This window comes from uncultured Roseovarius sp., assembly GCF_963972555.1.
GTDB lineage: Bacteria > Pseudomonadota > Alphaproteobacteria > Rhodobacterales > Rhodobacteraceae > Roseovarius > Roseovarius mucosus.
Window position 1 is genome coordinate 57,672 of record NZ_CAXAUM010000007.1, and the last position, 56,096, is coordinate 113,767.

General features: G+C 60.3%; 55 protein-coding genes and 1 riboswitch (2 of these 56 cut by a window edge). Of the genes, 30 read left to right on the top strand and 25 right to left on the bottom strand.

The features are described 5' to 3' along the window. On the top strand, positions 1 to 135 hold the 3' portion of the coding sequence (gene dnaJ, locus AACZ65_RS08850) for a molecular chaperone DnaJ (protein WP_339669993.1). Its footprint begins 1,023 nt before the window's first position; 135 of the gene's 1,158 nt are visible here — the last part of the coding sequence; the start codon falls outside the window, past its left edge; the stop codon is at positions 133 to 135. Positions 136 to 222: 87 nt separating this feature from the next. Then, positions 223 to 978 (top strand): DNA repair protein RadC, encoded by a 756-nt coding sequence (gene radC, locus AACZ65_RS08855; protein ID WP_339669995.1) that lies wholly within the window; start codon positions 223 to 225, stop codon positions 976 to 978. Between the two features lie 6 nt (positions 979 to 984). Here the strand turns inward: radC and AACZ65_RS08860 are convergent, their stop codons facing one another. The 3 genes from AACZ65_RS08860 to secA form a co-directional block, all read right to left on the bottom strand. Continuing rightward, a complete protein-coding gene (locus AACZ65_RS08860; RefSeq protein ID WP_339669997.1) occupies positions 985 to 2,541 on the bottom strand; it encodes a phosphate ABC transporter substrate-binding/OmpA family protein in 1,557 nt (518 codons plus the stop codon). Positions 2,542 to 2,566: 25 nt separating this feature from the next. Beyond that, positions 2,567 to 3,541, bottom strand: coding sequence for a hypothetical protein (locus AACZ65_RS08865; RefSeq protein WP_339669999.1), 975 nt, complete (start codon positions 3,539 to 3,541; stop codon positions 2,567 to 2,569). A gap of 95 nt (positions 3,542 to 3,636) precedes the next feature. Beyond that, positions 3,637 to 6,333, bottom strand: a complete 2,697-nt coding sequence (gene secA / locus AACZ65_RS08870; RefSeq protein WP_339670001.1) for a preprotein translocase subunit SecA — start codon at positions 6,331 to 6,333, stop codon at positions 3,637 to 3,639. A 192-nt stretch (positions 6,334 to 6,525) separates the two neighbouring features. Between secA and AACZ65_RS08875 the strand changes: the two genes are divergently transcribed. The 3 genes from AACZ65_RS08875 to mutT are packed head-to-tail and all read left to right on the top strand — an operon-like array spanning position 6,526 to position 9,005. Next, entirely contained in the window at positions 6,526 to 7,377 is an 852-nt protein-coding gene (locus AACZ65_RS08875) for a peptidylprolyl isomerase (RefSeq protein WP_339670003.1), read from the top strand. Between the two features lie 3 nt (positions 7,378 to 7,380). Beyond that, positions 7,381 to 8,610 (top strand): bifunctional glutamate N-acetyltransferase/amino-acid acetyltransferase ArgJ, encoded by a 1,230-nt coding sequence (gene argJ / locus AACZ65_RS08880; RefSeq protein ID WP_339670005.1) that lies wholly within the window; start codon positions 7,381 to 7,383, stop codon positions 8,608 to 8,610. Beyond that, complete coding sequence (gene mutT / locus AACZ65_RS08885) at positions 8,607 to 9,005, top strand: 8-oxo-dGTP diphosphatase MutT (RefSeq protein ID WP_339670007.1); 399 nt, start codon at positions 8,607 to 8,609, stop codon at positions 9,003 to 9,005. Before argJ ends, mutT begins: the two co-directional genes overlap by 4 nt. Positions 9,006 to 9,412: 407 nt before the next feature. Here the strand turns inward: mutT and infB are convergent, their stop codons facing one another. From infB to AACZ65_RS08910, 5 genes are all read right to left on the bottom strand, one after another. Then, positions 9,413 to 11,917 carry a translation initiation factor IF-2 gene (gene infB / locus AACZ65_RS08890; protein WP_037276530.1) on the bottom strand — a complete coding sequence of 835 codons (2,505 nt, stop codon included), beginning with the start codon at positions 11,915 to 11,917 and terminating at the stop codon, positions 9,413 to 9,415. Positions 11,918 to 11,923: 6 nt separating this feature from the next. Beyond that, complete coding sequence (locus AACZ65_RS08895; protein WP_339670010.1) at positions 11,924 to 12,547, bottom strand: RNA-binding protein; 624 nt, start codon at positions 12,545 to 12,547, stop codon at positions 11,924 to 11,926. A 23-nt stretch (positions 12,548 to 12,570) separates the two neighbouring features. Then, entirely contained in the window at positions 12,571 to 14,193 is a 1,623-nt protein-coding gene (gene nusA, locus AACZ65_RS08900; protein WP_339670012.1) for a transcription termination factor NusA, read from the bottom strand. Positions 14,194 to 14,197: 4 nt separating this feature from the next. Next, complete coding sequence (rimP, locus tag AACZ65_RS08905; protein WP_037276518.1) at positions 14,198 to 14,773, bottom strand: ribosome maturation factor RimP; 576 nt, start codon at positions 14,771 to 14,773, stop codon at positions 14,198 to 14,200. 131 nt (positions 14,774 to 14,904) lie between these two features. Then, positions 14,905 to 15,897, bottom strand: coding sequence for a P1 family peptidase (locus AACZ65_RS08910; RefSeq protein WP_339670016.1), 993 nt, complete (start codon positions 15,895 to 15,897; stop codon positions 14,905 to 14,907). Between the two features lie 150 nt (positions 15,898 to 16,047). Between AACZ65_RS08910 and AACZ65_RS08915 the strand changes: the two genes are divergently transcribed. After that, entirely contained in the window at positions 16,048 to 17,256 is a 1,209-nt protein-coding gene (locus tag AACZ65_RS08915; protein WP_339670018.1) for an aminopeptidase P family protein, read from the top strand. A gap of 21 nt (positions 17,257 to 17,277) precedes the next feature. On the opposite strand, the gene AACZ65_RS08920 is transcribed toward AACZ65_RS08915, so the two are convergent. The 6 genes from AACZ65_RS08920 to AACZ65_RS08945 all read right to left on the bottom strand — a co-directional run bounded on the left by AACZ65_RS08920 (position 17,278) and on the right by AACZ65_RS08945 (position 22,514). Beyond that, positions 17,278 to 17,691, bottom strand: coding sequence for a BLUF domain-containing protein (locus AACZ65_RS08920; RefSeq protein ID WP_339670020.1), 414 nt, complete (start codon positions 17,689 to 17,691; stop codon positions 17,278 to 17,280). 286 nt (positions 17,692 to 17,977) lie between these two features. Beyond that, positions 17,978 to 19,051 carry a phenylalanine--tRNA ligase subunit alpha gene (pheS, locus tag AACZ65_RS08925; protein ID WP_339670022.1) on the bottom strand — a complete coding sequence of 358 codons (1,074 nt, stop codon included), beginning with the start codon at positions 19,049 to 19,051 and terminating at the stop codon, positions 17,978 to 17,980. 69 nt (positions 19,052 to 19,120) lie between these two features. Then, positions 19,121 to 19,585, bottom strand: a complete 465-nt coding sequence (locus AACZ65_RS08930) for a DUF1203 domain-containing protein (protein WP_339670024.1) — start codon at positions 19,583 to 19,585, stop codon at positions 19,121 to 19,123. An 81-nt stretch (positions 19,586 to 19,666) separates the two neighbouring features. Continuing rightward, a complete protein-coding gene (locus AACZ65_RS08935) occupies positions 19,667 to 20,461 on the bottom strand; it encodes an ion transporter (protein WP_037276509.1) in 795 nt (264 codons plus the stop codon). Positions 20,462 to 20,540: 79 nt separating this feature from the next. After that, positions 20,541 to 20,927 (bottom strand): HIT domain-containing protein, encoded by a 387-nt coding sequence (locus tag AACZ65_RS08940; RefSeq protein WP_339670027.1) that lies wholly within the window; start codon positions 20,925 to 20,927, stop codon positions 20,541 to 20,543. Between the two features lie 9 nt (positions 20,928 to 20,936). After that, positions 20,937 to 22,514 carry a DUF5928 domain-containing protein gene (locus AACZ65_RS08945; protein WP_339670029.1) on the bottom strand — a complete coding sequence of 526 codons (1,578 nt, stop codon included), beginning with the start codon at positions 22,512 to 22,514 and terminating at the stop codon, positions 20,937 to 20,939. 150 nt (positions 22,515 to 22,664) lie between these two features. Here AACZ65_RS08945 and AACZ65_RS08950 point away from each other — a divergent pair, with 150 nt between their 5' ends. The 7 genes from AACZ65_RS08950 (at position 22,665) to AACZ65_RS08980 (ending at position 29,194) form a co-directional block, all read left to right on the top strand. Further along, complete coding sequence (locus tag AACZ65_RS08950) at positions 22,665 to 23,483, top strand: sulfotransferase family protein (RefSeq protein ID WP_339670031.1); 819 nt, start codon at positions 22,665 to 22,667, stop codon at positions 23,481 to 23,483. Between the two features lie 158 nt (positions 23,484 to 23,641). Then, entirely contained in the window at positions 23,642 to 23,911 is a 270-nt protein-coding gene (rpsT, locus tag AACZ65_RS08955; RefSeq protein WP_037276502.1) for a 30S ribosomal protein S20, read from the top strand. A 481-nt stretch (positions 23,912 to 24,392) separates the two neighbouring features. Beyond that, complete coding sequence (gene dnaA, locus AACZ65_RS08960) at positions 24,393 to 25,739, top strand: chromosomal replication initiator protein DnaA (RefSeq protein ID WP_339670033.1); 1,347 nt, start codon at positions 24,393 to 24,395, stop codon at positions 25,737 to 25,739. 124 nt (positions 25,740 to 25,863) lie between these two features. After that, on the top strand, positions 25,864 to 26,982 hold the full coding sequence (gene dnaN, locus AACZ65_RS08965) for a DNA polymerase III subunit beta (protein WP_008281276.1): 1,119 nt from the start codon (positions 25,864 to 25,866) through the stop codon (positions 26,980 to 26,982). Between the two features lie 54 nt (positions 26,983 to 27,036). Further along, positions 27,037 to 28,143 (top strand): DNA replication/repair protein RecF, encoded by a 1,107-nt coding sequence (gene recF, locus AACZ65_RS08970; RefSeq protein WP_339670037.1) that lies wholly within the window; start codon positions 27,037 to 27,039, stop codon positions 28,141 to 28,143. 2 nt (positions 28,144 to 28,145) lie between these two features. Then, positions 28,146 to 28,577 (top strand): VOC family protein, encoded by a 432-nt coding sequence (locus AACZ65_RS08975; protein WP_339670039.1) that lies wholly within the window; start codon positions 28,146 to 28,148, stop codon positions 28,575 to 28,577. Beyond that, on the top strand, positions 28,574 to 29,194 hold the full coding sequence (locus AACZ65_RS08980) for a LysE family translocator (RefSeq protein WP_037276495.1): 621 nt from the start codon (positions 28,574 to 28,576) through the stop codon (positions 29,192 to 29,194). Before AACZ65_RS08975 ends, AACZ65_RS08980 begins: the two co-directional genes overlap by 4 nt. A gap of 77 nt (positions 29,195 to 29,271) precedes the next feature. On the opposite strand, the gene AACZ65_RS08985 is transcribed toward AACZ65_RS08980, so the two are convergent. The 3 genes from AACZ65_RS08985 to AACZ65_RS08995 all read right to left on the bottom strand — a co-directional run bounded on the left by AACZ65_RS08985 (position 29,272) and on the right by AACZ65_RS08995 (position 33,263). Continuing rightward, positions 29,272 to 29,718: a YtoQ family protein gene (locus AACZ65_RS08985; RefSeq protein ID WP_037276492.1), complete on the bottom strand. Its 447-nt coding sequence runs from the start codon at positions 29,716 to 29,718 to the stop codon at positions 29,272 to 29,274. A gap of 17 nt (positions 29,719 to 29,735) precedes the next feature. Then, the gene (gene pheT, locus AACZ65_RS08990; protein ID WP_339670042.1) at positions 29,736 to 32,135 is read right to left on the bottom strand and encodes a phenylalanine--tRNA ligase subunit beta; all 2,400 of its coding nucleotides are present in this window, start codon (positions 32,133 to 32,135) and stop codon (positions 29,736 to 29,738) included. 111 nt (positions 32,136 to 32,246) lie between these two features. Continuing rightward, complete coding sequence (locus AACZ65_RS08995) at positions 32,247 to 33,263, bottom strand: D-cysteine desulfhydrase (protein WP_296638415.1); 1,017 nt, start codon at positions 33,261 to 33,263, stop codon at positions 32,247 to 32,249. A gap of 96 nt (positions 33,264 to 33,359) precedes the next feature. Between AACZ65_RS08995 and AACZ65_RS09000 the strand changes: the two genes are divergently transcribed. Next, a complete protein-coding gene (locus AACZ65_RS09000; RefSeq protein WP_339670046.1) occupies positions 33,360 to 34,232 on the top strand; it encodes a LysR substrate-binding domain-containing protein in 873 nt (290 codons plus the stop codon). Positions 34,233 to 34,237: 5 nt separating this feature from the next. Here the strand turns inward: AACZ65_RS09000 and AACZ65_RS09005 are convergent, their stop codons facing one another. Then, on the bottom strand, positions 34,238 to 34,942 hold the full coding sequence (locus AACZ65_RS09005; RefSeq protein ID WP_037276487.1) for a histidine kinase: 705 nt from the start codon (positions 34,940 to 34,942) through the stop codon (positions 34,238 to 34,240). A gap of 24 nt (positions 34,943 to 34,966) precedes the next feature. Further along, the gene (locus AACZ65_RS09010) at positions 34,967 to 35,200 is read right to left on the bottom strand and encodes a hypothetical protein (protein ID WP_037276485.1); all 234 of its coding nucleotides are present in this window, start codon (positions 35,198 to 35,200) and stop codon (positions 34,967 to 34,969) included. A 192-nt stretch (positions 35,201 to 35,392) separates the two neighbouring features. Here AACZ65_RS09010 and AACZ65_RS09015 point away from each other — a divergent pair, with 192 nt between their 5' ends. From AACZ65_RS09015 to AACZ65_RS09030, 4 genes are all read left to right on the top strand, one after another. Beyond that, positions 35,393 to 35,794, top strand: a complete 402-nt coding sequence (locus tag AACZ65_RS09015; protein ID WP_339670049.1) for a hypothetical protein — start codon at positions 35,393 to 35,395, stop codon at positions 35,792 to 35,794. A 27-nt stretch (positions 35,795 to 35,821) separates the two neighbouring features. After that, positions 35,822 to 36,322, top strand: coding sequence for a hypothetical protein (locus tag AACZ65_RS09020; RefSeq protein ID WP_339670051.1), 501 nt, complete (start codon positions 35,822 to 35,824; stop codon positions 36,320 to 36,322). Positions 36,323 to 36,402: 80 nt separating this feature from the next. Then, on the top strand, positions 36,403 to 37,026 hold the full coding sequence (locus AACZ65_RS09025) for a ribonuclease HII (RefSeq protein WP_339670221.1): 624 nt from the start codon (positions 36,403 to 36,405) through the stop codon (positions 37,024 to 37,026). A 96-nt stretch (positions 37,027 to 37,122) separates the two neighbouring features. Further along, positions 37,123 to 38,235, top strand: a complete 1,113-nt coding sequence (locus AACZ65_RS09030; protein WP_339670053.1) for a site-specific DNA-methyltransferase — start codon at positions 37,123 to 37,125, stop codon at positions 38,233 to 38,235. Between the two features lie 83 nt (positions 38,236 to 38,318). Here AACZ65_RS09030 and AACZ65_RS09035 read toward each other — a convergent pair whose 3' ends face one another. Then, positions 38,319 to 39,758 carry an MmgE/PrpD family protein gene (locus tag AACZ65_RS09035; protein WP_339670055.1) on the bottom strand — a complete coding sequence of 480 codons (1,440 nt, stop codon included), beginning with the start codon at positions 39,756 to 39,758 and terminating at the stop codon, positions 38,319 to 38,321. A 54-nt stretch (positions 39,759 to 39,812) separates the two neighbouring features. After that, a riboswitch (TPP riboswitch) is annotated at positions 39,813 to 39,915 on the top strand. A 46-nt stretch (positions 39,916 to 39,961) separates the two neighbouring features. On the opposite strand from AACZ65_RS09035, the gene thiD reads away from it, so the two are divergent. The 8 genes from thiD to tenA are packed head-to-tail and all read left to right on the top strand — an operon-like array spanning position 39,962 to position 45,880. After that, positions 39,962 to 40,756: a bifunctional hydroxymethylpyrimidine kinase/phosphomethylpyrimidine kinase gene (gene thiD, locus AACZ65_RS09040; protein ID WP_037276472.1), complete on the top strand. Its 795-nt coding sequence runs from the start codon at positions 39,962 to 39,964 to the stop codon at positions 40,754 to 40,756. Beyond that, positions 40,753 to 41,742, top strand: a complete 990-nt coding sequence (locus tag AACZ65_RS09045; RefSeq protein WP_339670059.1) for an FAD-dependent oxidoreductase — start codon at positions 40,753 to 40,755, stop codon at positions 41,740 to 41,742. The genes thiD and AACZ65_RS09045 overlap by 4 nt, the downstream gene beginning before the upstream one ends. Then, positions 41,726 to 41,923: a sulfur carrier protein ThiS gene (gene thiS / locus AACZ65_RS09050; RefSeq protein ID WP_339670061.1), complete on the top strand. Its 198-nt coding sequence runs from the start codon at positions 41,726 to 41,728 to the stop codon at positions 41,921 to 41,923. The genes AACZ65_RS09045 and thiS overlap by 17 nt, the downstream gene beginning before the upstream one ends. Position 41,924: 1 nt before the next feature. Next, the gene (locus AACZ65_RS09055) at positions 41,925 to 42,695 is read left to right on the top strand and encodes a thiazole synthase (RefSeq protein ID WP_339670063.1); all 771 of its coding nucleotides are present in this window, start codon (positions 41,925 to 41,927) and stop codon (positions 42,693 to 42,695) included. Then, entirely contained in the window at positions 42,695 to 43,291 is a 597-nt protein-coding gene (locus AACZ65_RS09060; protein WP_339670065.1) for a thiamine phosphate synthase, read from the top strand. The genes AACZ65_RS09055 and AACZ65_RS09060 overlap by 1 nt, the downstream gene beginning before the upstream one ends. Further along, positions 43,288 to 44,271 (top strand): HesA/MoeB/ThiF family protein, encoded by a 984-nt coding sequence (locus AACZ65_RS09065; RefSeq protein ID WP_339670067.1) that lies wholly within the window; start codon positions 43,288 to 43,290, stop codon positions 44,269 to 44,271. Before AACZ65_RS09060 ends, AACZ65_RS09065 begins: the two co-directional genes overlap by 4 nt. Then, positions 44,268 to 45,200, top strand: a complete 933-nt coding sequence (locus AACZ65_RS09070) for an ABC transporter substrate-binding protein (protein ID WP_339670069.1) — start codon at positions 44,268 to 44,270, stop codon at positions 45,198 to 45,200. Before AACZ65_RS09065 ends, AACZ65_RS09070 begins: the two co-directional genes overlap by 4 nt. After that, complete coding sequence (tenA, locus tag AACZ65_RS09075) at positions 45,197 to 45,880, top strand: thiaminase II (RefSeq protein ID WP_339670071.1); 684 nt, start codon at positions 45,197 to 45,199, stop codon at positions 45,878 to 45,880. Before AACZ65_RS09070 ends, tenA begins: the two co-directional genes overlap by 4 nt. Before the next feature lie 27 nt (positions 45,881 to 45,907). Here tenA and AACZ65_RS09080 read toward each other — a convergent pair whose 3' ends face one another. The 5 genes from AACZ65_RS09080 to AACZ65_RS09100 form a co-directional block, all read right to left on the bottom strand. Then, a complete protein-coding gene (locus tag AACZ65_RS09080; protein ID WP_339670073.1) occupies positions 45,908 to 46,294 on the bottom strand; it encodes a DUF3307 domain-containing protein in 387 nt (128 codons plus the stop codon). Positions 46,295 to 46,422: 128 nt separating this feature from the next. Next, on the bottom strand, positions 46,423 to 48,201 hold the full coding sequence (locus AACZ65_RS09085) for an adenylate/guanylate cyclase domain-containing protein (RefSeq protein ID WP_037276882.1): 1,779 nt from the start codon (positions 48,199 to 48,201) through the stop codon (positions 46,423 to 46,425). Between the two features lie 41 nt (positions 48,202 to 48,242). Further along, on the bottom strand, positions 48,243 to 49,796 hold the full coding sequence (locus AACZ65_RS09090) for an FAD/NAD(P)-binding protein (RefSeq protein ID WP_339670077.1): 1,554 nt from the start codon (positions 49,794 to 49,796) through the stop codon (positions 48,243 to 48,245). 148 nt (positions 49,797 to 49,944) lie between these two features. Further along, positions 49,945 to 51,606, bottom strand: a complete 1,662-nt coding sequence (locus AACZ65_RS09095; RefSeq protein ID WP_339670079.1) for a Na/Pi cotransporter family protein — start codon at positions 51,604 to 51,606, stop codon at positions 49,945 to 49,947. Between the two features lie 128 nt (positions 51,607 to 51,734). Further along, the gene (locus tag AACZ65_RS09100; RefSeq protein ID WP_339670081.1) at positions 51,735 to 52,694 is read right to left on the bottom strand and encodes a LysR family transcriptional regulator; all 960 of its coding nucleotides are present in this window, start codon (positions 52,692 to 52,694) and stop codon (positions 51,735 to 51,737) included. Between the two features lie 109 nt (positions 52,695 to 52,803). Between AACZ65_RS09100 and AACZ65_RS09105 the strand changes: the two genes are divergently transcribed. The 4 genes in view from AACZ65_RS09105 to AACZ65_RS09120 are tightly spaced (at most 55 nt apart) and all read left to right on the top strand, a layout consistent with a single transcriptional unit that may run on beyond the window. Then, positions 52,804 to 53,670 carry an ABC transporter permease gene (locus tag AACZ65_RS09105; protein ID WP_339670083.1) on the top strand — a complete coding sequence of 289 codons (867 nt, stop codon included), beginning with the start codon at positions 52,804 to 52,806 and terminating at the stop codon, positions 53,668 to 53,670. Further along, positions 53,670 to 54,455 (top strand): ABC transporter permease, encoded by a 786-nt coding sequence (locus AACZ65_RS09110; protein ID WP_339670085.1) that lies wholly within the window; start codon positions 53,670 to 53,672, stop codon positions 54,453 to 54,455. Before AACZ65_RS09105 ends, AACZ65_RS09110 begins: the two co-directional genes overlap by 1 nt. 35 nt (positions 54,456 to 54,490) lie before the next feature. Continuing rightward, positions 54,491 to 55,633, top strand: a complete 1,143-nt coding sequence (locus tag AACZ65_RS09115; protein ID WP_339670087.1) for an extracellular solute-binding protein — start codon at positions 54,491 to 54,493, stop codon at positions 55,631 to 55,633. Positions 55,634 to 55,688: 55 nt separating this feature from the next. Further along, positions 55,689 to 56,096 carry the 5' end (the start) of an ABC transporter ATP-binding protein gene (locus AACZ65_RS09120; RefSeq protein ID WP_339670089.1) on the top strand. Its footprint extends 663 nt past the window's final position, so 408 of the gene's 1,071 nt are visible here — the first part of the coding sequence; the start codon lies at positions 55,689 to 55,691; its stop codon lies beyond the right edge, outside the window.

Consider the following 56,096-nt stretch of genomic DNA (forward strand, 5'->3'; position numbering starts at 1 on the left):
GAAACGCCGGTCAACCTTACCGCGCGGCAAACCGAACTCTTGCGCGAGTTCGAAGCTCTGAGCGAGGATAACAGCCCCGAGAGCAAGAGCTTTTTCTCATCGGTCCGAAGTTTCTGGGACTCGATGAAGAGCTAAACCAAGCCCGGCCAGACATGGCCGGGCTTTTTCATCCACCGCGCATTCGTTAACCTTTTGCTAAGGCTCTTGCAACAATGTGGGCGCATGAGCAAACGCCGCGCCTTCTCCGACATGCCCCTTCCCCTCTTTGCCAATGACGTGGCAGAGGGACAACGGAGTGCGACGCAGCCTTCCTACATTCGCGATCACCGCACCCGTCTACGCGCTCGCTTTCTTGACGGCGGTGCTGCGGCGATGCCGGATTACGAGTTACTGGAACTCGTGCTCTTTCGCGCCATTCCCCGACGCGATGTGAAACCGTTGGCGCATATGCTGCTGGCGCATTTCGGGGATTTCAATGGGGTCATCTCAGCCCCGATGGACCGGCTTATCGCGCTGCCCGGCGTGGGCGAGGCGGTGGCGAGCGAACTAAAGATCGTCGAAGCAGCAGCGCATCGTCTGGCCCGCGCCCGTGTGCTCAAACGTCAGGTCATTTCCTCTTGGGACGCTTTGCTCGACTATTGCCACACCACCATGGCCCATGCCGAGATCGAACAGTTCCGCGTGTTTTATCTGGACCGCAAGAATACTCTCATCGCGGATGAAGAACAGGCGCGCGGCACCGTGGATCATGTACCGGTCTATCCGCGTGAGGTGGTCAAACGCGCGCTTCACCTCAACGCCAGTGCGCTCATTCTGGTGCACAATCATCCCTCGGGCGATCCCACGCCCTCTGCCGCTGATATCGACATGACACGACAGGTGCAAACCGCCGCCGAGGCGCTTGGCCTGACGCTGCATGACCATATTGTCATTGGTAAATCCTCTGAGGTCAGCTTGCGTTCGGCGGGCTATCTCTGAGCCTCGTTAGCGAACCCAGACTTCGACGCGCCGGTTCACCTGCCGCCCCCAAGCGGTGTCGTCGCAAGCCATTGGCATCGCCTCGCCGAAGGCATCCAACTCCAACCCGATTCGCTCCAGATTGGCGGTCTCGGCGGCGCGCGTCACGGCACGCTGCACCGTCTCGGCCCGGCGCAGGGCAATGTCGCGATTGGTGCCCGCAGGACCATCCCCATCGGAAAAGCCAACAAAGACCAAGCGCCGCGCATCGTAATGGCCCAGTTCCATCGCCCGGGCCAGTTGCTCGGCATTCGAGCGAGATTGCGCGTCAAGCCGGATCGAGCCCGCTTCAAAGCGGAAGGTGGTGGTCAACCGCTTGAGCGGCCCCAGCACCCGCACCATGCGCTGCAATTCCTCCAGCCCCACCTCTGCACCAGCCTGCGCAATTGCATTGGCAAACCGGTCGCCTTGCGCGTTGATCTCGATCTCTTCAGGGGTCTGATCAACGAAGCCTGCGCGCCGGATCACCAACTGCGCCGATGGGTCCCGCAGATAGGTCATGAACTCTCGCCCCAGTTTCGGCAGCCGCCGTGCGGGCAAATAGATGAAGAGGGGCGCCGTCAGCGGATAATCCTCTGTCTTGACCGCGCGGCGCGTGGCGTTGAGGGCAAAGCCACAGTCCCCCGTGAGCGCCAATTCCCAAGTGTCGCCCTGCTCCGAGCGCGTGGTCAGACCAATTGCGAAGGGATCGCGCGCGACCGCTTCGGCAAATGCGGAGCCGTCAGGATGGCGCACTGCGTTCGCGACAACGTCCCGTCCATCGGGGCGCAGCACCTGATCGACGCTGGCCTGACCGATGCCAGTGGCCGCGTCCCAGAGATGCACGTCTATCGGCGCATCTGGTCCCCCCAAAGCGACCCAATTGGTAATCTCGCCCGACAGCACCTGCGCCAATTCCCGAAGACTGATGTCCTGAACCGGATTGCTTGGTGCGACCACGGGAATGAGTGCATCAAGCGCCAGCACCCGCACCTGCCCTGGTGCCATCAGGTTGCCCAATCCCGCCTCGCGCGCGCGCGTGATTTCATCCTGTCGCGCCTCGCGCAGGGTCAGGGCAATGTCGGCCTCGTTCGCAAGAAGATCGGCAAATCCCTCATCGGTATTGGTCAAACGAAAGACAAATTCACCGACCAGTGTACCGTCGCCCTGATGCAGTGTAAAAAGCAACTCTTGCGGGCTGATGTCATTGCGGGTCACATCATAACCGCCACGGATGCCAAACGCCTCAATCAACGCGGGCATCAACACCCGTCCAATCGTTGGTGCTCCGGAAAACACCAGCCGCGCCACGTAATGTTCCAGATCCGGACAGCCCGGCCCCTCGCAAGCAACGCCCGAACCATCGACCGTCAACTCGCCGTAAATCGTATCTACACGGTAAAACTCACCATCAAAGCCCAAAAGATTGCCGGAAATCTCGACCGCGCCATCGTGTGAGCGCAGTGTGACATCCTGTGCAAGGGCAACGCCCGGCTGGGCCAAAAACCAAAGTGCGGCGATTATCGCCGCACGCAGAATTGTCATAGCTTGCCCCCTGCAAGTCCGCGCTTCAATTGGACGCGATCTTCAGGTCATTGAACAGGTTTTTCAACACAAGAAAGTCTCCGATCCCGTCGCAATCGGGCATTGCCAGCACGATATCCTGCACTTCGAGCCCATTCGCGCCGGTAGCGATGGATTGCGCCTCGAAATCGCGGCTGCAATTGGCGTCTGTCACCTCTGCCTCGACCTGCAAGAGAACGGTGCCATCCCGAGATGCTGCCCCGGTGGGAAACGTATAGACCTCGGCACGCAGCGCCTGATCCATTTCCGGCTCGCCTAGGGATGTGAGGAAACCGCCCTCGCCCTTGAGTGCGCGCGTCATGTCTCGACCCGCACCGGCCCACACATGCCCGGACCCGCCAAAATCAGCGCCATATTCGAGCGCATGCACATGCAGCGCGGTGCCACCCCGCCATTGCACGACATAGCGGTCATAGAGCGCGAGCGTGTCCACGGTCGCGGTGGCAATGGCCCCCTGTCCATCCTCAAAGGCTGCGATGAACACCGCCGATTCGGTCAGAGCGGGCACGCTCAACGTGCTCTCGCCATTATTATCGGTGACGGCTGTGAACATCATGCCGTTGTGATGCAGCGTAAATCCGGTGTTGGGCTGGCAGGGCGCGCTGAGTGTCACCTCGACCATGGCAGCGGCCTGTGCGCGGGCCTGCATGACATAATCACAGGCGAAACTTGGTGCGACCTCTTCCTTGGGTAACGTGTTGGTCCGCTGGGCCTCCTCTGCCACAGCAAGCGTCACAGGGGCTGCTGGCAGAGCCACAGGCTCTGGCGCGGTCATCGGGGGCACCGCCTCCGCCGAGGTCAGCTCGATCTGTGTGATCTCGACTGGTGCCTCAACAGTCTGGGCGGGGACCAGTTCGGCGCTCTGCGCGGGGCTCTGTGCCCCTGCCTGCATGAAATAGCCTATACCCAATGCACAGGCGAGCGTGCCGCCTGCGGTGATGTAACGTCTGGCCTTGGACATACCACTCTCCCTGACACATCAATTGTCACGGGGAAGCTACATTTCAAAAATGGCCCCCATATGGCGGGGAATGGGTGTCAATCGGGCAGTCGGCGCTAGGCCAGCCGCCCGTGGCAATGCTTGAACTTCTTGCCAGATCCACAAGGACACGGATCGTTGCGGCCCGGATTGCCCCATGTTGCGGGATCATTCTCATCAAAGCCGGGGGACGCGCTCTCATTGACTTCAGCCGGTTCGCCGGTGTCCGCCGCCGCCATCATCGCTGCGCGCTGTGCCGCCATTTCTTGCATGAGCTGCTGTTGTTCGGCCTCGCTCATGGGACGGATCTGCGCCAGTTTCTGCGTGACATCCATACGCAGGCTGTCGAGCATGTTCTCGAAGAGCTGGAACGCCTCGTTCTTGTATTCGTTCAGCGGGTCGCGCTGTGCATAGCCACGAAAGCCCACGACGCTGCGTAGATGCTCGAGCGTCAGCAGATGTTCGCGCCATTTGCCGTCAATCGTCTGCAACAGAACCTGCTTCTCGATCATCCGCATCGTGTCGGGACCGAATTGCGCCGCCTTGGCCGCCATCATCTCGTCGGCAGCCTTGTCCAGCCGGGCGACGAGATCTTCGTCGTCCACGCCTTCTTCTGCGGCCCAGTCGATCACTGGCAGGTCCATATTTAGTTTTTCGATCACGGCCGCATAGAGCCCTTGGGTATCCCATTGATCGGCATAAGTCTTGGGCGGCATGTATTGATCGACGAGATCGTCGATCACTTCGCCGCGCATGTCCTTGACGATCTCGCTCAGATCCTCGGCGCGCATGATGTCGAGTCGCTGTTTGAAGATCACCTTGCGCTGCTCGTTCATAACGTCGTCGAATTTCAGCAATTGCTTGCGGATGTCAAAATTGCGCCCTTCGACCTTGGCCTGTGCGCGTTCCAGCGACTTGTTGACCCAAGGGTGAATGATCGCCTCGCCCTCTTTCATCCCGAGTGTCGCCAGCACCTTTTCCAGCCGCTCAGAGCCAAAGATGCGCATCAGATCGTCTTCAAGGCTGAGGAAGAAGGCCGATTTTCCCGGATCGCCCTGACGGCCAGAGCGGCCCCGTAGCTGATTGTCGATCCGGCGGCTTTCGTGCCGCTCGGTGGCAAGGACAAAGAGGCCACCCGCGGCTTTGACCGCCTCTTCGTCGGCGGCATGTTCGGATTCGATCCGCTTGCGGATGTCTTCCGGGTCAGCGTCGGGGGCGGCGGCGATGGCCTCCATGATCTTGAATTCGACGTTGCCACCCAGCTTGATGTCGGTGCCGCGTCCGGCCATGTTTGTGGCAATCGTGACCGCCCCCAGCTTGCCCGCATCGGCAACGATCTGGGCCTCTTTCTCGTGCTGGCGCGCATTGAGCACGTTGTGCGCGATCCCGGCATCGGTCAGCAACTTGCTGAGCATCTCGGATTTCTCGATGGACGTGGTACCCACCAGCGTCGGTTGGCCCTTTTCATTGGCGCTGCGAATGGCAGCGACGATAGCATCGAACTTCTCGCGGGCGGTGCGATAAACGGCGTCATCTTTGTCGATCCGTGCGATGGGCCGGTTGGTCGGAACTTCGACCACGCCCAGACCGTAGATTTCGCCAAATTCCTCAGCTTCGGTCAAGGCGGTACCTGTCATGCCCGACAGCCTGTCATATAGGCGGAAGTAATTCTGAAAGGTGACAGAGGCGAGGGTCACGTTCTCAGGTTGGATGGTGCAGCCTTCCTTGGCCTCGATTGCCTGATGCAGCCCGTCCGACAGGCGCCGCCCGGCCATCATCCGGCCCGTGAACTCGTCGATCAGCACCACGTCGCCGCCGCGGACAATGTAATCCTTGTCCTTGGTAAACAGCTTGTGCGCGCGCAGACCCTGATTGACGTGATGCACGATGGTCGTGCTTTCGGGATCATAGAGCGATTGTCCTTCGGGCAGAATTCCCCGCGCAACGAGCAGGTTCTCGAGATACTCGTTCCCCTCTTCCGTGAAGGTGACGTTGCGGGTCTTTTCATCCAGCTTGTAGTGATCGTCCTGCAATTCGGGGATCAAGGCGTTGATCGTCTGATAGAGGCTGCTGCGATCCTGGCTGGGCCCGGAAATAATCAAGGGCGTGCGCGCCTCGTCGATCAGGATACTGTCCACCTCGTCGACCACGGCAAAGTTATGCCCGCGCTGGTTCATATCCTCGAGTGAAGATTTCATGTTGTCGCGCAGATAGTCAAAGCCGAGTTCGTTATTGGTGGCATAGGTCACGTCGGCGGCATAAGCCGCCTTTTTCTCGGACTCGGGTTGTTGGGGATAGACCACGCCTGTGGTCATGCCAAGCGCGCCAAACACCTTGCCCATCCATTCGGCATCACGCTTGGCGAGGTAGTCGTTGACGGTGACGATATGAACGCCTTTGCCCGAGAGGGCATTGAGGTAGGCGGGGAAGGTTGCGACCAGCGTCTTGCCTTCGCCGGTCTTCATCTCGGCAATATTGCCCTGATGCAGGAAAATTCCACCTATGAGCTGCACATCAAAGGCTCGGAGGCCCAAGGCCCGACGGGCCCCCTCACGGCAATTGGCAAAGGCTTCGGGCAGGAGGGTATCGAGGCTCTCGCCTCCGGCGATCCGAGCTCTGAACTCATTGGTCTTGTCTATCAGCGCTTGATCGCTCAGGCCTTGATATTCGGGTTCCAGCGCGTTGATCTTTGCGATCAGCGGGCGTGTCGCCTTGATCTTGCGGTCATTCGGGGTGCCGAAGATCTTTTTGGCGACCGTTCCAATACCCAACATGTTTTATCCGTTCCGGTGTTTTGCCTATCCGTGGCAGGCAACCGCTTGCCCCTCTTGTCGCGTCACCCTAAAACGGGGCGCAAGACGGCGGTTCTGCCTTGGTCTCAAGGCGATGTAAGGGCCAGCCGGTTGAGTGTCAACGCTGCGCACCCGCGCACCCCCGCTCTGCGGGCTCCACCAAAGGATGATTTCATGTTTCGCCCCCTGCTTTCGACCGCAGCCTTCGTGACCGGGCTTGCCCTTGGCACGCAAGCCTTCGCGCAGGACACCCCGAGTGCAGATACGGTAATGGCCACCGTAGGCGGCACCGACATCACTCTTGGGCATATGCTGGCGGTGCGCGCGGCATTGCCCGCGCAATATGATCAGGTGCCCCCCGAGGTGCTCTTCAAGGGCGTTCTCGATCAACTGATCCAACAGGAATTGCTGAGCCAGGCGCATGAGGGCGAGATGTCGCGCGCCGCCGCGCTGCAACTCGAGAACGAGCGTCGCGCCGTTCTGGCCGCTGACGTGGCCGAGGATGTGGTCAACGCCGACATGACAGAAGAGCGTCTGCAGGCGGCCTATGAGGCACAATATGCCGGAGCCGAGGAAGAGACCGAATACAAGGCAGCTCATATTCTGGTCGAGACCGAGGAAGCGGCGCAAGAGTTGGTTTCCGAGTTGGAAGGAGGGGCGAATTTTGCTGAGCTTGCAAAAGAGCGTTCCATCGGCCCCTCTGGCCCGTCGGGCGGCGATCTGGGATGGTTTGGGGACGGTGTGATGGTGCCCGAGTTTTTTGCTGCTGTTGCAGCGCTTGAGGTGGGCGCCGTTTCGGCCCCGGTGCAAACGCAGTTTGGCTGGCATGTGATCAAGCTCAACGAGACCCGCGTCAAGGAGCGTCCCACCCTTGATGCCGTGCGCGATGAGTTGACCAACACCCTGCGCCAAGAGGCCTTTGACGCCTATATCGCCGCGCGCGAGGCCGCTACCGACGTGACCCGCACCGATACGAGCGCGATGGACCCAGCTGTCATCAACCAAACCAACCTCTTGGAGAACTGAGCCATGGGTGCCAAGCCGCCGCTCTCCCCGCTTGCACCGGCGGGTTTCCCAGAACTGCCTGTGATCGGTGGCGTTAGCTTTGCCACGGCAGAGGCTGGTGTACGCTACAAGAACCGCACCGATGTGCTCTTGGTCAGCCTGGCGCCTGGAACTGCGATTGCCGGGGCCTTCACCCGCTCTGCCACGCGTTCCGCGGCGGTGCTGGATTGTCAGGACAAGATCGGCTGCGATTCGGCCTCTGGTGCCGCGATCGTGGTCAACTCGGGCAATGCCAATGCCTTTACCGGCCGACGCGGCGCCGAGTCGGTGCAGGCCATCACCGAGGCGGCGGCCAAGACGCTGGACATCCCCGCGAGCCGCGTCTTTTCCTCTTCGACGGGCGTGATCGGCGAGCCGCTGCCGCATGAGCGTATCATCGACAAGCTCGATGATCTGGTCGCAGCCCTGTCGCCCCACGCGATAGAGACCGCAGCCCGCGCTATCATGACCACCGACACCTTTCCTAAAGGCGCCTCCGAGGTGGTGACGATCGACGGGCAGGCCGTGCATATCGCGGGCATCGCGAAAGGATCGGGCATGATCGCGCCTGATATGGCGACCATGCTGGTCTACATCTTTACCGATGCCGCGATAGATCAAGAGATCCTTCAGGACATGGTCAGCGCGCTTAATCGCACGACCTTTAACTGCATCACCGTGGATAGCGACACCTCGACCTCTGACACGCTGCTCGTTGCGGCGACGGGTGCCTCTGGCATTCGCGTGACCGAAAACAGCATGGGGTTCATGGAGGGGCTACGCCGCGTCATGCTGGATCTGGCGCATCAGGTGGTACGCGATGGAGAGGGCGCGACGAAATTCGTCGAAATCTCCGTTACCGGAGCCGCCTCCGACTCAGAGGCGCATGTTCACGCCAAGGCCATCGCCAATTCGCCGTTGATCAAGACCGCCATCGCGGGTGAAGACCCCAATTGGGGGCGCGTCGTAATGGCGATCGGCAAATCCGGTGCGCGGGCGGACCGCGATCTGCTCGCAATCTGGTTTGGCGACATGCAGGTGGCCAAGGACGGTTTTGTCAGCCCAAGCTATGACGAGGCCACCGCCGCCGCCTACATGAAGCGCCAGGAGATTGTCATTCACGTCGATCTCGGTCTTGGCGGTGGCACCGCTCGCGTCTGGACCTGCGATCTGACGCATGGCTATATCGACATCAACGCGGATTACCGGTCGTGAAAACCGTTCTGGTTTCGGCGGTCGCCCTGATTGATGTGGACGGTCGTATTCTCTTGACCCAGAGGCCGGAGGGCAAATCCATGGCCGGTCTCTGGGAGTTTCCCGGCGGCAAGGTCGAGCCGGGCGAGACGCCGGAAGTGGCGCTGATTCGGGAATTACACGAGGAGCTGGGAATCAGTACCTGGGCCAGTTGCTTGGCCCCTCTTACTTTTGCTAGTCACTCCTACCCTGATTTCCATCTGCTGATGCCCCTCTTTGCCTGTCGCAAATGGGAGGGGATCGTGCAGGGGCGCGAGGGGCAAGCGCTGAAGTGGGTGCGCGCGGCGGACCTTCGATCATATCCGATGCCGCCAGCAGATATTCCGCTTATACCCATCTTGCGCGACTGGCTCTGACGCGCAAACTAGGGTTTCGGCCTCCTTAAATTCAAAACTGTCAATCGTTTTGCACCTGCCGCTCTGGAGGTTTTTGGTGGCTGCAAAAAAATTCGACACTATGCGAATAGTTAGTATCTTTTTTACCAATTATGGAAATACTCATACAACTTTAACAGTCTTGTTACATTCGGGGGGAATGACATGCTGCGAACTGTTCAGTTGGGATCTTGTGTTTCCATACAGGGAATATTCGTTCGGCTTCTCAGCAATGGCTTGATGCAGGTCAGGGTTGGCAGCCGGCTTTACTCTGGTCGCCCGGTGGAACAGCGCACCGCCTGATACCGTATCGTCTGCCTTAACGAACTTTGATATGAAAAAGGGGCCGCCCTCTGGGGCCGCCCCTTTGTTTTGTCTGGCCCTATTGATCAGGCCAGCGTGCGCACGACTTCTTCGCGCTCAAAAATCTCGATCACATCGTTGGGACGGATGTCATCATAATTCTCGAAGGCCATACCGCATTCCTGGCCGGACTGGACCTCGTTGACATCATCCTTGAACCGTTTGAGCGTCTTGAGCGTGCCCTCATGGACCACCACGTCATCGCGCAAGAGACGGACACCCGAAGATTTCCGTGCGACGCCCTCTGTCACCAGACAGCCCGCCACACGACCAATGCCGGTGACCTTGAACACTTCCTTGATCTTGGCATAGCCGATGAACTTCTCACGGATTTCATTGCCCAAGAGACCGCTTGCCGCCGCTTTCACATCGTCGACCAGATCGTAGATCACCGAATAATACCGGATCTCCACACCTTTCTGGTTGGCGGTGTTGCGTGCGGGCGCATTTGCGCGGACGTTAAAGCCAAACACCGGCGCGCCCGATGCTTCGGCCAGACCGATGTCAGACTCGGTGATGGCGCCGACACCCGAATGAAGGACGCGCACGCGCACTTCTTCGTTGCCGATCTTTTCCATCGCCTGAACGATAGCCTCGGCAGAGCCCTGCACATCCGCCTTGACGACAATGGGCAGTTCCTTGACGTTCTCGTCTTCCTTGGCCTTGGCCAAAAGCTGTTCGAGAGTGGTGCCTGCACCAACGGCAGCACGCTTTTCCTTGGAGGCATTGGCGCGGTATTCGGCAATCTCGCGGGCCTGCGCTTCGGTTTCGACGACGTTCAGCACGTCACCGGCCTCGGGTGTGCCGTTGAGGCCCAGAACCTCGACCGGCACCGAGGGGCCGGCCTCTTTGATGCGCTCGCCGCGATCATTGATCAACGCACGAACGCGACCATACTGCTCGCCCACGACAAAGATGTCGCCCTGACGCAGCGTGCCCTTCTTGACGAGCACAGTCGCAACCGGGCCGCGACCCACGTCAAGCTGGGCCTCGATCACGGCACCTTCGGCGGCACGGTTCGGATTGGCCTTGAGTTCGAGAATCTCAGCCTGAAGCGCGATCGCCTCAAGCAACTCGTCCAGACCTTGCCCGGTGACGGCCGACACTTCAACATCCTGTACATCGCCGGACATCTGTTCGACGATCACCTCGTGTTGCAAGAGATCGGTGCGCACCTTTTGCGGGTTGGCCTCGTACTTGTCGATCTTGTTGATCGCCACAATCATCGGGACCTTGGCCGCCTTGGCGTGGTTGATTGCCTCGATGGTCTGCGGCATGACCGCGTCATCGGCGGCCACCACCAGCACAACGATATCCGTCACCTGTGCACCACGCGCACGCATGCTGGTAAAGGCCGCGTGACCCGGCGTGTCGAGGAAGGTCAGCAAGGCACCGCTGTCGGTCGTGACCTGATAGGCCCCGATGTGCTGCGTAATACCCCCGGCTTCGCCTGCCACAACCTTGGCATCGCGGATCGCATCCAAAAGAGAGGTCTTGCCGTGGTCGACATGGCCCATGATGGTGATAACTGGCGGGCGCTGCGTGAGGTCCTCGGGCCTGTCATCGACCTGATCAATCACATCTTCGACATCCGAGTCGCTTACGCGGACCACGCGGTGCCCGAACTCCTCGATGATGAGTTCGGCTGTATCGGCATCAATTGACTGGTTCTGCGTTACCATCATACCATTTTGCATCAGCGCCTTGACCACATCGCCGACGCGTTCGGCCATACGGTTCGCCAATTCCGATACGACAATAGTCTCTGGCAGTTGCACATCACGCACGATCTTTTCGCGCTCTTGCAAACCACCCATAGCCTTTTGACGGGCGCGTTCCTGCTTGCGCTTCATCGCAGCCATGGATTTCGGGCGACCGCCCTCGCCCCCAGCCAGAGCTTGGTTCAGCGTGAGCTTGCCGCCGCGACGGGCATCTTCGCCCCCACGCGCCTTGCCCCGGCGGGTTTGCTGTTCGTCTTCTTCGCGCTTGCGTGCAACCGGTGCCACCTTGGAGGCGGGCGCACGTGATGCGGGAGCCGCCACAGGAGCCGCGTCCGGCTCCGCCGCCGAGGCCGCAGCCTTGAGCGCGGCCTGTTCGGTCGCGCGCTTCTGGCGGGCCTCTTCTTCTTCCCTGGCGCGGGCCTTTTCCTCGGCTTCGCGCTGTTCGCGCTCTTTGGCCTCGGCTTCTTCGCGACGGCGATTTCGCTCTTCCTCGCGCGCCTTTTCATCCGCCTCGCGTTGGGCTGCATCATCAGCTTCGCGCGCTCTGGCTGCGGCGAGCGCCTTCATCCGGCGCTCCAGCTCTGCATCAGAGATCCCTGCTGGACGCTTGGACGCACTGGTAATACCCGAAGACGTTGCGGAACCCGCAGCGCCGGTCGCGGCCGCAGGTTTGGGCACGACGACGCGCTTGCGCTTGGTTTCCACCACGACGTTCTTGGTTCTGCCATGGCTAAAGCTCTGCTTCACGTTCCCCGGCCGGGAACCTGCGCCACGCACCCCCAAAGGTTTCTTTCCGTCGTTGTCGCTCATAGTCTTCTACTTTCCTTTCCGGCGCGCTGTCTCGCCGTCCGAGACGCGCAGACCTTTCAGTCTTGCCGCCTCCTCTACAACACGTTGCAACAAACCTCCAGCACCCAGTGCCGCGTGGATTGTGGTTTGTCGACCAAAGGCCTGGCCCAGCTCGTCCGCCGTAAGCCAGCCAATGAAAGAGCCGCCATAAGGCGTGCTCAGCTTGGATTTTCCGCGCTCAGAGCCATCGCTGGCCTGAATGAGAACACGCGCATCCTCGCGCATGAGCATGTCCTTGACCTTTTCATAGCCCGACACCGCGCGCCCACCCTTGCGGGCGAGGCTGATGAGGTCGATCACCCGACGCACCAGAAGCGCCTCGACCTGTTCCACGAGCCCCTCGGGTACCTGCACGGGCTGCTTGGCCGCGCGCGCAAACAGCCCCTTGTTTGCAGCCTTTTCAAGGGCGGCGCGATCCGCCGCGACCCAAATACCGCGCCCCGGCAGCTTTTCCGCGAGGTCCGGGGCAATCTGTCCTTCGGGACCGATCACAAAGCGGATGAGCCCATGCTTGGGCTGCACCTCACCCGTGGCGATGCATTTACGCTCAGGACCGTCGCTCCGGTCTTTGGGTTCACCACCGCGCCCCATGATTTGCTCCAAGGCCTGAGCGATCAGGCCTCAGCCTCCTCGTCATCATCGCCTTCGATATCGGCCTCGTCGGAATCGGCTTCAAGTTCGGTCGGATCGACCCAGCCCAGCATCACGCGGGCAGTCATCACCATATTCTGCGCTTCCTCGAGCGAGACGTCAAATTTCTCCAGAATACCCTCGTCCTTGACGCGCTCGCCCTTGACCGTGGTCCAGCCACCGGCCAGTTCCCAATCGGCGCAAGTGGCGAAATCCTCGAGCGATTTCACATCGTCCTCGGCCAATGCCAGCACCATCTGCGGCGTCAGCCCCTCAAAGGCGATCAGACTGTCCTCGACACCCAATTCGCGGGCCTTGTCCAAGGCGGCCTTGGCTTGCGCCTCGATCACATCGCGGGCGCGCGCCTGAAGTTCAGAGGCCGTGTCTTCATCAACCCCGTCGATCACGAGCAATTCGTCAAGATCGACATAGGCCACCTCTTCGAGGTTGGTGAACCCTTCTGAGACCAGAAGTTGCGCAAAGAATTCATCCAGGTCCAGCGCATCGACAAAGAGCTTGGTGCGCTCTTCGAATTCTTTTTGACGACGCTCGCTATCCTCGGCTTCGGTCATGATATCGATATCCAGTCCGGTCAACTGGCTAGCCAGACGCACGTTCTGGCCACGACGACCAATCGCAAGGCTCAACTGCTCTTCCGGCACCACAACCTCGATGCGCTGCGCGTCCTCGTCGATCACCACCTTGCTGACTTCGGCGGGTTGGAGCGCGTTCACGAGGAAAGTCGCCTGATCCTCGTTCCACGGGATGATGTCGATCTTCTCACCCTGCAATTCGTTGACCACCGCCTGAACCCGGCTACCGCGCATCCCGACACAGGCGCCGACGGGATCAATCGAATTGTCATAGCTGATCACGGCAATCTTGGCCCGGCTGCCCGGATCGCGTGCCACGGCCTTGATCTCGATGATGCCGTCATAGATTTCCGGCACTTCCATCTTGAAGAGTTCGGCCATGAACTGCGGATCGGTGCGGCTTAGGAAGATCTGCGGTCCGCGCTGCTCGCGGCGCACGTCCTTGATGTAGCAGCGCACGCGGTCGTTGGGACGATACGCCTCGCGCCCGATCTTTTCGTTGCGACGCAGGATCGCTTCGCCCCGGCCCACATCGACGATGACGTTGCCGTATTCCTCGCGCTTCACTACGCCGTTGATGATCGTGCCCACGCGGTCTTTGAATTCCTCGAACTGACGATCCCGCTCGGCTTCGCGCACCTTTTGCAGGATGACCTGCTTGGCGCTCTGTGCGGCGATGCGGCCCATCTCGACGGGCGGCACTTCTTCAACATAGGTGTCGCCGACCTTGGGGTCGTCCAGATATTGCTTGGCCTGCGCGACCGTCATCTCGGCCTGATAGTTTTCCACCGCGTCATCCTCGACCACGGTGCGGACGCGGGTGAATTTGGCACGACCCGTCTTGCGGTCGATCTCCACCCGGATGTCCATCTCGCTGCCATAACGGCTCTTGGCGGCCCGAGCGAGGCTCTCTTCCATCGCTTCGACCACCAATGCCGGGTCGATCATCTTTTCGCGCGCGACCGCTTCTGCGGTCTGCAACAGCTCCAGCTGGTTGGCGGATGTGATTGCCATGGTGTCAGTCCTCCTCAGAACCGCTATCGGTTTCGATCTCGTCAAATTGTTCTTCGTTGATCACGCCCGCCGCCTTGCGTTGGCGCAGCATTTCCTTGATCAACTCATCCGTCAGCACCAGCTTGGCATCGCTAAGCCAGTCAAACTCCAGCCCGATCGTGCCTTCCTCGACATTGATCAGCACCTCGGAACCCTCGACGCCCGCCAGCACACCCTTGAAGCGGCGGCGTCCGTCGATCAACTCGGTCGTCTCGATCTTGGCCTCATACCCTTCAAAGGCCTCGAAATCCTTGAGCCGCGTCAATGGCCGGTCAATACCGGGGCTCGACACTTCTAGTGTATAAGCCTCCACCAACGGGTCCTCGACATCCAACACTGCGCTGACCGCTGTGCTAATTGCGGCGCAATCATCCACCTCGATCCCGCCTTCGGGCTTGTCCGCCATGATCTGAAGCGTATGGTACTGCCCGCCCATCAGCCGGACGCGCACCAACTCATAGCCCAAATCCTCGATCACTGGGGTGATGATCTCGGCCAGTCTGCGATCAATCGCTGCCTTTGCAATCAAGTCGTTCGTCATGGTTCCCAAGCACAAAAAAACGGGCGCGCGGCCCGTTACACTCTCCGGTGGTGCATTCGAGTGGACCCGAAAGCGCCGCTGTTGAGGGGCATATACGCCCCTCTCCCTGAGTCTGCAAGGGGGATTCCGCCTCAGCCGAATCTGTCCTGCCACGCCGGCAGCGTATCGCCCGGCGTAGACCGCGCCGCAAAGACTGCCCGCGCGATTGCCCGCGCCATGACGCAAGCTGCCGCATGGCCCAGCATCACCTGTGCCACCAGATCGGGCGCGGGCCGCGCACCGGTAGCGGCGGCAAAGATCAGGTCGCCATCCATCACGGTATGCGAGGGCACCAAGGCCCGCGCAAACCCATCCTGCGCGGCTGTGGCCAATCGCGTGCATTGCGCCTGAGTGAGCGTAGCATCGGTCGCCACGATGCCAATCGTAGTATTGCCATGCTGCGCCAACTTCGTCGGGGCCAAAAGCGGATCGGGATAGGCCCGCGCCACGCCGCGCCCGCCAAATTCCGCGCCGCGCTCGAACGGGGCTGCCCAGAACTCTGGCCCCGCGCCCACCGTGGCCGAGCCAAGCGCATTGACCGCCACCAATGCGCCCACAGTCACGCCCCCCGGCAATAGGGCCGAAGCCGACCCGAGCCCGCCGCGCAGATTGGCCGTGGTCGCCCCCGCCCCTGCCCCCATACTGCCAATCTCGAATTCCGCTGAAGCAGCATTCAGCGCCGCATGGCCAAGCGCCTTATAGGGGTTCTCGCGCCACGCCTTGTCCCCGCCATTCAAGAGGTCAAAGAGAATCGCCCCCGGCACAATCGGCACCCGAACATCGCCCACGGGAAATCCACGCCCCATGTCCCGCAGCCCGTCGGCAACCCCCGACGCGGCATCAAGGCCAAAGGCCGAACCACCCGACAACACCAGCGCATCCACCTGCTCGACCACACGGTCCGGGCTAAGCAAATCGGTCTCACGCGTGCCCGGCGCACCGCCCATCACATGTACGCCTGCGGTAAAGGGCGTATCGCCCACCAGCACCGTCACGCCTGAGCGCAGGCGCATGTCCTGCGCATTCCCTACACGCAGCCCCGCCACATCGGTGATCAGATTTCGCGCAGCAATTTTCGTCTCCATGCCGCAATCCCTCCATCGCTGTCGCAAACCCGCTTGCCAGACCGCACCCAATCGGCAAGAACCCTTCAGGCCCGGGCGATGGCGTCGCCCCTTCATGGCCTTTCCCCACAGTCCTGAACGCCGGGACCTTCTTTTGCAAGGAGGGTCACTATGACTGCACGTCCTGAATTCTATCGTTTCCACAATGGTGAAAAGGCCTCGCTGCCCTTTGCCGTTTCCGAATATGAAGCCCGGCTTGCCGGTTTGCGCACCATCATGGCCGAGACCGGCACCACCGCCGTCGTTCTCACCTCGATGCACAACATCGCCTATTACTCGGGCTTTCTCTATTGCTCCTTTGGTCGCCCCTATGGCCTCGTTGTCACTGACAGTGACTGCGTGACCATCTCGGCGGGCATCGACGCTGGCCAGCCCTGGCGCCGCTGCTTTTGCGACAACATCACCTATACCGACTGGCAGCGCGACAATTTCTGGCGCGCGATCCTGTCGGTCACGGGTGAGGGTCGTGTGGTGGGCTATGAGGGCGATCACCTCACGCTGCAAAACCGCGACAAGCTGGAGAACTTCCTCAAGCCCGGCACGATGGTCGATGTCGCCCCTGCCACCATGCGTCAGCGCATGAAAAAATCGGCGGCGGAAATTACCCTCATCCGCTCCTGTGCACAGGTGGCGGACGTGGGCGGCTATGCCATCCGCGATGCGGTCAAGGTCGGCACGCGCGAGATTGACGTGGCCATGGCGGGCCGTGACGCGATGGAGGCCGAAATCGCCAAGCGATTCCCCGACGCAGAATATCGCGATAGCTGGGTCTGGTTCCAATCGGGCATCAATACCGACGGTGCGCATAACCCCGTGACCGCCCGCGCAATCGAACGTGGCGATATCCTGTCGCTCAACACATTTCCGATGGTGTCAGGCTATTACGTGGCGCTGGAGCGCACGATGTTCGCGGGTGAGGTTGACGACTCCAGCCTGAAAATCTGGGAGGCAAACGTAGCCGCCCATGAATATGGCATGTCGCTGCTGAAACCCGGCGTAAGCTGTGCTGAGGTCACGCACAAGATCAACACTTTCTTCGAAGAGCGCCAATTGCTGCAATACCGGACCTTTGGATACGGTCACAGCTTTGGCATTCTAAGCCATTACTATGGCCGCGAGGCGGGTCTGGAACTGCGTGAGGATATCGACACCGTGCTGGAACCGGGCATGGTCATCTCGATGGAGCCGATGCTGACACTGGCAGCTGATCAACCCGGCGCGGGCGGCTACCGCGAGCATGACATACTCGTCATCACCGAGGACGGAAACGAGAACATCACGGGCTACCCATATGGGCCCGCGTTCAACGTGGTCGGGTGACAGGAACAGATGCGGCGGGGCTCACCCCGCCGTGTCAAGCCGCGATGCCGCCAGACGCTGAAAGAATTTCAGCGCCTCTTGCCCGGCCGAAAACCGCTCCAACGCGCCACCGCGCACCTCGGCAATACTCCAGACCCAGCTTTTCGCCGGATCGTCGAGCATCGACCATTCGGGAAACATCCGCTCTTGCACTTCGCGGTGCATCAGGCGCACCGGATTTACATGCCGGTCATCCCGAATGATCCGGTCATAGGTTGCCTCGACCTTGGGTTTCGGGCCTTCGAGAAGTTGCAGATACATATCCCCGCGTACGATCAAAGCACCGGTCACGTCGTCGCGCGCATTATAACGCCGTGCGTCCATCAGGATGCCCGCCAGCATTGCCGGATCAAAGCCGAAAGGCTGTGAGGCATAGATCAACTGGGTCAGCGGCATGTTGTGGCTCCTCAATCGGGATAGCTATACGACACAAATCCAGCCGTCGACCTGGTCCCTACGTCACTTCCGGGTGAGCGCTTGTCTTTACCGCTATGCGTAAGCGGCCACACAACCATGACTCACCCATACGGCGGCGCGCGCTACTCAGATACGTCTCCATTCCAGTTGGATCAACCCACCCACAGGTATACGCGATACGTTAGCATAGCGTTGAAAGGCGCGATTGATAGAAGAGAATCGTCTGTTCGTAGATTTGGAGGCTCTCAGCGAGCTTGAACACATCCTAGCGCGACAACCCGCCATGCAGCGTCGGTTGATCGAGGCTGGCAAACCCGTAATGCCGCAGCCACCGCAAGTCTGAGTCAAAGAACGCCCGCAGATCGGGGATGCCATATTTCAGCATCGCGATCCGGTCGATTCCCATACCAAAGGCAAAGCCCTGCCATTCATTCGGATCAATGTTCCCAGCCTGCAAGACCTTGGGATGGACCATGCCAGAGCCGAGAATCTCCAGCCAGTCATTGCCCTCACCGACCTTCAACGTGCCACCTTCCCAAGAACAGCGGATATCCACCTCGGCCGACGGCTCGGTGAACGGGAAATGCGACGCGCGAAAGCGCAGCTCGACATCATCCACCTCGAAGAACGCCTTGACGAACTCTTCCAGCACCCATTTCAGGTTGGCCATGCTGATATCTTTGTCGATCGCCAGCCCCTCGACCTGATGGAACATGGGCGTATGGGTCTGGTCGTAATCCGCGCGATAGACCCGTCCCGGCGCGATAATACGAATGGGCGCGCCATTGGCCTGCATGCTGCGGATTTGCACAGGGCTGGTATGCGTGCGCAACACATGCGGTGGACGTTCATCCCCTTCAGCGCGATGCGTATAAAACGTGTCCATCTCGGCCCGCGCCGGATGGTGGCCGGGAATGTTCAGCGCGTCGAAATTGAACCAATCGGATTCGATCTGCGGCCCTTCGGCCACGGCAAAACCCATGTCAGCAAAGATCGCGGTCACTTCCTCGGTGACTTGGCTGACCGGGTGGATCGTGCCCATCCGCCGTCCCCGCGCAGGCAGCGTCACGTCTAGCCATTCGCCGCGCAGCCGCTCGTCCAGAGCGGCATCGCCGAGCGCCTGTTTCTTGGCGGCAAGCGCGCTGGTGATCTCGTCCTTCAACGCATTCAGACGGGGGCCGACCTCTTGCCGCTCTTCCGGACTCATCCGGCCCAGTTCGCGCATCGCAAGGCTGATTTCGCCCTTTTTGCCCACGGCCTGCAGGCGCAGATCCTCTAGCGTGGCCTCGTCACCGGCATTGGCAATCGCCGTCAAATATTTTTCCCGCAGATCACTCATTGCTTCCATCCCGCTGGTGTCCCCGGCGAGTTACCGCGCATCGGCGCAGCGTGCAAGCGATTGCGCCGGTCAAGCCCGGTCGATCCGCGCCTGATAGCAATTGTTGCGCGCCGAGCGAACATGGATATAGGCCACATCACTCCGCTCGAAAACCTGTTCGGCATAGGCCGGGAGTTCGGCCACTGCCACAACACGACCGGTGCCGTAAACTATGCGATCCTGGCTATTGTAGCCCTTGAGTAGATAGTCGGGGCTGTCGCGCAAAACTTCGGGAATCGCCGCGCCTTCATGGCGCGCGCAGGCATCCGCACAGAGGAAAATCGGCCCGGTCTCCGCATAGGGATGCGACCCGGCAAAGGGCCGATAGGCGAGGATCAGCATCGCCGCCCCTTCGGGTATGAAGCGCAGACAATGGCGGCAAGGATTGCCAGATCCCTGCGCCACATGGTGTTCAGGCGGGGTTCCATAGGCATCGGGCGCGCCGGCTTGCAAGGCGCGGACAGTCTCTGTGGGCAAGGCGGTGATGGCAATCATTCTAAGGTCTCCGGTTCGGGTTTCCCCAAATCTGCCCCAAGGCCGCGTCATGAGACGACCCGCTTCTTGCGCAATCTGCGCTCAGCCTTTCGGTTTCTTGTCCTGAACGTCCCGGAGCAGCGCCTCAAGCTGCGTGAGTCGCGCCAGAACCTCGTCACGGTAATTATCGGTCTTTTCTACATCTTCGGCGTGATGCGCATCCTGCATAGAGTTGACGATAAGACCGACCAGCAAGTTCACCACGGCGAATGTTGTGACCATGATGAAGGGCACAAAGAAGGCCCAAGCATAGGGAAACTGCTCCATCACCGGGCGAACGATCCCCATGGACCAAGATTCGAGCGTCATGATCTGAAAGAGCGAATAGGCCGAGCGCCCAAGATCGCCAAACCATTCAGGATAGGCCGCACCAAACAGCTTGGTCGCCATCACGGATCCGATATAAAACAACATCCCCATCAGCAAAAACACCGATCCCATGCCGGGCAGGGCCGTCACCAGCCCCTCTACCACCCGGCGCAACGACGGGGCGACTGAGACAACGCGCAAGAGGCGCAGGATGCGCAGGGCCCGCAGCACCGACAGGCCCTGCGTGGCCGGGACAAGCGAAATCCCCACGATCACGAAATCAAAGATATTCCAGCCATTCCTGAAAAAGCCCCCGAGTCCGCGTGCAAAGAGTTTGGCCGCAATCTCGACCACGAAAACCGCAAGACAGAGCTTGTCGAGCATCAGGATCACATCGCCCGCCCGCGCCATGATCGGCGCAGAGGTTTCCATCCCAAGTATCACGGCATTGAACAGGATTACGCCCAGAATGGCGTTTTGAAACAGCGATGTATCTAGAAACGCGCCGACGCGGGTGCGAAAAGTCATGTGGCTACCTGCAAAGTCCTGTGTCTGACCAATGCGTCCCATATGGGCGCATCTTGTCCGTGGCACAAGCAGGGCTGCCTCAGCTTTCGGCGCGCGCCAACATCCGGCCAAGCGGACGTCCGCCCAAGATATGGAGATGATAGTGTGGCACCTCTTGCACGCCATGGGCGCCGGCATTGGTAATCGCGCGAAAGCCCTGACCGTCTTCGCCCAGATCAACACCCGTTAGGCGGCAGACCTCTGCCACGGTGCGATTGAAATCGACGATCTCGGCATCACTCGCCTCGGCGGCAAAATGATCATAGCTGACATAGGCACCCTTGGGGATCACCAGCACATGCACCGGCGCCTGCGGCTGAATATCGTGAAAGGCAAGGGTAGACGCAGTCTCCAGCACCGTCTTGTTTGGGATCTCGCCGCGCAGGATGCGGGCAAAGATATTTTGGGGATCATAGGCATAGGGCATGGCGCATCCTCAATCTGCAAACAGGTGGTCGGGTTCCGCGATTTCCTGAGCTTTTTCGCGCGGAATATCAAGGAACCGCGACAAGAGATCGGCGCGTTGGCCCCGATCATCCGATTGCCGCAAAATCATGTGATTCTCGAATTCGGAATCGCGGATGCGGTCGCTCTCATAGGTCATGTCGCCACGGATCGTGGGCAAGAGCCGCTCCAAGGTCTCTGGCGGGGTCTGCTCACCCGCGAGGCCGACACGCATGGCGTGGCCGATCAGATACTCATCGGTGAAATGGCACTGAACCTCCAAGAGCTTTGTCACGGCACGATCACCACAGAAATCCTGCAAAAGATCAATACTTCCAGGGTCCATGCAGACAAGCAGGCGATCTGTCTCATAGTAATCGAACAGCATCCGCATAAGAGCGCGCCGGTGCCGGGTTCGTTTGGCCAATGTAGCCTGAATACCCCCCAGATCGGGCAGGGCGGTGCCCTCTTCATTAAAGAGATATTCGATCGCGGGTAAGTTAGTGACCTGTCGAATGCGGTCCAGCAAGCGCTTGGCCACATGCCATTTCTTGCACACCACGATCATCAACTCACGCTCACGCCCGAGTGTGCTCTCGGTTTCCCAAAACCGCTGCGCAAATCGCCGACCTTCGCGACCGCGCGCAGTCAGAAACTGAAACAGACTGCGACCCTCGTTCGAAATCTGAAACTGCGCGCGCTCGTCGGAATAGAGGGTGCCCAATCGGCGCTTAAGCTCCAGTGCTTCGGGGCTGATCTTGCGGGCAAAGAGATAATCCTGACTGAGCAACAGGTCGTAGTGGTCATTATAGAACGTCACCGGCATACCATAGTCAGTGAACATCAGAAATGTGAGCGTACGTGTCTCGATCTCGCGCTCAGGCACGAGATGACGCACGAGCGTCTGAAAGAACGTCTCGTCTGGAATCCAAGTGGTGCGGAAAAACCGCATCACATCTCGGCGCTTGCGCGTGAAGTCCAAAATCCATTCCACCGTGCGCCGCCGCAAGCACCACCACTGGCTTCCGATCTGAATCTGGATGTCATGCGGAATAGCGCGCGTCAGTCCCAGTTTGCGCTGGAGGTTGTACGATGCATAAAACCGTTTGGGCTGTGTGCGTTCGTTAAAGAAATGGCGGTAAATGAGCCGCTCTTCCTTCATACCGGTCTTGATCCAGTCACTGTCGAAGTAATCGAAGCTCTCGACATAATCGACATCGCGGTTGTCCAGAAACTGATGCGCAAACCGGGCCGATTTGATCGGTGCGCAATCGCCGGACAGCATGTAGAAATGCGTGGCGCGCGGAAATTCGTCGACCGCAGCCTCAACCGCGTAGAGCGTGGCCTGCACCAGAGACCAAGCACCCCAACCGCATTTGATCCGCTTTTTCGCAAAGGTTACACTGGGATTGTCTGCCAATGCCGTCTTGATCCGGGTAAAAGCCTCTGGCTTGGCACGGGCGTCGAAATGAATTGCCATATAGTCGCCCGCAGCCGTCAGCATTTCTGCCTGACGGATGATCGCCTCAGGGTCCTTGTGGCAGAGCAAGATGAATGCGATCTTAGCCATTACGGAAACGGTTTAGCCTTCGAGTTACCGACTGTTTATAGCATTAACGGTGAACCGCGCCTGAATAAACAGACTTTCTTTGGTTTTTTGAACAGGTTAGACAGGATCAAGCCTGTATGAAGCGGGAAAGTGTTGGCGGAGGCAGCGATCATGGGATTTCCCGGAACCTGGATGACCGAAAGCGAGAGCGTGGTCTATCGCGTGGTGCCGAAATGCGCCTGCTCGACGATCGGGCAAATTCTGTACTACTCTGACCACGGCGTGTTCTTTGATGGCGACATTCACGATGCGACGGAGGGCCTGCACAAATGGGCCCGCGAGGATAGCCAAAAGCTGATCAACGCGAATGTGAAAACCCACACCTCTTATGCGTTTTCCTGCGTGCGCAATCCCTATACCCGAATCCTGTCATCTTTTTTCGACAAGATTTGCGGCATCCAGCGCAACGGCAGCCGCTACCGCGGCAAGCTGGTGCCGACCATCATCCAGAAATACGGGATTGAGGTGGGCGGCGACGACGGCAAGCAAGAGTTCGACCAGATCAAGAGCTTTCGACGGTTCCTGCTTTTTGCGCGGGACACTATCCGCTGGAAACGCCCCATGGAGCCGGACATTCACTGGTCCGCCATGTCGGGTCACATATCGACCTTCATCGTCAACGGGGGCCGTTACAACAAGATCTTCTGGACCGAGAAATTCGACGACGGTATGGGCGAGGTGCTGGCGGCCATCAACACCAAGCATCCCATCGACGTCAAGACGATTCCGCGCTTTAACGAATCCGAAGGCCATGGGCCGAAACGCGCCCACCCGGTCGAGGATTATTTCGACGATCTCTCGATGCATCTGATCTACGAGATCTACAAACGCGATTTCGACCTCTTCAAGTATGATTTCGAGAATCCTGCAAACAAGATGCCGGTGGGAGAGATCGACCTTGATGAGGTGCACGCCAAGCTGGGCGACTGATTGGCGCCACTAGGGCTTGCATTCCAGCCCAACTGGCGTATACGGCACGCCAGACATGCGCGTGATGCCCGCTCAGGCAAGAATCACCCCGTTCGGCGGGGGTCCCGGTAGGGTATGACGTGCGTTTACACATATCGAACCGAGAAAGGGTCACTTACATGGCCAATACGCCGCAGTCCAAAAAACGCGCCCGCCAGAACGAGAAGCGTTTTGCCATCAACAAATCGCGCCGCTCGCGTATCCGTACATTCCTCCGCAAGGTCGAAGAGGCCATCGCCTCTGGCGATCAAGACGCGGCTGTGACCGCCCTGCGCAATGCTCAGCCTGAATTGATGCGCGGCGTGACCAAAGGCGTGGTGCACAAGAACACCGCATCGCGCAAAATTTCCCGCCTCTCGGCCCGCGTCAAAGCCATCGCACAGAGCTGAGAAGCAACCCATTGAAAGTAAAAGGCAGCGTCGTCGACGCTGCCTTTTGCATGTCTGGTGATCGGAGGACGGTCAGAGATTCTTTTCAGCCAAAGCCCCTGTCAAGCGCATAGAATAGTTGCCGCCACGGGCAAGACGTTGCTAGTTTCAGACCTGCGATTCACGCTTGGGGGGACAGGCTGCGTCGGGGTCGGGCATTAGAGGGAAACCCTCAGCCATGACACCGGGACTGAGCACTATGCTCTGGTCATGTCCAATGCGAATGTATTTTGCGGTCAGGAACCGCGTGGCTTTGGGACGGGCCGCGCACGAATGTTTTTTGACTGCAAGATGCACGCTTATTGACGAAGAAACATGCACCCGTTGCACTCGCGACGGCAGTTAGGTTTTTTTGCCAACTCAAAACTGTGTCGCCCCGGATCGAACACCTGCTGTCCGGTCCGATTTGAGAAGCACGGTAGAGTCGCGGAACGGGGACAGAATGACACAAGAGCAATGGGGCCAGTTGAAGCAAAAACTTCAGCAATCCGTCGGGCAGAGCAATTTCAAGAACTGGATCGAACCTCTGGAATTTGCTCGCGTCGATGATGGCGTTGCGACGTTTCATGTCCCCACGACGTTTCTTGGAAATTATGTCTCGCAACATTTTGGCGAGCTGATCCTTTATCAGATGACCAATCTCTCTCCCGACGTGAGGCGCGTGCAGTTCCGTGTCGCCGCAAACAGTAGTGCGCGCCCGTCTCGCCCCACTACCGCGGCCCCGGTTGAACCCATTGCCGACAGCCTGGTCCCGTCAGCGCCGCTGGACGAGAGATTCAGTTTTGACAGTTTCGTCGTTGGCAAGCCCAACGAATTGGCGCATGCCGCCGCGCGCCGTGTGGCAGAGTGTGGCCCTGTCACCTTTAACCCACTGTTTCTTTATGGCGGCGTCGGGCTCGGCAAGACACACCTCATGCACGCGATTGCCTGGGAACTGAAAATCACCCGTCCCGACCTGAACGTTGTCTATCTCTCGGCGGAACAGTTCATGTACCGCTTTGTTCAGGCGCTGCGCGACCGCAAGATGATGGATTTCAAATCCGTGTTCCGTTCGGTTGATGTGCTGATGGTGGACGATGTGCAGTTCATCGCTGGCAAGGACAGCACGCAGGAAGAGTTCTTTCACACGTTCAATGCGCTCGTGGATCAGAACAAGCAGATCGTGATTTCGGCCGACCGCGCCCCCGGTGAGATTGCCAATCTCGAGGAACGCATCAAGTCACGCCTGCAATGTGGCCTCGTGGTCGACCTGCACCCAACCGATTACGAATTGCGTCTTGGCATCCTGCAATCCAAGGTCGACCGCTACCGCGCACAGTATCCCGACCTCATCCTGAATGACGGTGTGCTCGAATTCCTTGCCCATCGGATCAGCACCAATGTCCGCGTGCTCGAAGGGGCGATGACACGGCTCTTTGCGTTTGCCTCGCTGGTGCGCAAACCGATCACGCTCGAGCTGACGCAGGATTGTCTGGCGGACGTGCTGCGCGCCTCCGAGCGCAAAGTGTCCATTGAGGAAATTCAGCGCAAGGTCTCGGACCATTACAACATCCGCCTGAGCGACATGATTGGCCCCAAGCGGACCCGCTGCTACGCACGTCCGCGTCAGGTTGCGATGTATTTGTGCAAGCAGATGACCTCGCGCTCGCTACCTGAGATAGGTCGCCGTTTCGGTGGTCGCGACCACACAACAATAATGCACGGCGTCAAGCGTATCGACGAGTTGCGTATTCAGGATGCGCAGATCGCCGAGGATCTGGAGCTTCTGCGCCGCACGCTGGAAGGCTAAGCGGCAGCAGCCCTTGACGCTGCCGGTTTTCCATCCGAAAACTCCAAAAAACACTTGAGGTGCGGGGTGGAGTTGCTACCTTGCCCCTCCCGGCATTGGACCGGCACCTGACAGGAGCGAGGGAATGAAACTCAGCATCGAACGCGGCGCATTGCTCAAGGCCGTGTCCCAGGCCCAATCGGTCGTCGAACGGCGCAACACGATCCCGATCCTCGCCAATGTCCTGATCGAGGCCGAAGGCAACAGCGTACAGTTCCGCGCAACCGATCTTGATATCGAGGTGGTGGATAAGGCGCCTGCTCAGGTCGAACGTGCCGGTGCCACCACTGTCTCGGCGGTCATGCTTCATGAAATCGTGCGCAAACTGCCCGATGGGTCGCTCGTGACGCTCAGCGACGATGGGGCCTCTGGTCGCCTCACGGTGCAGGCCGGGCGCTCCAATTTCAATCTGGCCACCTTGCCGAAAGAAGATTTTCCGGTGATGGCCTCGTCGGAATATGCAAGCAATTTCTCGGCACCGGCACCGGTGCTGCGCCGCCTCTTCGATAAATCGAAATTCGCCATTTCTACCGAGGAAACAAGGTATTACCTCAACGGCGTCTATCTGCATGTCTCTGACGCCGACGGCGGCAAGGTGCTGCGCTGTGTGGCCACCGATGGCCACCGTCTCGCGCGCATTGACGCTGACCTGCCCGACGGGGCATCAGACATGCCCGGCGTGATCGTCCCGCGCAAGACCGTGGGCGAATTGCGCAAGTTGCTGGAAGACGACGACATGAAGATCGCGGTCTCGGTCTCGGAGACCAAGATCCGTTTTGCCACCCCCGACATCACCCTCACGTCCAAGGTGATCGACGGCACCTTCCCCGACTACACCCGCGTCATTCCGCAGGGCAACACCCGCCGGATGGAAGTCGACGCCGCCGAATTCGCGCAGGCCGTCGATCGGGTTGCAACCGTCAGCTCCGAGCGGTCGCGTGCGGTGAAACTCTCGCTCGACGAGGACCGTCTGATCCTCTCGGTCAATGCCCCCGATAGCGGTGCTGCCGAAGAAGAATTGGCCGTGGCCTATGGCGATGAGCGGCTGGAGATTGGCTTTAACGCCAAATACCTGCTGGAAATCGCCAGCCAGGTCGACCGCGAGAATGCCGTTTTCCTGTTCAACTCCTCGGGCGATCCCACCCTCATGCGCGAAGGCAATGACACGACGGCGGTCTATGTCGTCATGCCGATGCGGGTGTGACGCCTGTCGGGGCCTCCGGCGGGAGTATTTTTCGGAACGATGAAAGGGCCGTGAATGCCCGGCCTTTACCTCTCGGAACTGACCCTCTCGCATTTTCGCTCGCATAAATTCGGGCGGCTTTCGCTTGACGCGCGGCCCGTCGCCGTTCATGGCCCCAACGGCGCGGGCAAGACCAATCTGATCGAGGCGGTGTCGCTCTTGTCGCCCGGTCGTGGCCTCCGGCGCGCGGCAGCGCAAGACATAACGCGGCGGCCAGAGGCGGTTGGATGGAAGATCAGCACAATCCTGCACGCGCTTCACAGCGTGCATGAAGTCGAGACCTTTGCCGAAGGCACTGCGGCCCGTCAGGTCCGGATCGACGGTAAAGCTGCCACACAAATTGCCCTCGGGCGCATCGCGCGTGTGCTCTGGCTCATTCCGGCCATGGACCGCCTCTGGATTGAAGGGGCGGAGGGACGTCGCCGTTTTCTCGACCGCATGACCATGAGCTTTGTTCCGGCCCATGCCGAGGCCACGCTTGCCTATGACAAGGCGATGCGTGAACGCAACCGCCTGCTCAAGGATCAGGTCCGCGACGCGCAATGGTATCTCGCCCTTGAACGACAGATGGCCGAGGCGGGTGCTGAAATCCACGCCAACCGCCAGCACGCCCTCGCGCTGATCGCAGGCGCACAGATGCAGGCGGAAACCACCTTTCCCACAGCCGAGCTTGAGCTGACCCAAACCGAAGGCGAGATGCCCGAGACCGCCGACGACCTGCGTCAGGCGCTGGCCGAGAGCCGCTTTCGCGACCTTGTCGCCGGGCGCACCCTTATCGGTCCGCACCGGGCCGATCTCTACGGGGTCTATGCCGCCAAAGGCGTGCCCGCCGCCGATTGTTCCACCGGCGAGCAAAAGGCGCTCCTCGTCTCGCTCATCCTTGCGAATGCCCGCGCCCTCGCGCGCGATTTCGGTGCGCCGCCGCTTTTGTTGCTGGATGAGGTCGCCGCACATCTTGACGCCACCCGCCGGGCCGCGCTCTATGACGAAATCTGCGCACTGGGCGCTCAGGCGTGGATGACCGGCACCGGACCCGAACTTTTCTCCGAACTGGGCGCACGCGCACAACATATTCACGTCACCGACACCGACGGCATCAGTCAGATTTCTCAAGCGACCTAACCATGACTCCGCAACGCGTCACTCTCATCACCCTTGGCGTCGATGATCTCGACCGGTCGCGTGCCTTTTACGCGGCCCTTGGCTGGAACCCGGCAGAGGCGCTGGATGAGGTCGTGTTCTACCAGATGAACGGGCTTGTCCTCGGCCTTTTTGGCAAGGCGCATCTCGCCGCCGATCAGGGGCGCCCGGATGCTACCCTCGGCACTGGCGCAATCACGCTGGCGCAGAACTATTCGACCGAGGCAGAGGTGGACACCGCCTTTGCCACTGCCCTCGCGGCCGGGGCCACTGCGCTCAAACACCCCGACAAGGTGTTCTGGGGCGGTTACTCCGGCTATTTCGCCGATCCCGACGGCCATGTCTGGGAACTGGCGATGAACCCTTTCTGGCCGCTCTCCGAGGATGGCAGCCTGACCTTACCAGAGGCTCCATGACCATCGCCCCTTTCGACTTGTTGCTTTATGCCGCCGCCATGGCGGGCCTCTGGGCCGTGCCGGGGCCCGTGTGGGTGGCGCTGACTGCGCGCGCACTTTCGGGGGGCATGCGCGGGGCCTGGCCCTTGGCCGTCGGCGTGGCTTTGGGCGATCTGATCTGGCCTCTTTGCGCCATTCTCGGCCTTACCTGGGTGCTCTCGCTCTATGGCGACGCCCTCAGCCTCTTGCGTTGGGTTGCAGCGGGGGTGTTCATCGTGATGGGGCTTTTGCTGATCCGGGCGCCTGCGCGAGTGCCCGGCGCCGATAGCCGAATGACACGCCCCGGCATATGGGCCGGGTTTTCCGTAGGCGTTGCCGCGGTCATCGGCAACCCCAAGGCAATCCTGTTTTACATGGGGTTTCTGCCGGGTTTCTTCGATCTCTCGCAGGTGACAGTACCGGATATCGCGGCCATCCTCGCCATATCGGCCATTATCCCCATGCTTGGCAATCTGGCGCTTGCGCTCTTTCTCGACCGCGCGCGACGCCTGTTGCAGAGTCCAGCGGCGCTCCGGCGTATGAACGTCGGATCGGGCGCGCTCCTGATCCTTGTCGGGCTTGTGATCCCCTTCACATAAAGGGCACGCTCGCCTTCATCTGGCCCAAAATACCTCGGGGGAGTCCCGGATTACATCCGGGACGGGGGCAGAGCCCCCTAGCCCGGTAAGGTTCCGGTCAGAACATAGCGCAGCAGGTCCACCACCTGTGCCGGTTCGCGCGCCACGGCGAGGGCGGCGGCATCCACCTCCTTCAGAGCATGGTCATGTTCCGGGCGTTGCAGGATGATCAGCGACTTACCAAGCGCCGCAGCATAACCCGCGTCAAAGGCCGCGTTCCATTGCTTGTACTGCTCGCCAAAGCGCACGACGACCACATCCGCCTCGGCCAGACCTTTACGGGTGCGGATGGCGTTGACCATGGCACCCTTGTGGTCGTGCCAATACTTGTTCGGTTCCTCACCCAGAATCACCACGCCGCAATCATCGCTCGCCGCATGATCCGTGACCGGACCAGAGAAAACCACATCAAGCCCCTCGGCCCCCGCGATGATCTGTTCCCGCCAATCGGTATGGATTTCGCCTGACAGATAGACCTTGAGCATGGTTTCCTCCTTTTTCTTCAGCCCCGAAGAACTCCGCCGGTGGCCTTGGTCACTTTTTCGATGATCCTGGCCGATACCGCCTCGATGTCGGCTTCGGTCAGGGTCTTGTCGCGCGGTTGCAACCGCACCGTCAGGGCAAGGGATTTCTTGCCCTCGCCCAGATTGCCGCCGCTGAACGCGTCGAACACCCGCACATCCTCGATCAACGCCTTATCGGCCCCGGCCGCCGCGTTGATCAGGGTCAGCGCCTCGGTTCGAGAGTCCACGACAAAGGCGAAATCACGCTCGACCGCCTGCAAATCGCTGATGTCAAGCGCGCCCCGGCTGGCAGAGGTCTTGCGCGGGAGTGGGATTTCACCCGGATAGAGCGTAAAGGCCACGGCAGGCCCTTTGACATCCAGCGCCCGCAAGATGCGCGGATGCACCTCGCCGAAGATGCCCAGCATCTTCTTGGGACCTAGGCAAATCCGTCCATGCCGTCCGGGATGGAACCACGCCGGGCCGTCACGCAGGATTTGCACCTTGGCCGGAGCACCAATGGCCGCGAGGATCGCCTCGGCATCGGCCTTGGCATCAAACACATCTACGACACGCGTCGCACCATGCACATCCTTGGGGCCGGTGCGCCCCACGAGGATACCGGCAACCTGCAAATGCTGCTCTCCCGGTTCGCCGCCATGAAAGGCATGTCCAACCTCGAACAACGCCAGATCCATCAGTCCGCGCGCCTGATTGCGTGCCGCCGCCCGCAAGAGCCCCGGAAGCAGATCGGGCCGCATGTGGCTGAGGTCCGCGCTGATCGGATTCGCCAGCATCGTCGCATCATCGCCGCCGCCAAAGAGCGCGGCCGCCGCATGGTCGATGAAACTGTAGGTGACACATTCGTTATAACCGAGCGCCGCACCTGTGCGCCGCGCGATCTGCTCGCGCTTTTGCATCGGGCTGAGGATCGGCTTGGGTACGCCCGGCAGGGCGCGCGCCATCGGGCGGCCTTGCAGCTTGGTCAGGGAGGCAATGCGCGCCACCTCTTCCACCAGATCGGCCTCGCCCAGAATATCCGGTCGCCAGCTTGGGACATAGGCCATATTGCCTTCGAGTTTGAAGCCGAGGGCGGTCAGCGTCTGACGTTGCTCGCTCTCGGGAATATCCATGCCGACCAGCGATTGCACCCGCGCGGTATCAAGGCGGTAGGCACGGCTCACATCCGGAACCTTACCTGCGACCACGCGGTTCGAGGGCACGCCGCCGCAGAGATCGAGGATCATCTGCGTCGCCAGATCCAGTGCTTCCATGTTGAACGCGGGGTCAATGCCACGTTCATTGCGATAGCGTGCGTCGGAATTGATGCGCAGGGCGCGGCCCGTTGTGGCGATCTGCACCGTGTCCCAAACGGCGGCTTCGAGAAAGACATTCACGGTCTCATCGGTGCAGCCGGTGGCAAGGCCGCCCATGATGCCACCAATGCTTTCAATGCCGCTGTCATCAGAAATCACCACCTGACCGGGGCCAAATGTATATTCCTTGTCGTCAAGACCGACCAGCGTTTCGCCGCCACTGGTGCGATGCACTCGCAGATCACCGTTCACCTTGTCGGCGTCAAAGACATGCAGGGGGCGGTTGCGATCATAGGTGAAAAAATTGGTGATATCGACGAGGGTCGAGATCGGGCGCAGCCCTATTGCTCGCAGCCGCTGTTGCAACCATTCCGGCGAGGGGCCATTCTTGACCCCCCTGATCAACCGCCCGGCAAAAACCTCGCAGCCACCCTTTGCGGTATCATCGTCGATCGTCACGCCAATGGGGCAGGAAAACTGCCCCTCAATGTCTACGGTCTTGGCGCGCTTCATGGTGCCCAATCCTCGTGCCGCGAGGTCGAGTGCCACGCCACGCACACCAAGCGCGTCGGGGCGGTTGGGGGTGATGGCAATCTCGATCACCGGGTCCACCTTGGCGGGCTCATGTGCAGCCAGCCAATCGGTGAACCGCTGGCCCACCTCGCCCGAGGGCAGTTCGATGATGCCGTCGTGCTCTTCGCTCAACTCCATTTCGCGTTCGGAGCACATCATGCCGTGGCTCTCAATGCCACGAATCTTGCCCACGCCGATGGTGGTGTCGATGCCCGGCACGTAGACGCCGGGCTTGGCGATGACCACGGTGATCCCCTCACGCGCATTGGGCGCGCCACAGATGATCTGCGTCTCGCCATCCGCCGTGGCCACCTGACAGACGCGCAGCCGGTCTGCATCGGGGTGCGGCTCTGCCTTGAGCACCTTGCCGATGGTAAAGTCACGCAGCCGCGCGGCGGGATCGGTGATCCCCTCTACCTCCAGACCCAAATCGGTCAGGGTCTCGGCGATCTCCTCCACCGAGGCGGTGGTTTCCAGATGCTCTTTCAGCCAGGACAATGTGAATTTCATGCGTGCTCTTCCGCCGGCAAATATGGGTTACAGAGCGCTTTACCGGATATGTCAGGCATGGAAAACCCCGCATTGCTGCGGGGCTTTGTCTTGGTCACCCTGTGGAGTGGGTTACTTCTTCCAGCGGCCCGAGAAATCGAAGGCGCTGTCATAGCCAAAGAGCGCAACCGCACCACCGGTATGCAGAAAGACGACGCGCTCGCCTTTTTTGAAATGGCCCTTGCGAATGAGGTCGATAAAGCCTGCGGCCCCCTTGGCGGAATAGACCGGATCAAGCAGAATCGCCTCAAGTTCGGCAAACATGTGAATGGCTTCGATGCCGGATTCTGTGGGAATGCCATAGCCCTCACCAACGTAATCGGTGTTTGCGACCACATCCTCGCGCTTGACCACTCCGGCGCAGCCCAGCTTTTCAGCGGTGGCGCAGGCGAGGTTATAGACATTCTCTTCCTGCTTGGCCTTGGGCGCGCGCACACCAATGCCCAAAAGCGGGATTTGTGCATTCATCGCCTTGAGGCCGGTGATCAGCCCCGCCTGCGTGCCGGCGCTGCCGGTGGCGTGAACAATGTGATCCACCTTGAGCGCCCGATCGTTGAACTGCGCCAGCATTTCGAAGGCGCAGTTGACATAGCCAAGCGCGCCTGTCGGATTGGACCCACCACCGGGGATGGTGTAAACATTGCGCCCCTCGGCGCGGAACTTGTCCGCAACCTTTTCCATTTCGGCATTCATATCGCCGCCACCGGGGCGCTTTTCCGTGGTCGCCCCATGCATGTGATCCAAGAGAACATTGCCGCCATTGTTGTAATTGGCGTTGTTCGATCCAGTGCGATCTTCCAACAGCAGATGGCAATCCATCCCCAGTTTGGCGGCGAAAGCCGCCGTTTGGCGCGCATGGTTGGATTGCGTGGCCCCTTGGGTCATCACCATATCCGCACCCTGCAATTCCGCCTCGGCCATCAGGAATTCAAGCTTGCGGGTCTTGTTGCCGCCAGTGCTGAGCCCGGTGCAATCGTCCCGCTTGATCCAGATTTCCGGGCCGTTCAATTCCTTCGTCAAGCGGTCCAGCCGCTCGAGCGGTGTGGGCAGATGTGCGAGAAAGCGGCGGGGATAGCGGGCAAGATGCATGGGTGTCCTCCATTAACATGCGTTTTCTGTATGGTAAGACGGGACACAGTCGGCGTCTAATGCTATTATCGCCCCATAAAATGCAAGGATTGCAATATGAGATTGGAGTGGCTGGATGATATTCTGGCGGTGGCCGATGCCGGATCACTCGCCCGCGCTGCCGAGATACGGCATGTCAGTCAATCCGCCTTTACCCGTCGGCTGCGTGCCATTGAGGAGGCGCTTGGAGTGCCGCTCTTTGACCGGAGACGCAAACCCGTCGTTCTCCTGCCCGACATCGAGGTGCAGTCAGGCGAGATGCGCGCGCTGGCCACGCAATTGCGCCACTTGCGAGAAAGCCTGATACAGCGCACCGGGACGCGGGGGCTGACGCTCGCATGTCAGCATGCCATCACCACCACCCATTCCCCCGCGATTGTCAGTATCTTGACAGCACAGGGCGGCCGGCCGGTGCGGGTGCGCTCGGACAACCGCGAGGAATGTCTTTTACGCCTCTTGTCAGGCGAGGCCGATCTGGCGGTCGTCTATGCCGTGCCCGAGATTGCACCACTCACGCTCAACCGCAGCTTTGAGCAGGTTTTGCTGGGGCGCGAGCGGCTGAGACCGGTGGCGGCCCCCCGTTTGGCGCAAGGCAATGACCTGCCGTTCATCGGATATCCGGCAGATGTGTTTCTGGGGCAGATCATGGCGCGCGCGATTCTGCCACGTATTCCCGCACACCGCATTTTGCGACGTCGTGCAGAAACCGCGCTGACGCTCGCGGCGCATGAATATGCGCGCCGGGGAATCGGGGTCGCATGGCTGCCCGAAGGCATGGTGCACCGAGATCTGGACGAGGGGCGTCTTGTGCCGCTCGATCAGACGCTTCCAGAACAGGAAATGGAGCTTTGGATGATCCGTCTCAGCGAGCGTAGCGATGACGGCTGGGCGCATGACTGGTCGCGGCTGGTGGCGGCTTTGGGCGTTTGAACGCCTCAGATCACCCGGATCACATCCTTGTCGATGGCCAGCATATAGCCCCTTCGCGCGATGTTCTTGACCAAAAGCTCACTCACCAACTGATTGCCAAGGGTATCACGTAGCCGCTTGATGCGCGTGGCACCTGCCGCCTCTTCACAATCCTCGGGCTTGCGCCCGGAAATCACCGCTTCGATCTCGGCCCCGGTCATCACGTCATCGTCCAATCGTGCCTCGGCCAGGACACTGAGGGTTTCCATGGCGGCATCGGTCAGCTTGAAGCCCATATCGTTCAGATAGACCGTCTTTTCCTCGCGGCTGATCAGCAGGGAACTGACCTGAATCCCCGACCGTTCGATCTGGGCCATGCGGCGGTTGAGGGTGATCAGCATCACCAGAAAGACCAGCGACGCCACAAGAAGCGCGGTGGCAAAAACCAGCAGCACAAAAATTACCATCCGATAGCTGACCAGTGTTTCCGAGAATGCTGTGCCCGAGAGCGCCAGAATTTCCAACAACTTGATTTCGCCCTGACCGGTCAGCGCGTCATTCTCGACAAAGATCCGCTCGACCTTGGCGTTGAATGCATTGGCATCTGGCAGACTGAGGAACAGAAACACCGCTGCACTGGTCAGAATCGCCACGATAGCCCCTACCCCGGCGATCACCACACGATTGCCGGACCGGCGCGCATCGGCGGCGGTGGTGGTTATCCCGCGCATCCGCGCACGCCTCTGCTGGTCACCTTAGTTTTCCTTCTTCGATAACACCTTGAGCAGGGTCAGTCCCTGCTGTGCCAATTGCGCCCGGAGCGCCGCCTCTGCCGAGGCGCAGGGCGCGTTCACGACGGTCACGTCGTAATAAAGCTCAAGCGGTTTATCGCGCTTGGCCTTGTATTCCACCTGGCAAGCCGCCTGCGCCGTGGTCGCGGCAAGGACAAGGCCAAAGGCAAGGATGAGGGGGCGTGTGATCTGTTCCATGCGGCCAAGATGCGCCAAGCCCCACGGCTATTCAATAACTTGTGCGACGGAGTGACCGGAAAACGGCGTGCTATCTGATAACATGGGGGCGTTATTGCCTGTCCTGGGGGACTGAACCCACCCTTGGATCACAGCGTCTGGTCATGTGGGCCAACGCAGAGAAACGACCTCAGTACCCTGAAAGGAATGACCATGCATCGCAAGTTCATCGTTCTCATCATCGGCGCGGCCCTGACCGTGAGCAGCCTTGCTGCCGCGCCGGTCCAGGCACAGAACCGGGGCGAAACCGCCGCCATTATCGCGGGTGTCGCCGCACTGGCCATTGTTGGTGCCGCGATTTCCGATGACCGCAACCGCGACCGTGATCGCCGCAACGATTACGCCACGCGGGGTCATGGTTATAAGCAGCCGTATTATGCCCCCAAACGGCATCACAAACACGGCTACAACCCCGGCCACAATCGCCACCATTATAGCCAGAACCGCTATTACGAGCCGCAGCGCGGCTATGGCCACCCTCATCAGGGCCGACCGGTCTATCAGCGGGGTTATGGCAACCACCTGCCCTATCACCGCGACAACCATCGCAACTGAGTCCTGCGCCTCGGAAAGGATCATGCCATGTTAAGAAAACTCACCTCAGCCCTTGTGATCGGCGCGCTTGCGCTGACCACGGCCACCGCAACCCCCGCTCTCGCCCGCGACCGGAGCGACAATCGCAACCTCGCCGTCGGGCTTGCCCTTGGGGCCATCGTCGGCGCGGCAATTGCCAGCAACAACAAGCAAAACAACAACGGCGTGTATCGGGATGATCGCAGACACCGCGACTACGATGATCGGGACTACGACGACGATCATCGGCGTTATGACAGAGGCCATGATCATCGCGGCCATGATAATGGTCGCGGGCGCTATGACAGAAATTACGGGCGGGCGCAGCGCGTCAACCTGCCGGGGGCATGCCGGGTCTATGCGGGCAACCGCGCTGGATATTCGGGCCGCTGCCTGAGCCACCGCTACGGCTCTTACCGCGCGTTGCCGTCGGCCTGCGCCGTTCGCGTGGGTGGGCATCATCAGGTGATCTACCGGGATCACTGCCTGAACAAATATGGTTATTACTAAAACGTCACTCGCGACGGCAAGGGAGGGGAGGGACACGTCCCTCCCTTTGCATTTACCCACGGATCATGCGACGAGAGGCCATGCTTGGCCCCGATTTCACCCATGAGCGCGCCGCCCTGTCAGAGGGGTATCTTCGCATCGCCGGGGTAGACGAAGTTGGGCGTGGCCCTTTGGCCGGGCCGGTCACAGCCGCCGCCGTGATCCTTGATCCTGCGAATGTCCCCGAAGGTCTGAACGATTCCAAGAAACTGAGCGCCGCACGACGTGCCGCGCTCTGTGAGGCGATCCATGCCTCTGCCGAGGTCAGCGTGGCCCATGCCAGCGTCGCAGAGATTGACCAGATCAACATCCTGCGCGCCGCGCATCTGGCGATGGAGCGGGCGATTGCAGCCCTCGATCCTGCGCCCGATCTTGTCTTGATCGACGGCAACCTGATCCCGCGCGGCCTGACCCTTCCCGCCCGCGCGATTGTGCGCGGCGATGCCGTCTCTCTCTCGATTGCGGCGGCCTCAATTGTGGCAAAAATCAGGCGCGACCGGATCATGTGGGATTTGGCGCAACAGTTCCCCGGCTATGGCTGGGAGCGGAACGCAGGATACCCGTCGAAAAGCCACAAAGAGGCGCTGCTAAATCTTGGTGTGACCCCACATCATAGACGTTCGTTCAAACCGGTCCACAACATCTTGTATCAAGAAAATAACTAAGCCACTGATTCAAAAAAGAATTTGACGGCGATTCGGGTTTGACTCATCTTGGTCTCCAACGACCAGAGCGCACAAGCGCCGGGATAGAGGCAGAAGATGACGACAATGACCAAGGCCAAGAGCGCGCCTGCGCTCCCCCTCAACACGATTATCGCCGGGGATTGCATCGAGGTGATGAACAGCTTGCCAGAGGCAAGCGTTGATCTGATCTTTGCCGATCCTCCCTACAATCTCCAGCTCAAGGGCGATCTGCATCGCCCCGACAACAGCCAGGTGGATGCGGTCGATGACGCCTGGGACCAATTCTCGAGTTTCGCCTCCTATGACAAATTCACCCAGGACTGGCTCAAGGCGGCACGCCGACTGCTTAAGCCGAATGGCGCCATCTGGGTGATCGGATCTTATCACAACATCTTTCGGGTTGGGGCGGCGTTGCAGGACGCAGGGTATTGGATCCTGAACGATGTGATCTGGCGCAAATCCAACCCTATGCCGAATTTTCGCGGCAAACGCCTGACAAACGCGCATGAAACGATGATCTGGGCGTCAAAATCCGAGGGTGCGAAGTATACCTTCAATTACGAGGCGCTGAAATCGCTCAACGACGGGGTGCAGATGCGCTCGGATTGGGTGCTGCCGTTGTGCACCGGACATGAGCGGCTCAAGGATGACAAGGGCGACAAGGCCCATCCGACGCAAAAACCCGAGAGCCTGTTGCACCGCGTTCTGGTCGGTTCGACCAACCCCGGAGACGTGATCCTCGACCCGTTCTTTGGCACCGGCACGACCGGCGCCGTGGCCAAGATGCTGGGCCGGGATTACATCGGAATCGAGCGCGAGGCGGCCTATCGCGTGGTCGCGGAGAAACGGCTGGCAAACATCCGCAAATTCGACCGCGACGCGCTCCAGGTCTCGACCTCGAAGCGGGCAGAGCCGCGCGTGCCCTTTGGTCAGCTGATCGAACGCGGTATGTTGCGCCCCGGTGAAGTTCTTACCTCGGTCAACGGCAAGGCGGCCAAGGTCCGTGCCGATGGGACGCTGGTAGCCGATGGCGTAAACGGCTCGATCCACCAGATCGGCGCGCATCTCGAAGGCGCCCCTTCCTGCAACGGCTGGACCTATTGGTGCTTCAAGCGCGAAGGCAAAGTGGTGCCGATCGACGTGTTGCGCCAGCAAATCCGCTCAGAGATGGAAGAACGCCCCAACTGATTACCCAGACACCGCCGGTGCCCAAGTCCTGACTTTCTCGGGCACCATTGACCTGCCCCGCCTTCCTGGCGGGGCTTTTTTCTTTATCTGTCTGGGGCGGGCGCAACCAGATCAGCCATTTCCGAGAAAGGTATATCAGCCTGAAACAGTCTCTGTTTCATATCCCAGAGCGCCCCAATACGCCCCTCTGACAGGACATGCCCGGCCATCGCGCCCAGCTTGGCGCGCACATCCGCCTCGGGCATCGGGGCCTCTGGGCCGCCGCGCGCGTTGACATCGCCCGAGGTCAGTCGTCGCCCATCTTGCAGGATCGCCGTCACATCCGACCATCGCCCGGCGGGAAAGCGGGCAGAATGGCGGGGCTCTTCGCGTACCGTGATGCGGGCGTGCAGACGGGCGACCTCCGGATCATTCAATCCCGCATCAGTGATATGCTCTGGTCCGATTCTTCCATGCACCAGCAGCGTGGCCAGTGCGAAGCCCAGAGAATACTGGGCCTCGCTCGTCGTTTTGGGCAGTCCGGGGAAAAGGGCCGCCGATTGCGCAAAAGTCGCTACCTCCAGTCGTTCAATCTCGGTGGCCCGCAGGCCCTGTTCGACCATCAGCACGCGCGCCCCCTCAAGCGCGCCATGCGCCCAGCGGCAAATCGGATAGGGCTTGATGTAATTGCGCAGGATCGTCCAATCCTGTCCCAAATCTTCCCAAATATGCGCAACCTCTTCCCCCTCGATTGTAATCGCGGGCGCGCCGATAAAACCGCGCTCCGCCAATAGCAGAGACGAAATTCCCACAAGGGCACCCATGCCAGACCCGTCGTGCAACATTGTGGGATTGGCAATTTCGCGCATCATCTGGCTGCGTGGCCCGTGATATTCTGCGATTCCCATCGCCTCGCGCAGAATATCCGACGGTTGCCCGCGCAAATGCGCCCCAAGAGCTGCAACACCCAGCGCGTTCCACGCGCCCGAGGTGTGGTAATCCGCAGCCGTTGCATGAAGCGCAACCCCCGCCCGCGCCGCCACCTCATAGCCCATGGCAAGCGCGGTCAGCGCCTGTCGTCCGGTCAATTGCGGATGTTGCCCCGCATAGGCAAATAGTGCCGGCACCAGCGCGCAGCCAATATGCCCTTTGGTCGGGTTATAGCCGTCATGCCCATCGAGATTGTCGATCTGCGTGGCCAGCGCCCAGGCGGCACCAGGCATGGCACAACGGCGCCCGTCGAAGAGCAAAGTTGCGCTGTGTTTGTCACTGCCAGCGGCATGAAACTCCACCGCGAACTCGCGCGCGATGCGCCCCACTTCCAGCGTCGCCGCACCCGCCGCAACGCCGAGCGTATCGACCAGCAAAAGGGCCATTCGTTCCAGCACTTCCTGCGGAACTTCAAGGGTCGGGTCGAGCGCAAATTTTGCGACACGGTCGAATAGAAGACGGTTGGAGACAACGGGCATCGGAGCAACTTTCTGCAAGAGGGCATGTCTCAACGTGGCGCGTTCTGACGGCGGTTTGTCGGCTGTTTGCGACATTTCCTGTCTCGCATTCTCCTCTTGCAGCGCATGGAATCGGCTGTTAGCAATCGTGCATATCCGTTGGGGTGCCCGTTTGCCGGGCTGAGAGGCGTAAAGCCAACCCATCGAACCTGATCCGGGTGATGCCGGCGTAGGGAACGGACTTTAGCACGCCCAGCGCGCCCCCCGTCCGTTTCCCCGCAAAATGAGAGGAACGGCAGATGGTTGCCACAGCATTGACAATCGCAGGCTCCGACAGCGGCGGTGGTGCGGGTATTCAGGCTGATCTCAAGACTTTTTCGGCGCTTAACGTCTATGGTGCAAGCGTTATCACAGCCGTCACCGCGCAAAACACCTGTGCCGTGACCGATGTGCATGCCATTCCGAATGCGATCGTTGCGGCGCAGATCTTGGCAGTTTTGGGCGATATCAGGGTCGATTGCATCAAGATCGGCATGCTGGGCGATGCCAGTTTGATCGAGACCGTGGCAGAGGCGCTGGCGGAGTATCGTGGCCCAATAGTCCTTGATCCTGTGATGGTGGCGAAATCCGGCGCGCGCCTCTTGCCAGACGCAGCGCGTGCCGCGCTCATCGCGCATCTCGTGCCGCGTGCTGATCTCCTCACCCCGAATTTGCCGGAGGCGGCAGCGCTTTTGGGCATGGCAGAGGCGCAGGACGATGCCGAGATGCAGGCGCAGGGCGCGCTCTTGCGTCAAATGGGAGCCAAGGCAGTCTTGATGAAAGGCGGGCACGCACAGGGCGAGACCTGCACCGATTGGCTGATCGCTGATGAGGTGATCCGCCTGGACGCCCCGCGCATAAGCACGCGAAACACCCATGGCACCGGCTGTACGCTATCATCGGCCATCGCGGCACAGCTTGCAAAGGGACTAACCTTGCCAAAAGCTGTATCCGCCGCCCATGGCTGGTTGCATCACGCGATCCTTGCCGCCGATACGCTGGAGATCGGTCAAGGGCATGGCCCGGTCCATCATTTCCACGAGGTCTGGACATGACCGAGGCGTTCACCATACGGGGCGCGGGCATTGTTGGCCTCTGCGTGGCAACCGAACTCTTGGCACGTGGAGTTTCCGTCACTTTGCGTGATCCGGCACCGGAACCCGGCGCGCATGCCTGCTCTTGGTGGGCGGGCGGCATGCTTGCGCCATTTTGCGAAGGCTTTTCCGCAGAAGAGCCAGTGGTGCGCTTGGGTCAAGAGGCTGCAGACTGGTGGGCGGCGCAGGGTGTCGAGGTGATCCGGCGCGGATCGCTTGTCGTGACCCTGGACCGCGACCGCCGCGAACTCGACCAATTCGCGCGCCGCACCCGAGGGCATCGGATGGTTTCAGGCTCTGATTTGGCTGAATTAGAGCCACATCTGGCGGATCGCCATGACCGCGCGCTTTTCTTTCCAGACGAAGCGCATATCAACCCACGTGCTGCGCTCATGCACCTGCGCACGCGGCTACACGCGGCCGGCGCACGGTTCGAGCAGAGCGATGCCGCCCCCACGGGATCGGTCATCGACTGTCGCGGTCTTGCAGCACAGGATAGCCTGCCCAATCTGCGCGGCGTCAAGGGCGAGATGGTCGTCTTGAACAGTCGGGATGTGACCCTATCTCGGCCTATTCGCCTGCTGCACCCGCGATTTCCGCTCTATATCGTGCCGCGCGGCGATGGGGTATTCATGCTGGGCGCAACACAGATCGAGAGTGCGGAACGCGGGCGTGCATCAGCCAGGTCCGTTATGGAACTACTGTCCGCGGCCTATGCCCTGCACCCGGCCTTTGGCGAGGCGGAAGTGTTGGAGATCGGTGCCGACGCACGCCCAGCCTTTCCCGACAATCTGCCGCGGATCATTCAAAAAAGCGACACGATCCATGCCAACGGTCTCTTCCGCCACGGCTTTCTCTTGTCACCTGTGGTGGCGCGGATGGTGGCCGGTCTGGTCACAGGCAACAACGAAACACCGGAGTTTTTGTCCCATGAAGATCACGGTTAACGGCATCCCGCGCGACAGTACCGCGGCAACGCTCGACGCGCTGCTGGTCGAGTTGGGGTATGGCGGGGCCAAGGTGGCGACAGCAGTGAACGAAAGCTTCGTTCCCGCCGCAATAAGGCCAGAACAGAGACTGAATGAGGGCGACAGGATCGAAATTGTCGCACCACGGCAAGGGGGCTGACATGCCTGTTTTCTACGAGACTGAGATCAGCTCGCGGCTGATGCTCGGCACGGCGCAATATCCATCGCCTGCGATTCTTGCCGAGGCCTTTCACCGCTCTGGCGCAGGCATCGCCACTGTGTCGGTGCGCCGTGAGGCCGGAGGCGAGCGCGCAGGACAAGCGTTTTGGGACATGATCGCTGACCTAGGGGTGCATGTCCTGCCCAATACCGCCGGCTGCCATTCGGTGCGTGAGGCCGTGACAACGGCCCAGATGGCGCGTGAACTGTTCGATACCAACTGGATCAAGCTTGAGGTGATCGGCCATGCCGACACGCTTCAACCGGACCCTTTCGGTCTGGTCGAGGCGGCACGCATCCTGACCGATGACGGATTTCAGGTGTTTCCATATTGCACCGAAGATCTTGTGCTCTGCGAACACCTGGTCGAGGCCGGGTGCCGGGTGCTGATGCCTTGGGGCGCGCCCATCGGCACGGGCCTTGGCCTCAACAATATCTATGGTTTGCGCAGTTTGCGGGCGCATTTCCCTGATGTGCCGTTGGTCATCGACGCCGGTTTGGGCCTGCCCTCACAAGCTGCACACGCAATGGAGCTGGGCTATGACGCCGTTCTGCTCAACACCGCGGTGGCCAAAGCGGGCGACCCGGCGGCAATGGCCGAAGGTTTCGCACGCGCACTCGAGGCCGGCCGCCTGGCCTATGAGGCCGACCCGATGGAGCCGCGCGATATGGCCGCGCCCTCTACCCCTGTATTTGGGAGGGCGTTCACCTGATGTCGCTACCGCGTTTTTATCCGATTTTCGATCATACGGACTGGCTGCGCCGCCTGCTTCCGCTTGGTGTGACGCTCGTGCAATTGCGCATCAAAGACCTCACCGGCGAGGCTCTGCTGGATCAAATTGTGCAGGCACAGAGCCTGTGCCGCGCCCATGGCGCGACTCTCGTGGTCAACGATCACTGGCAAGCGGCGATTGATGCAGGCTGCGAATGGGTGCATCTTGGGCAAGAGGATCTCGATACTGCCGACATCGCCGCCCTACGCCGCGCCGGTCTCAAACTGGGGCTCAGCACCCATGACCATGCAGAACTTGACCGAGCCCTCACGCATGCGCCCGATTACGTGGCGCTTGGCCCGGTCTATCCGACCATCTTGAAAAAGATGAAGTGGCACGAACAAGGGCTGGACAAGCTGACGGAGTGGAAGCGCCTGATCGGCGACATTCCCCTCGTCGCTATTGGCGGCATGTCGGTGGAGCGAGCGGGCGGTGCCTATGCGGCCGGGGCGGATATCGTCTCTGCGGTAACGGATATCACACTTAATCCCGACCCCGAGGCACGGGTGCGGCAATGGTTGGATGTGTCGGGATGAGCCGCTACACGCGCCAGACTGCCCTCCCTGAGTTCGGGACCGCGGGACAGGATCGGCTGGCGGCGGCGCATGTTCTGGTCGTAGGTGCTGGTGGGCTGGCAGCGCCGGTGCTTCAGTATCTGGTGGGCGCGGGCGTTGGGCGGATCACGCTGATGGATGGTGATCGGGTTTCCCTGAGCAACCTGCACCGCCAGACCTTGTTTCGCGTGACGGATATCGGCCATCCCAAGGCGCAGGTTGCGGCGCGGCACATGGCCGATCTCAACCCGGATTGCACGATTTTCGCTGTATCAGAGCCACTTGATCCGTTGAATGCCCCCGATCACGTCGCCGCCGCTGATCTGGTTCTCGACTGCGCCGATAGTTTCGCAGCAAGCTACATGCTGTCCGATGCTTGCTTCTCGCAGGGCACGCCGCTGATCAGCGCCTCTATCGTTGGCACCTCAGGCTACGTGGGCGGGTTTTGCGGGGGGGCGCCGTCTTTGCGCGCGCTCTTCCCCGATTTGCCAGACCGGCTAGGAAGTTGTGATGCTGATGGCGTTTTGGGGCCATCCGTGGGAGTGATCGGCAGCCTTCAGGCGCAGATGGCATTGGCGATTCTGGCCGGAATAGAGCCTGTTCCAATGGGTCAGCTCGTCACTTTCGAGGCGGTCGGTCATCGCTTTGGCGGTTTCCGCTTTGATGGAGCGCCAGAGCCAAGGGATGGCTTCCGCTTTATCGCGCCCGGTCAGATCACGTCCGCCGATTGGTTGGTCGACCTGCGCGCCGAGACCGAGAGCGGCCCCACCTTACCAAACGCCATCCGCCACAGCGTTGGCGATTTTGATCACCCCGACACCCGCCCGCAAGGCGCGCGCGCCGTGCTGGCCTGTCGTTCCGGCCTGCGGTCGTGGCAGGCCGCGAGCCGACTTCGAGGTCATTGGCACGGAGAGATAGCCTTGATCGCCCTTGGCGACGTTCAACAGGAGACTGACGCATGAAACACCTCACCCTGATTTTTGCCCTCATGGCCAGCCCAGCCATGGCACAGGACAAGATGACCCTGATCCTCGACTGGTTCATAAACCCAGACCATGGCCCGATCATCGTGGCCGAGGAGTTGGGCTATTTCCAAGAGGCCGGACTTGAGGTCGAGGTCATCGCACCCGCCGATCCGTCCGATCCGCCCAAGATGGTTGCCGCCGGTCAGGCTGATCTTGCGATCTCGTATCAGCCACAATTGCACATGCAGATCGAGAACGGCCTTCCGCTGCGACGCGTGGGCACGCTCGTTGCTACGCCGCTCAACTGCCTCTTGGTGCTCGCAGATGGCCCAATCAAATCTACCGCTGACCTCAAGGGGCGTAAGATCGGGTTTTCGGTGGCAGGCGTCGAAGAGGTGCTGCTTTCGACCATTCTTGGCCAACACGGCCATAGCCTGAGCGATATCGAACTGGTGAGCGTCAACTGGTCGCTCTCGCCCTCGCTCATGTCGGGCCAAGTCGATGCGGTGATTGGGGCCTATCGCAATTTCGAACTCAACCAGATGGAAATCGAAGGCGTGCCGGGGCGGTGTTTCTATATCGAGGAAGAAGGCGTGCCGGCCTATGACGAGCTGATCTATGTTGCCAATCCCGACACGATGAATGCCGACATGATCCGCCGCTTCCTGCATGCCACCGAGCGTGCGACGCAGTACATCATGAATCACCCGCAAGAGAGCTGGGAAATTTTCGCAGGCACCTCGCCCGAATTGCAGGATGAGTTGAACGAAAAAGCCTGGGTTGACACCTTTCCGCGCTTTGCCACCCGTCCCGCAGCCCTGGATCACGCCCGCTACAAGCGCTTCGAACAGTTCCTGCTCGACACCGGGATGATCGAGAACGCAACGCCCGTTTCGGGCCTCGCCATGGACCTGAACGCGGAATGACCCATGATTACGGAGTGACCTTTCCCCGCTTGCGCGATGCGGCGGGGACGGTTTGGCAGGATTACACGCATCATCCCTTTGTCGAGGGGCTGCGCGATGGCACACTACCGCGCAAGGCGTTCCTGGGCTATCTTGTGCAGGACTATGTGTTTCTTATCCATTTCGCCCGTGCTTGGGCCCTGGCCGTGACCAAGGCCGATGCGCTGGAGGAGATGCGCGCCTGTGCCGCCACCGTCGACGCGCTGGTCAATCACGAACTCAGCCTCCATGTAAAAACCTGCGCCGAAGCGGGGCTGAGCGAAGCAGACCTCTACAATGCCGAGGAACATCCCGCCAACCTCGCCTATACGCGTTACGTGCTCGATGCGGGGCATTCCGGCAACTTCCTCGACCTGCTGGCGGCGCTTGCCCCCTGCGTCATGGGCTATGGCGAGATTGGGGCGCGGCTGGGGCCGGTGGCGGAGGATCACCCCTACGCCGGTTGGATCAACACCTACGCTGGCGACGCCTATCAACAGGTCTGCCGCGATGCTGGCGTGCTCTTTGACGGCGCCGTGGCGCGGCGACTGGGCGCAGGGGCCGAGACAACACCCGGCTGGGGTCGCCTCTGTCAGCGCTTCGGCACCGCCACGCGGCTTGAAGTCAGTTTTTGGGACATGGGCCTGTCGTTTGGCCACTGACGCCCCTCGCAGCGTGGCCTGAATTATTCAGGCCGCGCGGCTGGCAGCCACAGCCAACAGCACAATATAGGTCAGCTGATGCGCGGCCTGATCGAGGCCAAGGTAATGCCAGAAACGCGGATCGGTCTCGGTCACACCCTCCTGAGCCACGCGTCGCGCCTTGGACCAGTCGATATGATAATGCAGGACCAACTCTGCCAGCACGAGACCAAGGGCAAAATTCCACGGCAGAGCGAACCACAGCAAGATAGGCAGGCTCAGTGCACCATGAACCCCGGCGTGCACGATGCCCGATGGATGCCCATACCGCCCTTTATTCTTCGCGATCCATCCGGTCTGGAGCTGAAAATCACCCAAGTAATGCTTGATCTGAAACAAGGTCAGAAACAGGCAGATATCGAAAATGCTCGTCATGAAACACCTCGGGCAATAGGCATAACTGCGCGGCTCTCAAATGATGGCACTCCGCTAGAAACGCGATTTGATCCAAATTGGGTCGAGCGACAATTCTGATAGCCTAACACATCCGCCACGCCATTGCATCACCGGCGCGGCAATCCCATCGAGACGAGCGTTTCCAGATCATCCTTGATCCCAGCGACCAGGGCGGGCCACTTGGGGAAATGAAACCCATATTTGATCACATCAAGCGAGAAATCGGACCGCACCGTCAATGCCTGCGCCAAGGCGCGCTCTGCCGTGGTTCGGTCGCCCGCACGCAACGACAACACTGCATATGCAGAATGCACAAAAGCCTCTGCCCCCGGATGGCGGGCCGCCGGTTCGAGGTATGGGCGCATGTTTTCTCCCAAGGTCATGTCGCGCATCCAGATCGCAACGGCGAGCATCCAATGGAACGACCACAGCATCGGATCTTGGGGACTGAGGCGAATGGCCTCTAACCCGGCCTCTTCCATCTCTGCGGTATCGGGGTTCTTTTGAAAGAGGTTGATGAAGGTTTGCGCATTGTAGATCAAAGCGTCATTGTGATTAAGCGCGCGCGCACGGGCGAGCGCATCGCGCGCATCTTTTTCCTGACCTTGCAGGGTCAAGAGCTGCGCCAGTGTTATATGCCCAAGCTCTAGCCTGTCATCCAAGTCGATGGCGCGATTGGCGTGGAACATGCCCTTGACCACATCCTCGCGGGGATTGCGACTCCGCCCCGAATATATCCGCACGGCATGAACACGGCCAATCAAGGCATGCGGCAAGGCATAGGTCGGATCGGCCTCTGCGGCAGCATGAAACAGGGCGGTCGCATTTCGGACGCCGCCAGAGGTGCGCATGTCGATTTCGGTCAGCCCACGCTGGCACATTTCCCAGGCCGACAGGCTCTCGGTTGGTTTGGCGCGCGACATGGCGCGTTCATGGGCGCCAATTTCAGGGGTGAGGCCGGTGACGATACAGCGGGTAATGTCATCTTGCAGGGCAAAAAGATCGGCCATATCGCGATCATAGCGATCAGACCAAATCTGACGGCCTGTCTCGGCCTCGATCAGTTGCGCAGTGACACGCAGCCGCGCCCCCGCGCGGCGCACGGCCCCCTTGACCACATAGCGCACACGCATGTCCTGCGCGATCTGCCGCATGTCCTGCGCGCGGTCCTTATAGGCAAAGGACGACCCACGCGCGATCACGAACAGCGAGCGAAAGCGCGAGAGTTCGTTGATCAGATCCTCGGCGATGCCATCCGCCAGAAATCCATCCTCGACCGAAGATGACAGGTTGTCGAACGGCAGAACGATCACTGACGGACGATCGGCGCTCTGGGTGACGGTGCTGCGGTTTTCGGCCTCTACCCCGGTCGTGACATGCCAGACCTCGACCGGCGTCGGGATATTGCGGACATATTGCATGCCTTGACCGGTGATGATCAGGCCCGGTTCCCGCGCCAGCATGTCGCGCACCGTGCGCGATACACAAATGCCACCGGGGGCGGACAGGGTTTCCAGCCGCGCCGCGATATTGACCACATCACCCAACACATCGCTTCCGTCGATCAGCACGCTGCCGTGGTTGATGCCCACCCGCAGGCGGATGCGCAGATCCTCCGGATTGTTGCGCTCATGCTCCGCGATGGCGCGCTGCGCAGTCAAGGAAGCATGGACGGCGGCGGCAGGGCCGGGGAACTCCACCAAAAGCCCGTCGCCCATGGATTTGACGACCCGCCCACCATGATTTGCGATGGCCGGGTCGATGATCGCGTGTCGCAGGTCGCGCAGACGGGCAAACACCCCGTCCTCGTCCATCGCCACAAGGCGGGAAAACCCCACCACATCCGCGGCAGCGATGGTTGTCGCCTTGCGCTCCAGCGTCTTCACCTTTGTCCCCTTCGTCGCGGTGCCCAGCCCGCCCCCAATATTTAGGGCATGCGCGTTATATTTGTCACCTGAGCATTTGCGGTGATACATAGCGTCGGGGCCATTTGTGTCCAGATATCAAGCCAACCTTTTGACAACACGGTCACAGCCGGTTTGTCGCTAAAGATCAAGCCAAGCGTCAGCGGCAGAGAAATCCAGATCATGCCGTAATAGGCGGGTATTTGCTTCAACGGGCCGTATCCCTGCACCGAGTAGGCATATTCCAGCATTCCGGTCAGGATCAGCAGATCATTCTTGGCAAGAAAGTCGTAGAAGCTGTCATACTGGAGCAGTTCCGTCGGCGCGCTCAGCGGCATGGGCAGGGTGAGGCCGCGATAGAGCGCCAGCAGCACGTCATACTCCGCCAGGCGCACGAAAATCTCGGCCTTGACCTTGTCCGCGTCGAACCCCGCCATCCAGTTTGCAGGATCGGCAAAGGGCTGGTTGGCCTCGTAATACCCCTTGAGGAGCGTGTAGTCGTCGTAATCCATCAATGTGGCCGGGGCAGGTACGCCGGGAAACTGCCCGGTCGTGACCATGGCGCGGATCGTGTGGCCTGCCGGGTCCTGATGGTTGGCGGTCAGGTACATGCCCTCGCGGATATTGCCCTCCATGAACCCGCAGGCTGCAAAATGTGCGGCCATCTGGTCGTAAGCGGGCGAGAGGTAACAGGTGCCCAGCTCGCAAGGCGTGGGCTGCCCGTTGGGTGACGGTGCATCATAGGTGACGGTATGCGTCTTGCCACCGAAACGATCGGTGGATTCGAGGATCTCGACATTGGTATAACCCAGCCCTTGCAGGCGGTGCGCGAACATCATCCCCGACGGGCCGGCCCCCAGCACGATAATCGGTGCCGCCTTGTCCGCAGGCAAGGACCAGCCCAGCTTTTCCTGCTGGTCCAGCAACATGCCGCCATACTGCCAGCATTGCAGCACGGATTCAAAGCAGGTCGAGCCATGAACAAAGACCGTGTTGTTCTTGCCTTGCAGGCCCAGATAGTTCCACGGCCCGCCCCCGCGCAGCCCGGAGTTGTCGAAATGGTCGAAATAGGGTGTCCGCAAATCGACCGGCGCACCCGTGCTGTCCGTGACGATTTGGTAATCGGGATAGGGCCACCAATCGAGCGTGGGCAGCGTCTGTTCTAGGTTGGCAAGAAATTCCGCCTCGGTCATCGGCGGATTGGCCGGGCCCTGCAACTGATAGACGGTCACAAGGTTCTCGGTCATGGAATTGGCTGTTTCGAGCGAGAATTGCTTGGCCGTTTCGTTGCGATAACCGCTTACATGCCCCGCCATCGCAGTGATTTCGGTAGGGGCAAGAATGATCCCGTATTTCGGCGCGGGATTGGGGACCTTCACCCGCACCAGAGTGGTATGAAAGGTGAAATTGGTCAGTTGATCAAAGACCGCGTTCTCTGCGGCGGTATAGTCACAAATGCCGCTCAGATTGCGCGGCTCGCAGGCGACAACCAAAAGGTCGCAGGTCTTGGTCACGGGGGCTGCGCCATCAATGGATACGGTCAGCGTGACGGGCGGGGTCGATGCCTTGATGTTCAAATGCGTTCTCCAGAAATATGTGATTCAGTGAAACGGCATTGGGGCCGGTCCGCTCCTTGATACACCGTTTTGGGCACGCGTTGAATCTCTAAAAGGTTGTATGGCGCGCAGGCTATCTCGGATCTTGTGTGCGTCGTCTCTGGATCACTCAGGCCCGGGACGAGATGCGACTGGACAGCAGGTCGCCGGTTTCCGTGAGGATCGGATAGGCGGCCATGGTGAATCCGGTGTTCACCTGCTTGAGGGCGCGCAGTGTCTCCTGGTGGATATTGCTGGTTTCGATACTCTCGGTCAGCCCCTCGCGCAGGCGCCCCAAGTGCGCGCGCTGCAACTCTTGTTCGAGGGCGCGGATGCTGTCCTTCTCCGCCACCAATGCGCGGGCATCGTCGGGATGCTGGGTCATCATGACCCGCAGAGCCAGTTGCGCATTGGCCAGAACACGGTCGTGGAAATCACAAATCTCCTGCCAGCCAGGACGCGAGAAATGCACACCTTCCGCCGTCAAACGCTGCGCAAGACCCAAAAGCGTGGTGGCAATCGCATCCCCCGCCGCCTCGAAATTGGCGGCGTTTGTCGAAAGATCAAGCGAGCGTTGGCTCAGCTCTTCCGCCAGACCGTTACGCGTGAGCTGTGCGAGATAGAGCTTGGTGTCGAAGTGGCGTTTTCGCAATGTCTCTTGGGCGTCGAGAATTGCCGATGCCGTGCCCTCGTCCCACTGCGTAAAGAGCGTGGGCACCGGGCGCAGCATTGCTTCAACCATCTCGCCAATCCGGATCACCTCACGCGTGGCGCAGGACAGGGCACGGTTGGGATTCGTCAGCGCGCCGGGATCAAGCGCCGTGATGTGATCAAGCGCAGCACCTTGACTGGGCGCCGACAGCAACGCACCCGCGAGCCGCGTCGCGACTCCGGTAAAGGGCAAAACAAGGCCAACCAGGGCCAGGTTAAAGAGGATATGCAAATGAATGATCTGTGCCGCAGGCGTCGCCCCTAGCCATGCCAGAGGCGGCTCGAACGCCGTCAGCGCGGCAAGGGTCAGGGCCGCCCCACCCCCACGCAGACAAAGGTTTGACAGGATCAGCCGACGCGCCTCGATCTCGGCGGCGAGCGTCAAGCCAAATGCGATAAAGGCACCACCAAGATTCGCCCCAAGGATCAGCGCCATCGCCGCCGAAACGGGCATCAGCCCTTCCATCACCAATGTGGCAAAGAGAAGAACGGCAGCCACCGAGGAATGCACGAGCCAAGCAAGAAGCGCTCCGATCAAGAAGGCGGTCAAGAGGTCGCGGGCCAGATACTGCATCGCCGCCGCCGCTGCAGGAGCGTCGGTCAAGGGTTCGGTCGCAGCGCGCAGCATATCGAGCGAAACAAAGATCAGCGCCAGACCAATCAGGATACGCCCACCCTGCCGCACCCGCCTCTGGTGCCCACGCAGAAAAAGGACCACACCACCCAGCAGAAGAACCGGGATCAGCCACGCCTGCCTCGCCAGCAGCAACTTGGCGACAAGCGCCGACCCAAGGTCCGCGCCCAACAGGATCGCAAGCCCGGCGGCAATGGCGATGCCGCCCGATGCCACGAAACCGGCAGTCAGAATGGCAACTGCCGTCGAACTCTGAAGGGCCATGGCCGCAATCATGCCGGTGAAGGCGGCCAGCACGCGGCTCTGACCCGAGCGGCGCAGCCAGAGACGCAACTCTGCGCTAAAGGCCCGTTCGACCCCGGTACGCACAAGGCGGACAGACCAGATCAGAAGTGCCGCAGCTCCGGCAATCTGAAGAAAGAAAACTGTGAGGTTTGGGTCGTCCAATTCGGTGACTCATCCGCGTGGCCGTGGTCAAGAGCACCGAGAGTGACCCTCACAATTGCACTGCGCAAGGGGCGCAGGGGCAGAATTCGCCTAGTGTGACAGTTTTGTGAATGTTTTATGACAATCTTTTATCTATATGTGCGCTCTTCGATGGGCGTCACCTCAATTCGGGCCAGCAACAGGTCAAGTAGGCCTTGCTCCGCGCGATTGAGCACCGCACGCGGGTTCCAGACCACATGCACATCAACGGCAGCCGTCTGATCGTAGGGTGGCAATTGCCACAAAAGGCCGTCTTGCACGTCGCGCGCCGCCACATGCAGCGGCAGCGGACCGACGCCAAGCCCCGCAATGATCATACGCCGGACCTCTTCCAAGTGGCTGGAGGTCGCGATGATCTGATCCCCAAGTTCCGCCTGCGCCCGCATCAACGTCACAGGCTTTAGCGCGTCCTGCAATCGGTCGGTTTCAAAACTGACCGCTGAACGCCCGGCCAGATCGGCGCGCGTCAGGTCGCGCCGGCCAAACAGGGCATGGTTTGGCCCACAAAAGAGGCCAAAGAACTCTCGATACAGGCGCATGTACTCTAGCTTGGGGTTGCGCTGATGCACGAGGCAGATGGCAAAAGAGGCGGAGCGCGCCGATACCGTTTCAATCGCCTGCGCCGAGGAATGCACCTCGATTGCCAGCGTGGCGCGGGGGTTTTCCGCATGGAACTCTGCCAGCACCTGATCAAAAAGCGGGCAGATCACATGCGAGGCCAGAGACAGCCGAACATGGCCTGTCACCTCGTCTGTCATGTCACGCATGAGGGTCGAGAGGCGCAGGATAGAGCCTTGGATATCCAGCGCCTCGCGATATAGCACCTCGCCCGCCTCGGTCAGCGCGAAATGCCCCGGTGTGCGGTGTATGAGGCGCTTGCCCACCCGATCCTCTAACCGTTTCAACGCTGTAGACACCGAAGGCTGTGTCAGCCGTAACCGATGTGCGGCGTCGGTGACCGAGGTGGACTGCGCCAACACGACGAAAGTGCGCAAGAGGTTCCAGTCCATCTCGCGCATGATGCGTTCGGGGCTGTTCCGCCGATCCATAGACTGCATCTATTGTCACAATTCCTATTATCTATTTGATTAATGATGGCTCGCTTTGCACCCTCGGCGCAACCCCACCCATGACGGGTCGCACAAGAAAGGGAGTAGCATGTCGGTCGAGGCCCGCGAAGCGAGGCAGCCGTGGATTCTGTTGTCGCCCGCCTTGGTCGCGGTGACGCTGCTCTTGCTCGTGCCGCTGATGTTCATCGTGGTCTATTCATTCTGGCTGCGCTCGGCGATGGGCGCGGATACGGTCGGGTTCTACCTCGACAACTGGCACAAGACCCTCACCGATCGCTTTTACCGCGACATCCTGCTCAACACGCTGAAAATCGCGGCGATCACCACGGTGATCTGTGCCCTGATGGGCTATCCGGCAGCCTATTTCATTGCCCGCTCGCGCGGCAACAAGATGGTGCTGCTGCTCCTTCTGATGCTGCCCTTCTGGATCAGCTACATCATCCGCACGATGAGCTGGATCAACATTCTGGGCACCTCTGGCGCGCTCAATTCCCTGCTCTTGTCGCTTGGCATCATCAACGAGCCGATCCAGATGCTTTATAACGAGGCGACGGTTATCCTCGGCCTCGTGCATTTCCTGCTGCCCTTCATGGTGCTGAACGTCTACGTCAGCCTTGAGGGTATCGACACCAACCTCGAGGATGCCGCCAATTCGCTCGGGGCAACCCGGTGGCAGGCATTTACCCAAGTCACCCTGCCCCTCTCTCTCCCCGGTCTTGCGGCGGGCGGATTGCTGTGCTTCGTGCTGGGCGCGGGCACCTATATCACGCCCGTCATCCTCGGCGGGCCCCGCGATGCGATGTTCGCCAATCTCGTGTTCGAGGCGATTATCACACAGTTGAACTGGCCGCTTGGTTCGGCGCTGTCGCTGCTGCTGTTGATCGTGCTGGGTCTCTTGGTGGCTGTCTACAACCGTTATCTCGGCATGGCGCAACTGGCCAAGGGGCTGGGCTGATGGGCTGGCAGATCATCCGCGCCTGGACGGTTTTGGTCTATGCCTTCATGTTCCTGCCGGTGGTGGTTGTGGTGCTGTTGTCCTTCAACGCCAACCAGTTCGGCAGCTTTCCGATGACCGGCGTTTCGCTGCACTGGTTTCAGGAATTGTGGAACAACGACGCGGTGATGCGCGCCTTTCGCACTTCGCTGGTACTGGGGCTGATGACGGCACTCATTTCCACCACATTGGGCATTTTGGCCAGCCTTGCCTTGGTGCGCTACAACATCCCCGGTCGCAACGCGATCACCACGCTGCTTATCGCGCCTATTCTCGTGCCAGAGGTGGTGCTGGCGGTAGCGCTCTTGCTCTTTCTCAACTGGCTGGGCATCGGCAAGAGCTTTGCCTTGCTGCTTGCGGGGCATGTGATCTTCACCCTGCCCTTTGTCATCCTCGTGGTGCAGGCGCGGCTGGTCAGCATCAAGCGCGATGTCGAGGAGGCGGCGCTCAGCCTGGGTGCCTCGCCGGTGCAAACCTTCTTTGCCGTAACCTTGCCGCTCATGCTGCCCGCTGTGGCTGCGGGCGCGCTCTTCGCCTTTACGATCAGCTTTGATGACATCACCGGCACGCTCTTTTGGAAACCCGGCGGGGTCGAGACCGTGCCGACGCAGATTTTTTCAATGCTGCGCAATTCGATCAGCCCGGAAATCAACGCACTCGGCACCGTGATGATCGTGATGACCGTCGGCCTGCCGCTGCTGGGAGCAGCGGTAGCCCGCAAACTCGCCATGAAAGGCGGCACCTGAGAACCGCCCCAACATTCAACAAGGAGACCTGAGAAATGGATAATACCAAACGTTACGAAAGACTGCTGGATCGCTACCGCAACGGTGATCTGGATCGGCGCAATTTTCTGGGCCTGATCGGCGCTGCGGGCCTCGCCTATGGCGTGCAGACGCCCTTTGCCAAATTCGCCCATGCACAGGATGTGAAACAGGTGCGCTTTGACGGCTGGGGCGGGGTCGTGTCCGAGGCTTTTCGCAAATATGCGTTTGATCCCTACACGGCAGAGACCGGGATTACTGTGGTCGATGGCACTTTTGCGGGGGGTGATGAATATCTGGCGCAGGTCCGCTCCAGCCAGGAAGGTGAGTATAACATCGCGCACCTGTCCGGCGTGTTCGACTATGCCCGCTATGTGAACTTCGGCCTGACGGTCGAGTTGAACCTCGACAATATCCCGAACATGTCGCTGGTGATGGATGCGCTGACCAACGCGTTCCGCAAGGTGACGCCGGATTACCTGTCCGCAGTTCCCTATGACTACGGCACGACGGGTCTGGCCTATAACCGCAAGTATATCTCGGATGAGGAGATGAAGGAAAAAGGCGCCTCGATCCTCATTGACGCCGCCTACAAAGGCAAGATCGGCGGCTGGTCGGATTGGCGCACCCGGGTCTGGTATGGCGCGCTCCAGACCGGGCAGGACCCCAACAACATTCAGGATATGGAAGCGGTCTGGGATGCGATCCGCAGCCATCGCGACCTTGCCTTGAAATACTGGTCGTCGGGCGCGGAACTGATGAGCCTTCTGGCAGAGGAAGAGATCTACGTCACCGAAGGCTGGTCAGGCCGTATCGCCGCGCTGCAACAACAGGGCCACGACATCGGCTATTACGACGCGCCCGGCAGCTTTGCCTGGCAGGAATGTCTGCACGTGCTCAAGGGCAGCCCGGTCGAGGCCTGCGAAGAACTCTTGAACTTCATGCTGGCGCCCGAGACCTCCATCGCGGTGGCCGAGGGTCAGAACTATCCGCCCGCTCTGGACGGGACCAAGGTCGATCTGGGGTCCAAGATTCCGACGCTACCCGCGTATGATCCGACCGGCACGCTCGAATCCCTCACTTTTGCCAATCCCGCCTATTGGAATGGCAACGAGGCCGAATGGTCCGAAACCTTCAGCCGCGTGCAGCGCGGATATTGAATCCTTGCCGCGTCCCCTTGTGGGGGCGCGGCCCATCCCCAAAAGGACCCCGCCGATGAGCGCCGTCACCCTCAGCAATATCGTCAAGCGCTTCGGCACCTTTACTGCCGTGCATCGCACCACGCTGGAAATTCCCGAAGGGGCGTTCGTCACGCTTCTGGGCCCGTCCGGCTGTGGCAAGACGACCAATCTGCGCATGATCGCGGGCCTGCTCGATCCCACCGAAGGCGAAATTCTCATTGGCGGCAAGCGCGTCAATGACGTGCCCATCCACAAGCGCAATCTCGGTCTCGTGTTTCAGAACTATGCGCTTTTCCCGCACAAGACCGTGGCCGAAAACGTGGCCTTCGGCCTCAAATACCGCAACGTGCCCAAGTCCGAGATTGCGGCCAAAGTGCGCGACGCGCTTGACCTCGTACAATTGCCCCATGTCGGGGACCGCTATCCCAAGGCCCTTTCGGGC

What these genes read in the sequence shown, in the direction of transcription:
- radC (WP_339669995.1), top strand. Translation starts at nt 223, where the DNA reads ATGAGCAAACGCCGCGCCTTCTCCGACATGCCCCTTCCCCTCTTTGCC.
- AACZ65_RS08860 (WP_339669997.1), bottom strand. Translation starts at nt 2,541, where the DNA reads ATGACAATTCTGCGTGCGGCGATAATCGCCGCACTTTGGTTTTTGGCC.
- AACZ65_RS08865 (WP_339669999.1), bottom strand. Translation starts at nt 3,541, where the DNA reads ATGTCCAAGGCCAGACGTTACATCACCGCAGGCGGCACGCTCGCCTGT.
- secA (WP_339670001.1), bottom strand. Translation starts at nt 6,333, where the DNA reads ATGTTGGGTATTGGAACGGTCGCCAAAAAGATCTTCGGCACCCCGAAT.
- AACZ65_RS08875 (WP_339670003.1), top strand. Translation starts at nt 6,526, where the DNA reads ATGTTTCGCCCCCTGCTTTCGACCGCAGCCTTCGTGACCGGGCTTGCC.
- argJ (WP_339670005.1), top strand. Translation starts at nt 7,381, where the DNA reads ATGGGTGCCAAGCCGCCGCTCTCCCCGCTTGCACCGGCGGGTTTCCCA.
- infB (WP_037276530.1), bottom strand. Translation starts at nt 11,917, where the DNA reads ATGAGCGACAACGACGGAAAGAAACCTTTGGGGGTGCGTGGCGCAGGT.
- AACZ65_RS08895 (WP_339670010.1), bottom strand. Translation starts at nt 12,547, where the DNA reads ATGGGGCGCGGTGGTGAACCCAAAGACCGGAGCGACGGTCCTGAGCGT.
- nusA (WP_339670012.1), bottom strand. Translation starts at nt 14,193, where the DNA reads ATGGCAATCACATCCGCCAACCAGCTGGAGCTGTTGCAGACCGCAGAA.
- rimP (WP_037276518.1), bottom strand. Translation starts at nt 14,773, where the DNA reads ATGACGAACGACTTGATTGCAAAGGCAGCGATTGATCGCAGACTGGCC.
- AACZ65_RS08910 (WP_339670016.1), bottom strand. Translation starts at nt 15,897, where the DNA reads ATGGAGACGAAAATTGCTGCGCGAAATCTGATCACCGATGTGGCGGGG.
- AACZ65_RS08915 (WP_339670018.1), top strand. Translation starts at nt 16,048, where the DNA reads ATGACTGCACGTCCTGAATTCTATCGTTTCCACAATGGTGAAAAGGCC.
- AACZ65_RS08920 (WP_339670020.1), bottom strand. Translation starts at nt 17,691, where the DNA reads ATGCCGCTGACCCAGTTGATCTATGCCTCACAGCCTTTCGGCTTTGAT.
- pheS (WP_339670022.1), bottom strand. Translation starts at nt 19,051, where the DNA reads ATGAGTGATCTGCGGGAAAAATATTTGACGGCGATTGCCAATGCCGGT.
- AACZ65_RS08930 (WP_339670024.1), bottom strand. Translation starts at nt 19,585, where the DNA reads ATGATTGCCATCACCGCCTTGCCCACAGAGACTGTCCGCGCCTTGCAA.
- AACZ65_RS08935 (WP_037276509.1), bottom strand. Translation starts at nt 20,461, where the DNA reads ATGACTTTTCGCACCCGCGTCGGCGCGTTTCTAGATACATCGCTGTTT.
- AACZ65_RS08940 (WP_339670027.1), bottom strand. Translation starts at nt 20,927, where the DNA reads ATGCCCTATGCCTATGATCCCCAAAATATCTTTGCCCGCATCCTGCGC.
- AACZ65_RS08945 (WP_339670029.1), bottom strand. Translation starts at nt 22,514, where the DNA reads ATGGCTAAGATCGCATTCATCTTGCTCTGCCACAAGGACCCTGAGGCG.
- AACZ65_RS08950 (WP_339670031.1), top strand. Translation starts at nt 22,665, where the DNA reads ATGGGATTTCCCGGAACCTGGATGACCGAAAGCGAGAGCGTGGTCTAT.
- rpsT (WP_037276502.1), top strand. Translation starts at nt 23,642, where the DNA reads ATGGCCAATACGCCGCAGTCCAAAAAACGCGCCCGCCAGAACGAGAAG.
- dnaA (WP_339670033.1), top strand. Translation starts at nt 24,393, where the DNA reads ATGACACAAGAGCAATGGGGCCAGTTGAAGCAAAAACTTCAGCAATCC.
- dnaN (WP_008281276.1), top strand. Translation starts at nt 25,864, where the DNA reads ATGAAACTCAGCATCGAACGCGGCGCATTGCTCAAGGCCGTGTCCCAG.
- recF (WP_339670037.1), top strand. Translation starts at nt 27,037, where the DNA reads ATGCCCGGCCTTTACCTCTCGGAACTGACCCTCTCGCATTTTCGCTCG.
- AACZ65_RS08975 (WP_339670039.1), top strand. Translation starts at nt 28,146, where the DNA reads ATGACTCCGCAACGCGTCACTCTCATCACCCTTGGCGTCGATGATCTC.
- AACZ65_RS08980 (WP_037276495.1), top strand. Translation starts at nt 28,574, where the DNA reads ATGACCATCGCCCCTTTCGACTTGTTGCTTTATGCCGCCGCCATGGCG.
- AACZ65_RS08985 (WP_037276492.1), bottom strand. Translation starts at nt 29,718, where the DNA reads ATGCTCAAGGTCTATCTGTCAGGCGAAATCCATACCGATTGGCGGGAA.
- pheT (WP_339670042.1), bottom strand. Translation starts at nt 32,135, where the DNA reads ATGAAATTCACATTGTCCTGGCTGAAAGAGCATCTGGAAACCACCGCC.
- AACZ65_RS08995 (WP_296638415.1), bottom strand. Translation starts at nt 33,263, where the DNA reads ATGCATCTTGCCCGCTATCCCCGCCGCTTTCTCGCACATCTGCCCACA.
- AACZ65_RS09000 (WP_339670046.1), top strand. Translation starts at nt 33,360, where the DNA reads ATGAGATTGGAGTGGCTGGATGATATTCTGGCGGTGGCCGATGCCGGA.
- AACZ65_RS09005 (WP_037276487.1), bottom strand. Translation starts at nt 34,942, where the DNA reads ATGCGCGGGATAACCACCACCGCCGCCGATGCGCGCCGGTCCGGCAAT.
- AACZ65_RS09010 (WP_037276485.1), bottom strand. Translation starts at nt 35,200, where the DNA reads ATGGAACAGATCACACGCCCCCTCATCCTTGCCTTTGGCCTTGTCCTT.
- AACZ65_RS09015 (WP_339670049.1), top strand. Translation starts at nt 35,393, where the DNA reads ATGCATCGCAAGTTCATCGTTCTCATCATCGGCGCGGCCCTGACCGTG.
- AACZ65_RS09020 (WP_339670051.1), top strand. Translation starts at nt 35,822, where the DNA reads ATGTTAAGAAAACTCACCTCAGCCCTTGTGATCGGCGCGCTTGCGCTG.
- AACZ65_RS09025 (WP_339670221.1), top strand. Translation starts at nt 36,403, where the DNA reads ATGCTTGGCCCCGATTTCACCCATGAGCGCGCCGCCCTGTCAGAGGGG.
- AACZ65_RS09030 (WP_339670053.1), top strand. Translation starts at nt 37,123, where the DNA reads ATGACGACAATGACCAAGGCCAAGAGCGCGCCTGCGCTCCCCCTCAAC.
- AACZ65_RS09035 (WP_339670055.1), bottom strand. Translation starts at nt 39,758, where the DNA reads ATGTCGCAAACAGCCGACAAACCGCCGTCAGAACGCGCCACGTTGAGA.
- thiD (WP_037276472.1), top strand. Translation starts at nt 39,962, where the DNA reads ATGGTTGCCACAGCATTGACAATCGCAGGCTCCGACAGCGGCGGTGGT.
- AACZ65_RS09045 (WP_339670059.1), top strand. Translation starts at nt 40,753, where the DNA reads ATGACCGAGGCGTTCACCATACGGGGCGCGGGCATTGTTGGCCTCTGC.
- thiS (WP_339670061.1), top strand. Translation starts at nt 41,726, where the DNA reads ATGAAGATCACGGTTAACGGCATCCCGCGCGACAGTACCGCGGCAACG.
- AACZ65_RS09055 (WP_339670063.1), top strand. Translation starts at nt 41,925, where the DNA reads ATGCCTGTTTTCTACGAGACTGAGATCAGCTCGCGGCTGATGCTCGGC.
- AACZ65_RS09060 (WP_339670065.1), top strand. Translation starts at nt 42,695, where the DNA reads ATGTCGCTACCGCGTTTTTATCCGATTTTCGATCATACGGACTGGCTG.
- AACZ65_RS09065 (WP_339670067.1), top strand. Translation starts at nt 43,288, where the DNA reads ATGAGCCGCTACACGCGCCAGACTGCCCTCCCTGAGTTCGGGACCGCG.
- AACZ65_RS09070 (WP_339670069.1), top strand. Translation starts at nt 44,268, where the DNA reads ATGAAACACCTCACCCTGATTTTTGCCCTCATGGCCAGCCCAGCCATG.
- tenA (WP_339670071.1), top strand. Translation starts at nt 45,197, where the DNA reads ATGACCCATGATTACGGAGTGACCTTTCCCCGCTTGCGCGATGCGGCG.
- AACZ65_RS09080 (WP_339670073.1), bottom strand. Translation starts at nt 46,294, where the DNA reads ATGACGAGCATTTTCGATATCTGCCTGTTTCTGACCTTGTTTCAGATC.
- AACZ65_RS09100 (WP_339670081.1), bottom strand. Translation starts at nt 52,694, where the DNA reads ATGGATCGGCGGAACAGCCCCGAACGCATCATGCGCGAGATGGACTGG.
- AACZ65_RS09105 (WP_339670083.1), top strand. Translation starts at nt 52,804, where the DNA reads ATGTCGGTCGAGGCCCGCGAAGCGAGGCAGCCGTGGATTCTGTTGTCG.
- AACZ65_RS09110 (WP_339670085.1), top strand. Translation starts at nt 53,670, where the DNA reads ATGGGCTGGCAGATCATCCGCGCCTGGACGGTTTTGGTCTATGCCTTC.
- AACZ65_RS09115 (WP_339670087.1), top strand. Translation starts at nt 54,491, where the DNA reads ATGGATAATACCAAACGTTACGAAAGACTGCTGGATCGCTACCGCAAC.